50 protein-coding genes and 1 pseudogene (2 of these 51 cut by a window edge) are annotated in these 56,981 nt (G+C 73.3%); 25 read left to right on the top strand and 26 right to left on the bottom strand.

Going from position 1 to position 56,981, the window contains the following annotated elements; all coding sequences use genetic code 11:
• From ACWDD9_RS18170 to ACWDD9_RS18150, 5 genes are all read right to left on the bottom strand, one after another.
• Positions 1–818: the beginning of a hypothetical protein gene (locus ACWDD9_RS18170; RefSeq protein ID WP_449812025.1), read on the bottom strand. 2,134 nt of this gene lie to the left of the window's left edge; the window shows 818 of its 2,952 coding nt (coding positions 1–818); its start codon is at positions 816–818; its stop codon lies beyond the left edge, outside the window.
• The gene (locus tag ACWDD9_RS18165; protein ID WP_449812024.1) at positions 818–2,704 is read right to left on the bottom strand and encodes an HSP90 family protein; all 1,887 of its coding nucleotides are present in this window, start codon (positions 2,702–2,704) and stop codon (positions 818–820) included. The genes ACWDD9_RS18170 and ACWDD9_RS18165 overlap by 1 nt, the downstream gene beginning before the upstream one ends.
• A gap of 86 nt (positions 2,705–2,790) precedes the next feature.
• The gene (locus ACWDD9_RS18160; protein ID WP_449812023.1) at positions 2,791–3,837 is read right to left on the bottom strand and encodes a hypothetical protein; all 1,047 of its coding nucleotides are present in this window, start codon (positions 3,835–3,837) and stop codon (positions 2,791–2,793) included.
• A gap of 131 nt (positions 3,838–3,968) precedes the next feature.
• Positions 3,969–4,604, bottom strand: a complete 636-nt coding sequence (locus ACWDD9_RS18155; RefSeq protein WP_449812022.1) for a hypothetical protein — start codon at positions 4,602–4,604, stop codon at positions 3,969–3,971.
• Positions 4,605–4,895: 291 nt separating this feature from the next.
• Positions 4,896–6,338 carry a glyceraldehyde-3-phosphate dehydrogenase gene (locus ACWDD9_RS18150; protein WP_049660894.1) on the bottom strand — a complete coding sequence of 481 codons (1,443 nt, stop codon included), beginning with the start codon at positions 6,336–6,338 and terminating at the stop codon, positions 4,896–4,898.
• Between the two features lie 252 nt (positions 6,339–6,590).
• Here ACWDD9_RS18150 and ACWDD9_RS18145 point away from each other — a divergent pair, with 252 nt between their 5' ends.
• From ACWDD9_RS18145 to ACWDD9_RS18090, 12 genes are all read left to right on the top strand, one after another.
• Entirely contained in the window at positions 6,591–8,741 is a 2,151-nt protein-coding gene (locus tag ACWDD9_RS18145) for a UvrD-helicase domain-containing protein (protein WP_449812095.1), read from the top strand.
• A 126-nt stretch (positions 8,742–8,867) separates the two neighbouring features.
• Positions 8,868–9,350, top strand: a complete 483-nt coding sequence (locus tag ACWDD9_RS18140; RefSeq protein WP_074004089.1) for a GreA/GreB family elongation factor — start codon at positions 8,868–8,870, stop codon at positions 9,348–9,350.
• Between the two features lie 269 nt (positions 9,351–9,619).
• Complete coding sequence (locus ACWDD9_RS18135; protein ID WP_449812021.1) at positions 9,620–10,951, top strand: MFS transporter; 1,332 nt, start codon at positions 9,620–9,622, stop codon at positions 10,949–10,951.
• A complete protein-coding gene (fdhD, locus tag ACWDD9_RS18130; RefSeq protein ID WP_449812020.1) occupies positions 10,939–11,814 on the top strand; it encodes a formate dehydrogenase accessory sulfurtransferase FdhD in 876 nt (291 codons plus the stop codon). The genes ACWDD9_RS18135 and fdhD overlap by 13 nt, the downstream gene beginning before the upstream one ends.
• A complete protein-coding gene (locus tag ACWDD9_RS18125; RefSeq protein ID WP_449812019.1) occupies positions 11,815–12,735 on the top strand; it encodes a LysR family transcriptional regulator in 921 nt (306 codons plus the stop codon).
• A 142-nt stretch (positions 12,736–12,877) separates the two neighbouring features.
• On the top strand, positions 12,878–15,223 hold the full coding sequence (locus ACWDD9_RS18120) for an FdhF/YdeP family oxidoreductase (RefSeq protein ID WP_449812018.1): 2,346 nt from the start codon (positions 12,878–12,880) through the stop codon (positions 15,221–15,223).
• Positions 15,224–15,712: 489 nt separating this feature from the next.
• On the top strand, positions 15,713–17,362 hold the full coding sequence (locus ACWDD9_RS18115) for an NRAMP family divalent metal transporter (protein WP_117490557.1): 1,650 nt from the start codon (positions 15,713–15,715) through the stop codon (positions 17,360–17,362).
• A gap of 55 nt (positions 17,363–17,417) precedes the next feature.
• A complete protein-coding gene (locus ACWDD9_RS18110) occupies positions 17,418–17,687 on the top strand; it encodes a hypothetical protein (RefSeq protein WP_117490555.1) in 270 nt (89 codons plus the stop codon).
• Positions 17,688–17,797: 110 nt separating this feature from the next.
• Positions 17,798–18,181: a winged helix-turn-helix domain-containing protein gene (locus ACWDD9_RS18105; RefSeq protein WP_049656267.1), complete on the top strand. Its 384-nt coding sequence runs from the start codon at positions 17,798–17,800 to the stop codon at positions 18,179–18,181.
• Positions 18,182–18,300: 119 nt separating this feature from the next.
• Positions 18,301–18,771: a hypothetical protein gene (locus tag ACWDD9_RS18100; protein WP_053112287.1), complete on the top strand. Its 471-nt coding sequence runs from the start codon at positions 18,301–18,303 to the stop codon at positions 18,769–18,771.
• A gap of 102 nt (positions 18,772–18,873) precedes the next feature.
• A complete protein-coding gene (locus ACWDD9_RS18095; protein WP_449812017.1) occupies positions 18,874–20,631 on the top strand; it encodes an ABC transporter permease in 1,758 nt (585 codons plus the stop codon).
• Between the two features lie 14 nt (positions 20,632–20,645).
• A complete protein-coding gene (locus ACWDD9_RS18090) occupies positions 20,646–22,055 on the top strand; it encodes an ABC transporter ATP-binding protein (protein WP_449812016.1) in 1,410 nt (469 codons plus the stop codon).
• A 4-nt stretch (positions 22,056–22,059) separates the two neighbouring features.
• Here the strand turns inward: ACWDD9_RS18090 and ACWDD9_RS18085 are convergent, their stop codons facing one another.
• Positions 22,060–22,470, bottom strand: a complete 411-nt coding sequence (locus ACWDD9_RS18085; RefSeq protein ID WP_049656270.1) for an ArsR/SmtB family transcription factor — start codon at positions 22,468–22,470, stop codon at positions 22,060–22,062.
• 201 nt (positions 22,471–22,671) lie between these two features.
• Here ACWDD9_RS18085 and ACWDD9_RS18080 point away from each other — a divergent pair, with 201 nt between their 5' ends.
• Positions 22,672–23,697, top strand: a complete 1,026-nt coding sequence (locus ACWDD9_RS18080) for an isocitrate/isopropylmalate dehydrogenase family protein (protein ID WP_449812015.1) — start codon at positions 22,672–22,674, stop codon at positions 23,695–23,697.
• Between the two features lie 30 nt (positions 23,698–23,727).
• Here the strand turns inward: ACWDD9_RS18080 and ACWDD9_RS18075 are convergent, their stop codons facing one another.
• From ACWDD9_RS18075 to ACWDD9_RS18035, 9 genes and pseudogenes are all read right to left on the bottom strand, one after another.
• On the bottom strand, positions 23,728–24,054 hold the full coding sequence (locus tag ACWDD9_RS18075) for an antibiotic biosynthesis monooxygenase family protein (protein ID WP_049656274.1): 327 nt from the start codon (positions 24,052–24,054) through the stop codon (positions 23,728–23,730).
• Positions 24,055–24,156: 102 nt separating this feature from the next.
• Complete coding sequence (locus tag ACWDD9_RS18070) at positions 24,157–25,497, bottom strand: FAD-dependent oxidoreductase (RefSeq protein ID WP_449812014.1); 1,341 nt, start codon at positions 25,495–25,497, stop codon at positions 24,157–24,159.
• A gap of 15 nt (positions 25,498–25,512) precedes the next feature.
• Positions 25,513–26,772 carry a cytochrome P450 gene (locus ACWDD9_RS18065; RefSeq protein WP_449812094.1) on the bottom strand — a complete coding sequence of 420 codons (1,260 nt, stop codon included), beginning with the start codon at positions 26,770–26,772 and terminating at the stop codon, positions 25,513–25,515.
• Positions 26,773–26,837: 65 nt separating this feature from the next.
• The gene (locus ACWDD9_RS18060; protein WP_449812013.1) at positions 26,838–28,652 is read right to left on the bottom strand and encodes a non-ribosomal peptide synthetase; all 1,815 of its coding nucleotides are present in this window, start codon (positions 28,650–28,652) and stop codon (positions 26,838–26,840) included.
• Positions 28,649–29,719 (bottom strand): LLM class flavin-dependent oxidoreductase, encoded by a 1,071-nt coding sequence (locus ACWDD9_RS18055; RefSeq protein ID WP_049649200.1) that lies wholly within the window; start codon positions 29,717–29,719, stop codon positions 28,649–28,651. Before ACWDD9_RS18055 ends, ACWDD9_RS18060 begins: the two co-directional genes overlap by 4 nt.
• The gene (locus tag ACWDD9_RS18050; RefSeq protein ID WP_241853013.1) at positions 29,716–30,303 is read right to left on the bottom strand and encodes a flavin reductase family protein; all 588 of its coding nucleotides are present in this window, start codon (positions 30,301–30,303) and stop codon (positions 29,716–29,718) included. The genes ACWDD9_RS18055 and ACWDD9_RS18050 overlap by 4 nt, the downstream gene beginning before the upstream one ends.
• Positions 30,304–30,706: 403 nt before the next feature.
• A pseudogene (locus ACWDD9_RS18045) lies at positions 30,707–31,138 on the bottom strand (sigma-70 family RNA polymerase sigma factor); the annotation flags it as partial.
• A gap of 348 nt (positions 31,139–31,486) precedes the next feature.
• On the bottom strand, positions 31,487–31,867 hold the full coding sequence (locus tag ACWDD9_RS18040) for a winged helix-turn-helix domain-containing protein (protein ID WP_198959425.1): 381 nt from the start codon (positions 31,865–31,867) through the stop codon (positions 31,487–31,489).
• A gap of 427 nt (positions 31,868–32,294) precedes the next feature.
• On the bottom strand, positions 32,295–33,941 hold the full coding sequence (locus ACWDD9_RS18035; RefSeq protein ID WP_449812012.1) for an MFS transporter: 1,647 nt from the start codon (positions 33,939–33,941) through the stop codon (positions 32,295–32,297).
• A gap of 138 nt (positions 33,942–34,079) precedes the next feature.
• On the opposite strand from ACWDD9_RS18035, the gene ACWDD9_RS18030 reads away from it, so the two are divergent.
• Positions 34,080–34,967, top strand: a complete 888-nt coding sequence (locus ACWDD9_RS18030; RefSeq protein ID WP_074004396.1) for a sigma-70 family RNA polymerase sigma factor — start codon at positions 34,080–34,082, stop codon at positions 34,965–34,967.
• 76 nt (positions 34,968–35,043) lie between these two features.
• Here ACWDD9_RS18030 and ACWDD9_RS18025 read toward each other — a convergent pair whose 3' ends face one another.
• On the bottom strand, positions 35,044–35,256 hold the full coding sequence (locus tag ACWDD9_RS18025) for a ferredoxin (protein WP_449812011.1): 213 nt from the start codon (positions 35,254–35,256) through the stop codon (positions 35,044–35,046).
• A gap of 52 nt (positions 35,257–35,308) precedes the next feature.
• Positions 35,309–36,505 (bottom strand): cytochrome P450, encoded by a 1,197-nt coding sequence (locus ACWDD9_RS18020; protein WP_416873235.1) that lies wholly within the window; start codon positions 36,503–36,505, stop codon positions 35,309–35,311.
• A gap of 224 nt (positions 36,506–36,729) precedes the next feature.
• Here ACWDD9_RS18020 and ACWDD9_RS18015 point away from each other — a divergent pair, with 224 nt between their 5' ends.
• The 5 genes from ACWDD9_RS18015 (at position 36,730) to ACWDD9_RS17995 (ending at position 40,906) form a co-directional block, all read left to right on the top strand.
• Positions 36,730–37,602: a thioesterase II family protein gene (locus tag ACWDD9_RS18015; protein ID WP_449812010.1), complete on the top strand. Its 873-nt coding sequence runs from the start codon at positions 36,730–36,732 to the stop codon at positions 37,600–37,602.
• Between the two features lie 13 nt (positions 37,603–37,615).
• Entirely contained in the window at positions 37,616–38,359 is a 744-nt protein-coding gene (locus ACWDD9_RS18010; RefSeq protein ID WP_387820465.1) for a tryptophan 2,3-dioxygenase family protein, read from the top strand.
• Between the two features lie 58 nt (positions 38,360–38,417).
• Positions 38,418–39,029, top strand: a complete 612-nt coding sequence (locus tag ACWDD9_RS18005) for a flavin reductase family protein (protein WP_375874554.1) — start codon at positions 38,418–38,420, stop codon at positions 39,027–39,029.
• Positions 39,030–39,157: 128 nt separating this feature from the next.
• Positions 39,158–39,820 carry a nitroreductase gene (locus tag ACWDD9_RS18000; RefSeq protein WP_049649215.1) on the top strand — a complete coding sequence of 221 codons (663 nt, stop codon included), beginning with the start codon at positions 39,158–39,160 and terminating at the stop codon, positions 39,818–39,820.
• Between the two features lie 117 nt (positions 39,821–39,937).
• Positions 39,938–40,906: an alpha/beta hydrolase gene (locus ACWDD9_RS17995; protein ID WP_449812009.1), complete on the top strand. Its 969-nt coding sequence runs from the start codon at positions 39,938–39,940 to the stop codon at positions 40,904–40,906.
• A gap of 112 nt (positions 40,907–41,018) precedes the next feature.
• On the opposite strand, the gene ACWDD9_RS17990 is transcribed toward ACWDD9_RS17995, so the two are convergent.
• A complete protein-coding gene (locus ACWDD9_RS17990) occupies positions 41,019–41,159 on the bottom strand; it encodes a hypothetical protein (RefSeq protein WP_449812008.1) in 141 nt (46 codons plus the stop codon).
• Positions 41,159–42,331 carry an ATP-grasp domain-containing protein gene (locus ACWDD9_RS17985; protein WP_375874556.1) on the bottom strand — a complete coding sequence of 391 codons (1,173 nt, stop codon included), beginning with the start codon at positions 42,329–42,331 and terminating at the stop codon, positions 41,159–41,161. The genes ACWDD9_RS17990 and ACWDD9_RS17985 overlap by 1 nt, the downstream gene beginning before the upstream one ends.
• A 39-nt stretch (positions 42,332–42,370) precedes the next feature.
• On the opposite strand from ACWDD9_RS17985, the gene ACWDD9_RS17980 reads away from it, so the two are divergent.
• A complete protein-coding gene (locus ACWDD9_RS17980) occupies positions 42,371–42,517 on the top strand; it encodes a hypothetical protein (RefSeq protein WP_449812007.1) in 147 nt (48 codons plus the stop codon).
• A gap of 45 nt (positions 42,518–42,562) precedes the next feature.
• Here ACWDD9_RS17980 and ACWDD9_RS17975 read toward each other — a convergent pair whose 3' ends face one another.
• Complete coding sequence (locus ACWDD9_RS17975) at positions 42,563–43,387, bottom strand: DMT family transporter (RefSeq protein ID WP_449812006.1); 825 nt, start codon at positions 43,385–43,387, stop codon at positions 42,563–42,565.
• A 297-nt stretch (positions 43,388–43,684) separates the two neighbouring features.
• The gene (locus ACWDD9_RS17970) at positions 43,685–44,281 is read right to left on the bottom strand and encodes a cupin domain-containing protein (RefSeq protein ID WP_380739600.1); all 597 of its coding nucleotides are present in this window, start codon (positions 44,279–44,281) and stop codon (positions 43,685–43,687) included.
• 226 nt (positions 44,282–44,507) lie between these two features.
• Here ACWDD9_RS17970 and ACWDD9_RS17965 point away from each other — a divergent pair, with 226 nt between their 5' ends.
• A complete protein-coding gene (locus tag ACWDD9_RS17965; RefSeq protein WP_117490533.1) occupies positions 44,508–45,215 on the top strand; it encodes a TetR/AcrR family transcriptional regulator in 708 nt (235 codons plus the stop codon).
• 86 nt (positions 45,216–45,301) lie between these two features.
• Here ACWDD9_RS17965 and ACWDD9_RS17960 read toward each other — a convergent pair whose 3' ends face one another.
• Both ACWDD9_RS17960 and ACWDD9_RS17955 read right to left on the bottom strand, forming a co-directional pair.
• Positions 45,302–46,939, bottom strand: a complete 1,638-nt coding sequence (locus tag ACWDD9_RS17960; protein ID WP_449812005.1) for an amidohydrolase — start codon at positions 46,937–46,939, stop codon at positions 45,302–45,304.
• A 53-nt stretch (positions 46,940–46,992) separates the two neighbouring features.
• Positions 46,993–48,420, bottom strand: coding sequence for an APC family permease (locus tag ACWDD9_RS17955; RefSeq protein WP_449812004.1), 1,428 nt, complete (start codon positions 48,418–48,420; stop codon positions 46,993–46,995).
• Between the two features lie 300 nt (positions 48,421–48,720).
• On the opposite strand from ACWDD9_RS17955, the gene ACWDD9_RS17950 reads away from it, so the two are divergent.
• Together ACWDD9_RS17950 and ACWDD9_RS17945 are read left to right on the top strand one after the other, a co-directional pair.
• Positions 48,721–49,197, top strand: a complete 477-nt coding sequence (locus tag ACWDD9_RS17950; RefSeq protein WP_049649221.1) for a very short patch repair endonuclease — start codon at positions 48,721–48,723, stop codon at positions 49,195–49,197.
• Positions 49,198–49,208: 11 nt separating this feature from the next.
• Complete coding sequence (locus ACWDD9_RS17945; protein ID WP_449812003.1) at positions 49,209–50,603, top strand: DNA cytosine methyltransferase; 1,395 nt, start codon at positions 49,209–49,211, stop codon at positions 50,601–50,603.
• Here ACWDD9_RS17945 and ACWDD9_RS17940 read toward each other — a convergent pair.
• From ACWDD9_RS17940 to ACWDD9_RS17930, 3 genes are read right to left on the bottom strand one after another with little or no spacing between them, the layout of a single operon-like run.
• Positions 50,525–51,433 (bottom strand): DUF6339 family protein, encoded by a 909-nt coding sequence (locus ACWDD9_RS17940; RefSeq protein WP_387966965.1) that lies wholly within the window; start codon positions 51,431–51,433, stop codon positions 50,525–50,527. The genes ACWDD9_RS17945 and ACWDD9_RS17940 overlap by 79 nt on opposite strands.
• Entirely contained in the window at positions 51,430–52,434 is a 1,005-nt protein-coding gene (locus ACWDD9_RS17935; protein ID WP_049649224.1) for a hypothetical protein, read from the bottom strand. The genes ACWDD9_RS17940 and ACWDD9_RS17935 overlap by 4 nt, the downstream gene beginning before the upstream one ends.
• Complete coding sequence (locus tag ACWDD9_RS17930; protein WP_049649225.1) at positions 52,431–54,581, bottom strand: helix-turn-helix transcriptional regulator; 2,151 nt, start codon at positions 54,579–54,581, stop codon at positions 52,431–52,433. Before ACWDD9_RS17930 ends, ACWDD9_RS17935 begins: the two co-directional genes overlap by 4 nt.
• Positions 54,582–55,015: 434 nt before the next feature.
• Here ACWDD9_RS17930 and ACWDD9_RS17925 point away from each other — a divergent pair, with 434 nt between their 5' ends.
• A complete protein-coding gene (locus ACWDD9_RS17925; RefSeq protein WP_387966966.1) occupies positions 55,016–55,276 on the top strand; it encodes a hypothetical protein in 261 nt (86 codons plus the stop codon).
• Positions 55,277–55,334: 58 nt separating this feature from the next.
• Positions 55,335–56,981, top strand: partial view of a DEAD/DEAH box helicase gene (locus ACWDD9_RS17920; RefSeq protein WP_387966967.1) — the start only. Its footprint extends 3,120 nt past the window's final position; 1,647 of the gene's 4,767 nt are visible here — the first part of the coding sequence; the start codon lies at positions 55,335–55,337; its stop codon lies beyond the right edge, outside the window.

Genomic DNA, 56,981 nt, shown 5'->3' with positions numbered 1-56,981 from the left:
AACAGGGCGCGGTTCTCGGCGAGCAGCTCCAGGCCGCGCGGCTCGTTGCCGGACAGCGCGCAGAACTCGATGTGCAGGCCGACGGCGCTCAGCATCGAGGCCTTGCCGCGGGCGTGGCGGTAGCCGGCGAGGTGGCCCGAGCGGGCCTCGTCCGACCGGCCCTGGCGCAGCTGCGCGAGCAGCGCCGTGGCCTGGCTGAGGTGGGGCTCCTGCTCGCAGCCGCTCCGGCCGTCCAGCACCGGGGCGAGCGCCTCCAGGGCCCGGGCGTCGTCCCCGGCGGCGAGGTGGTGCCGGGCGCGGGCGCGGGTCTCGCAGGCGTGGCAGTCGCTCAGCTCGGCGCGCGGGCGGGCCGCCCACAGCTCGTAGGCGTCCTGCACGTCGATGCCGGTGTGCGCGGCCAGGTGGTAGCGCTGGGCGTAGTACGGCTGGAGGTCCTGGCCGGCCGCGCGGTAGCGGTCGCGCAGCTCGGTGTGCCAGCGCCGCACCGCCGCGAGCGGGACGTCCGGGTTGTCCTTGAGCGTGTCGGCGACCCACTTGAAGCGCCAGAGCACCTGCTGCCGGGCCCACTCGCCGAAGCCGTCCGGGTCGGTGTCCCAGAGCCTGAGGACGCGGGCGAAGACGACCGGGCCCTTGCCGCGCTCGCCGTCGTACTCGTAGGCCTCCATCAGTTCCAGCAGGGCCATCGAGAGGACGCCGGTGTCGTCGAACTGCTCCGCGGCGTCGACGAGTTCCTCGGCGGTGACGGTCCTGGTCCGGCCGTACGGGCGGGCGTCGTTCTCGCGCAGCGCGGCCATCACCGCGTCGGGGGTGTCCAGCATCACGCCGCCCCGCCGGCCTCGTTCGACCCGTTCGCCCCGTTCGCCCCGCCGGCCTCGTGGCCGAGCATGGCGTGGTCGAGCAGGCTGATGAACGAGCGGTTGAGCAGCGCGGACTCGCTGGCCTTGAGCGGGCGGCGGGTCATCAGCACCGCCTGCCCGTACAGCGCCTCGACGGCGGTGACGGCCAGCTCGCGGCTGGTGACGGTGGCGGCACGGCGCACCAGCGGGTTGAGGTGGTTGAGCACCAGCTGGGCGCGGGGCGCCTCGGCCCGCAGCGAGCCGAGGATGTCCGCCCACAACCCGTCGGCCTCGTCGGCGAGTTGGGCCCGGGTGCGCTCGTGCCGGGCCTCCCGGTTGTCGAGCAGCAGGGCGGGCGCGTTGGTGGGGTGGAAGCTGCGCAGCGCGACGTCGCAGTCGAACCGGCCGACCACCTCGCGGGCGATCGCCAGGAAGGCGTTGGCGGCCAGCTCGGCGGCCGGGTCGACGGTGTCCAGGTGCGCGGTGACGGTGCCCGGGTCGAGGTCGGAGACGGAGACTCCGGGGCGGATCTCGGGCAGCCGGTGCACCAGGTCGTGGTCGTAGGTGTAGCCGCCGTTGACCACGCCGAGCCCGGCGGCGCCGGCGATCGGGGCGACCTGGCGGAACTCCTCGACCGTCCTGGTCACCAGCACCGCCGGGTGGCTGCGGGCGAACTCGTCCAGGGTGACGTTGCCGTCGGTGGTCTCGAACGGCAGCCACGGCAGCATCATCCGCAGCAACTCGTCGTCGTAGCGCGCGAGTTCCTTGACGGCCAGGTGGTGGACGGACAGGAAGCGGTGCAGCAGCGCCGGGTCGCTCGCGGACAGGCCGGTCAGCCAGTCGCGGATCCGGGCGCCGAGCGCGTCCCGCACGGCGGCCAGCGTCTCGTCGGCGTACAGGCCCTCGCGGGAGGCGGTGGGGCGCAGCCCGTCGGTGTCGACCACGCAGCGGACGAAGAACGCCCAGTCCGGCAGCAGTTCGTCGGCCTGGTCGGAGAGCAGCATGCCCTTGAGGTGCACCCGGTGGCCGTTGCGGCGCGAGGGCGGGGCGGCGTCCGGCAGGACGTACGCGACGCCGCGCAGGCCGACCAGCGGCAGGTCCAGCTCGATGGTGTCGAGCGGGGTGAAGTCGAAGGCGGCGCGGCAGTACTCGGCGAGCGCGTCGCGCCTGGCCAGCGGGGAGGCGTGGCGCTCGGCCCACGGCGGGGTGCGGTTGACCCGGTGCTCGGTTCCGTTGCCGTCGACCACGGTGACGTCGTGACGCAGCAGGCTGCCGAAGTCCCGGGCGAGGGCGAGGACCCGGCCGGCGCGGGTCCACTCGGCGGCGTCGGCGCGCGGGACCAGCGTGACGGTGGTGCCCGGCTCGGGCTTGGCCGAGGCGGGCAGGGTGCGGATGGTGTAGCTGCCGTCGGAGCTGCCGCGCCACTCGATCGCCGGGGCGTCCGGGGTGGCGGCGGAGCGGGTGACCACGGTGATCTCGTCGGCGACCACGAAGCAGGCGAGCAGGCCGATGCCGAACTGGCCGATGAAGTCGCCGCGGGCCCGGGCCAGCCCGGCCCCGTCGAGCCGGCCGTCGGCGTCGCGCTTGGAGCTGCGGCCGATGGTGGCGAGGAAGGTGTGGACGTCCTGCTCGGTCAGGCCGATGCCGGTGTCGGTGACGGACAGCTCGTCGTCGGCCCGGACGGTGATCCTGGCCGGCGCCACGGGGTCGAGGGCGCGGCGGGCGGAGATCGCGTCCACGGCGTTCTGCAGCAGCTCGCGGAGGTAGACCCGCGGGCTGGAGTAGAGGTGGTGGGAGAGCAGGTCCACCAGGCCGCGCAGGTCCACCTGGAAGGTGTGCGCACTCGTCGGGTTGTCGGTAGGGGACACCGGAGGCTCTTTCGATCGCGGGGTGGATGACGGTGGTGGGATGCGGGTCGGCGGCGGCGCCCGTACGACTCGGCGCCGGGTGCGCGTCAGCGCCAGTACGAGGTGCAGCGGTCGCGGTGGGCGCGGAAGGCCTTGACCGGATCGCCCGACAGGTAGTGCCAGGGCGCCTTGGTCACGAGGCCGTCCAGCGCCTCGAACAGCAGGCGCGCGGTCTTGGGCTGGTCGGCGAGGGAGAAGGCCATCGCGAAGGTGTTGAAGGAGCCCTGCCAGCCGCGCGCCGGCTCGAAGGCCGGGTGCAGGACGGACCGGAAGGCCGCCTCCTGCAGCCCGGCCACCACGGCCGGACTGGCCAGGTAGGCGCGGTCCTCGCCGTCCGGGAGGGCCAGCCAGTGCTCCAGGTGCGCGACCGCGACCAGCTCGCCGAGGTGGCTGCCCTCCGGGGCGGCGAGCATCGTCGAGCGGGCGAACGCGTGCATCTCCTCGTGCGAACCGCCCCACTTGGCGCTCAGCTGCTGAAGCCTGACCCAGTGCGAGGCGGAGCTCCCCGGCGCCCGGCGCACCGCGGCCTCGAAGCGGCAGGTGGCGACCTCCGGGCCGAGCGAGGCCCCGAGGGCGCTGGTCTGCAGGAACCGCCAGGGGGCGTGCCAGGACGGCTCGCGCTCGGCGACCTCCAGCAGCTGCTCCTCGGCGGTGTCCAGCCGCTCGTGGAACGCCTTCCAGCGCTCCTCGGTGACGTCCTTGGCCCGGGCGCCCGTCCGGGCCTCCCAGCCCCAGGCGATCTGCCGGGCGCCGGACAGCAACAGCAGCAGCGTGTCGTCCGGGGCGTCGGCCAGCGCGCGGGACGTCCACTGCTCGACCCGGGGCACGTCGGATATCGCCCCGACGAGGAAGGTCAGCTCCTCGCCCTCGGCGGCGGCCAGCGCGGGGCGCAGCGCGGCCCAGTCCCCGGCGGAGGCCTGCCGGAGCATCAGGCGCAGCGACTCGTCCCCGTACGCCGGGTCGAGCCGCGGCTCGCCGCCACCGGCCGGCGCGGGCGCTCCGGCTCCCCGGCGGCCGAACCCGAACCCGAACCCGCGCCGCTCGGCCCGGTCCTCCGCGCCCTCCCCGCCGGAGCGGCGTCGGAACAGCGGCATGTCTGGCCCCCTCGAACGTCATCGGTATCTTTCGCACGACCGCACAGCGGCCACGGGAAAAGTACATATCACGGTCGACTGACATCCGTTTGCCCAGCCCAGCGCCCTGCCCGCCCGGCGAGGGGGTTCCGTCAGGCCGCGCCGAGCCCGGCGTCCGGCGTCTTCCCGGCCTGCGCCTGCTCGATCCGGTTCACCAGCATCACCGCGAACCTCCGCGTCGCGGGCACGTCCACCGGACCGCCCTCGCTGGTGACGCTCGCCACCACGGTGCCCGACCGCACCACGATGCCGACGCCCTCGCCCTCGGCCAGCGGCCCCTGGAAGGCCTGGCTCTCGCTGCCCAGCGCCGGGGTGTCGACCTTCTTGAACGGCCCGGCGGAGTACGAGGCGTAGTTCTCCTTCAGCCGCTGCGCCGCCGCGTCCCGGCTGGGCAGGGTGTCCACCAGGAAGCGGACGACCACGTCGCCCGAGGAGAACCGGACCGACCCGCTCAGCGGCTTGCCCGCGCAGGAGGCCGCGGCGGCACCGGCACAGGTGACCTGGTGGTCGGCGGTGTCGACCTTCCGCTTCTCCTCCTCCCACCCGGTCATCGCCTTGGCGTCCGGCAGCACCTGGCCGACCACCTTGTCGTCCAGCAGCGCCGCCTCCAGGTCCGCGTGCGGGGCCTCGGCAGCGGCCGGGGCCGGTGCGGAGGCCGGCGCCGAAGCCGCCCCGGGGGTGTCGGCGGCCGCCGGCGCGGACGCGGACGCCCCCGCCGTACCGGTCACCGCTCCCGTCGCGGCCGGACCCGACGCGGACGAAGCCGCGGTCGAACCCGCGGCCGCCCCGCCCGCGCCCTTCGAAGACCCCCCGGAGGAGCACCCCGTCAGCACACCCGTCAGCACCCCGGCCGCCGCCACCGCGGCGAGCACCCGCCGACCACCCATCCCGATCACCCTCCCCAGTCCTGTCAGTGATCCCTCAAGATAGCGACCGCCCCGCCCGCGAACGCCGACGGGGCGGCGACCTGTCGGTCACCGCCCCGCCGTACTGCTCCGTCGTCCTGCCCTATCGGTGGATCAGACCGCCGGAACCGGGTAGGTCGGGTACTCGACGCCCGAGATGTACTGGACGACCCGGATCACCTGGCACGAGTAGCCGAACTCGTTGTCGTACCACAGGTAGAGGATCGCGTTGTCGCCCTCGACCTTGGTCGCGCCGGCGTCCACGATCGAGGCGTGGCGCGAGCCGATGAAGTCGCTGGAGACGGCGTCGGGCGAGTCGGTGAAGTCGATCTGGCGCTTCAGCGGCGAGGTCAGCGAGACGTTCCGCAGGTACTCCAGGACGTCCTCGCGGTTGGTCTCCCGCTTCAGCTGGAGGTTGAGGATCGCGATGGAGACGTCCGGCACCGGGACGCGGATCGAGCTGCCGGTGATCTTCGCCTGGAGGTCCGGCAGGGCCTTGGCGACGGCCGAGGCGGCACCGGTCTCGGTGATCACCATGTTCAGCGGCGCCGAGCGGCCGCGGCGGTCGGCCTTGTGGTAGTTGTCCAGCAGGTTCTGGTCGTTGGTGAACGAGTGGACGGTCTCCACGTGGCCGCGGACCACGCCGTACTCGTCCTCCATCGCCTTCAGCGGCGGGACGATGGCGTTGGTGGTGCACGAGGCGCAGGACAGGATCTGCTCGTCCGGCTTGATCGTGTCGTGGTTCACGCCGTGCACGATGTTCGGGACGTCGCCCTTGCCCGGCGCGGTCAGCACGACCTTGGCGATACCGGGGCGCAGGTGCTTCGACAGGCCCTCGCGGTCGCGCCAGCGGCCGGTGTTGTCGATCAGGATCGCGTCCTTGATCCCGTACTCCGTGTAGTCGACCGTGGTCGGGTCGTCGGAGTAGATCACCGTGATCTCGTTGCCGTTGGCGATGATCTTGTTGTTCGCCTCGTCGACGGTGATCGTGCCCTGGAACTGGCCGTGGATGGAGTCACGGCGCAGCAGCGAGGCGCGCTTGACCAGGTCGTCGCCGCCGCTGTTGCGCACGACGATCGCCTTCAGCCGCAGGCCGTTGCCCGAGGCCTTCTCGACCAGCAGCCGGGCGACCAGCCGGCCGATGCGGCCGAACCCGTACAGCACGACGTCCTGCCCGGACCGGCGCTCCAGCTTGTTCTCACCGGTGGCGCCGACGACGGCCTGGGCGGTGAACTCCGCCACCGACAGGCCGCGGTCGTCCGCCTTGTACGTCGCGGCGAGCATGCCGAGGTCGATCTGCGAGGGGCCGAGGTCCAGGGCGGTCAGGGCCTCAAGGAACGGCATCGTCTCGGTGACCGAGAGCTCCTCGCCGGCTATCTGCCGGGCGAAGCGGTGCGTCTTGAGGATGCTGACCACCGACTTGTTCACCAGGGACCGGCTGTGGAGCAGAACGGTGACGTCCCGCTCCCGGTGCAGCCGCCCGATGATCGGGATCATCGACTCCGCGATCTCCTCGCGGTTCTTCCAGTCCGTGAACACGTCGTCGTTGACAGTCACAAGTCCATCTTTCGAGCTGAGGGTGTTGCCCACATGGTAGCTTCGCCCGCCCGCGCCCCGACCGCCGGTCCCTCCCCCACCCTCCCCACCCGAGCCCCCGACCTGCGCTTTCCCCCCACCCCCACCCCCGAAGGTGATCACCGCCACCCTCGATCCGACCACCCGTCGGGCGGCCCGGCGTGAGTGATCATCCGGGCCAGTACAGTGAAACGCACGGCCCGGGCGGACGGGCACGGGCACGAGGGGGCCGGGGTGGCGACGCTGGGCATGCACCGGGACTTCCTGATGGAGTTCGCGGCGCTGGAGAAGCCGGTGCAGCGGCGGGTCTTCGAGACCTTCGAGAAGTTCACCGAGGCCACCCACACCGGCGTGCACCTGGAGAAGCTCACCAACCAGCGGGACCCCCGGATCCGGACCATCCGGATCACCGACTTCTGGCGCGGGGTCGTCCTCAAGGCCGACCGGGGCGACGGCTACCTCCTGCTGAAGGTCCTTCCGCACGACAAGGCCAACGACTGGGCGGTCAAGCACCGGGCCTCGGTCAACGCCGCCACCCAGGGCGTCGAGATCCGCAACGACGTCGCGCTGGAACGGGCCTCCCGGTCGCTGAAGGCGCTGGCCGCCGACGAACCCCGCAGGCTCTTCGCCGACCGCTCCGACAAGGTCCTGCGCAGCCTGGGCGTCGACGAGGAGATCCTGCCGATCATCCGGCTGCTCCCCGACGAGGCCCATCTGGAGGCGCTCCACCGCGTGCTGCCGGAGCAGCAGTTCGACGTCCTGGTCGGCCTCGCGAGCGGGATGGAGCCGGCCGAGATCGATCGTGAGATCGTCCGGGCGTACGCCCGGGCGGCCGCGCCCACGAGCGTCGACCAGCCCGCCGACGGGCTGGTCTCGGCGATGGCCCGCGCGCGCGGCCGGGTCGCCCTGGTGTCCGGGCCCGACGAACTGCTGGAGATCCTGGAACGCCCCTTCGACGCCTGGCGGATCTTCCTGCACCCGGCCCAGTACCGGGTCGCCTACCGGGAGTCGTACAGCGGGCCGGCCCGGGTGACCGGCGGCCCCGGCACCGGGAAGACGGTGGTGGCCCTGCACCGGGCCTACCACCTGGCCCGCCGGTTGCCGGCGGACGCGCCTGACGGATCGATTCTGCTGACCACCTCCTCCGAGGACCTCGCCGCGGAGCTGGAGCGCTGCCTCGCCCTGCTCGTGACGGACGGACGGATCCGGGCGAAGGTCCGGGTGGTCACCGTCGACGCGCTGGCCGCCGAGGTCCTGCGGCGCTCCCCCGGCGGCGCCCCGTCGAAGGTCCTCTTCCAGCAGCACCCGATCCAGGCCCGCTGGGGACGGGTCGCCCGCCGGCTCGGCGTCGGGTTCACCGACCTGTTCCTCGACCAGGAGTGGCGGCAGGTCGTACTGGCCCAGTCGATCGGGAGCCGCGAGCAGTACCTGAAGGCACCGCGGACCGGCCGGGGCAAGGCCCTCGGGACGCCGGAGCGGACCGAACTGTGGCGCGCGGTGGCCGCGTTCGAGGAGGAGCTGCGCAAGGCCGGGGAGTTGACGTACCTCCAGGTCTGCGCGCGGGCCGCGCGGATGCTCGACGAACAGGGCGACCGCCCGTTCCGGCACGTGGTGATCGACGAGGCGCAGGACCTGCACCCCGTCCAATGGCGGTTCCTGCGCGCGCTCGTGGCCACCGGCCCGGACGACCTGTTCCTCTCCGGCGATCCGCACCAGCGGATCTACGGGAACAAGGTCTCGCTGCGCTCGCTCGGCATCCAGGTGGTCGGCCGCTCCTTCCGACTCCGGATCAACTACCGGACGACACAGGAGATCCTCACCTGGTCCGCGTCCCTGCTCACCGGCGAACGCCCGGACGACATGGACGGCGGGGAGGACTCGCTGGCCGGCTACCACTCGACCCTGCACGGCGCCCACCCCGACGTGTCCGGCCACCCCGACCGGGCCGAGGAGTTCCGGGCCCTCGTCGCCCGCGTCGAGGAGTGGACCGCCTCGGGCGTGAGCCCGGAGGACATCGGTGTCGCCGTACGGACCGGACGGCTCGGCCGCGAGGCCGCCCACGCCCTGGGGCAGGCCGGGATCCCGACCCACGTGCTCGGCGACGCGCCGTCCCCCGGCATACGGGTCGGCACCATGCACCGGATGAAGGGCCTGGAGTACCGCTGCGTCGCCGTGGTCGGCGTCAGCGACGGCACGGTCCCGCTGCGCAGCGCGATCACCCCGGCGGACACCGACCCGCTGCAGCACCAGGAGGACCTCACCGGCGAGCTGAGCCTGCTCTTCGTGGCGTGCACCCGCGCCCGCGAAGCCCTCAGCGTGTCCTGGCACGGCACACCCAGCGTCTTCCTCGAACCGATCGTCCCGGCCCGGCTGCTCACCCGCTGACCCACGGCCCCGCGGGGCCCGCTCCGGGTGGTCGACCGGCCCGGAAGTTGCCCGGGGGTGCGGGTGGTGGGGTAATGGGAAACGGCCGGTGTTCGAGTGTGTGACGAGCAGCCCCGGGAGCTTGGGATGAGCGGTGGGCCGGAACCGATCAGTGCCGAGGGTCTGCGTGCGGTGCGGGAGGAATTGGCGCAGCTGCGGGTGGAGCGGGGGGAGGTGGCCGCGACGCTGCGCGGGGTGGATCCGGTGGGGGACCGGGCGGACGCGGCGGACGAGTTGCAGCGGGCGTCGGAGGTGGCGCGGCTGGACCGGCGGATCGTCGAGCTGGAGGCGCGGCTGCGGGAGGCCGAGGTGGCCGGAGAGCCGTCCGCGCGGGTGGTCGGGGTGGGGTCGACGGTGAACGTGCGGTTCGACGACGGCACGGAGGAGACCGTCGAGATCTCGGAGATCGCGGAGGAGCGGGACCTCACCCTGGTGACCTTCGACAGCCCGCTCGGGAAGGCGCTGCTCGGGCGGCACGCCGGGGAGACGGTGAACTACGACACCCCGGCCGGCGCGGCCAGCGCGGTGGTGCTGTCGGTGGGCGCCGACGCGGGCCCGCAGTCGGGCTGAGGCGGCGCTGGGCGGCACGGCACAGCGCGGCACGGCGCGGCACGGCGCGGCACGGTCGAATTCCGGTCGGAATTCCGGGGGAAACGGGCCGGGATATCGGCGGATATCCGCGGGGCTGTTGATAGGCGGGGCTTATCGGTTCAGTCGCGTTGCCTCTTTGACGTGCCGCGATGGCCTGCCGGACACTGGACGGGAATCGGGGAACCGCGAATTCCCAGCGAATTCACGCCCCCGGAAAGCACCCGAGAGAAACCGAGCAGAGCGCGCGCATGCCCCCGTCCCGCACCGCCCGCTGGCTCCCGGCGGCCGCCGCCGTCGCCGTCGCCGCCTGGGGCGCCAACCAGTTCACCGCGCTGGCCACCGTGTACCGGGCGCGCACCGACTGGTCGGCGCTCTCGCTGTCCGCGATGTTCTCGGTCTACCTGGTCGGCCTGGTGCCCGGGCTGCTGCTGGGCGGGCCCGCCGCCGACCGGTACGGCCGGCGGCGGACGGTGCGCGGCGCGCTGGGACTGTCCGCCGCCGCCAGTGTCGTGCTGGCGCTGCCGGACGAGCCGTCCGTGTACGCCGCCCGGCTGGCCACCGGCTTCGCGGCCGGGCTGGTCTTCCTGGCCGGGACGGCCTGGCTGCGCGAGCTCTCCGGGCCCGCCGTCCCGCCCGAGCGGGCGGCCCGCCGGGCGATGTACGCCACCGGTACGGGCTTCGCGGCGGGCGCGCTGGCCTCCGGGGTGCTCGCCGAGTGGCTGCCCGGCCCGACGGTGCTGCCCGCCCTCGCCCACGCGCTGGGCTGCCTGCTGGTGCTGCGGGCCACCCGCCGGCTCCCGGAGACGAAGCCGGAGGCCAGGGCAGGGGTCAGGGCAGGGACCAGGGCGGCGGGCGGGCCGGAGAGCGCCCCTGGCCGCGGCACGCCCCCGCACCGCACGGCGGCCGTCCGCCACCCCCGGTTCCGCTACGTCGTGCTGCCCGCCAGCCCGGCCGTGCTCGGCGCCGCCACCGTGGCGTACGTGGTGCTGCCGCCGCTGGTCGCCGACCGGGTGCCCGGCTACGCCCCGCTGTTCAGCGGCCTGGTCGCGGCGCTGACCCTGGCCACCGGCGTGGTCGCCCAGCCCTTCGCCGCCCGGCTGGACGACGCGGACAGCGCCCGGGCCACCCTCACCGCGATGGCCACCGTGATCGCCGGGCTGCTGCTCGGCGCCGTCGCCGCCGCCCGCGACTCGGTGGGCCTGGTGGTGGCCGCCGCCGTGGTCCTCGGCACCGGGTACGGGCTGACGCTCGGCGCGGGGCTGCACGAGGTGGAGCGGCTCACCCGGCACGCCCCCGACCCGCGCGCCTCCGGCCCGACCTCCGCCTCGCTCTACCAGAGCACCACCTCCAGCGGCTTCCTCACCCCGCTGCTGCTCGCCGGCACCGCCGGCCACGCCTCCTACCCGGCGCTGCTGGCGGGCATGGCGGCCGTCGGCCTGCTCTGCCTGGCGGTCACCGCCGCCCACAGCCGCCGCCACCTGCCGGCCGGGGAGCACCCTGAGCCGCCGACGCGCGAGGATGCATCCGTACAGTCCGTCGCCAGCACACCACCGAGGAGCCGACCGCCATGGGCCGAGTGACCGTACCCCGCAGAGTGCTGCGCCTGCGCCAGGGCGCGCCCTCGTACCGTCCCGACACCCTGGCCGCCGAGGAGCCGATGGAGATCCGGGTCGGCGGGCGCCCGCTGACGGTGACCATGCGCACCCCGGGCAGCGACTTCGACCTGGCGGCCGGCTTCCTGGTCAGCGAGGGCGTGGTGCACGCCGCCGGGCAGGTGGCCGGCATCCGCTACTGCGCCGGCGCGACCGCAGACGGCGGCAACACCTACAACGTGGTGGACGTCCAGCTCGCCCCCGGCGTGCCCGCCCCCGACGCCTCGCTGGAGCGCAACTTCTACACCACCTCCTCCTGCGGCCTGTGCGGCAAGGCCAGCCTGGACGCGGTGCGCACCACCGCGCCGTGGAGCGTCACCGAGGACGGGCTGCGCGTCACCCCCGCGCTGCTCTCCGCGCTGCCGGACCGGCTGCGCGCCGCCCAGAAGGTCTTCGACAGCACCGGCGGCCTGCACGCGGCCGGGCTGTTCGACGCCGACGGGCGGCTGCTCTGCCTGCGCGAGGACGTGGGCCGGCACAACGCCGTGGACAAGGTGGTCGGCCACGCCCTGCGCGAGGGGCTGCTGCCGGCCCGCGGCACGGTGCTGATGGTCAGCGGCCGGGCCTCCTTCGAGCTGGTGCAGAAGGCCGTGATGGCGGGCGTCCCGCTGCTCGCGGCGGTCTCCGCGCCGTCCTCGCTGGCCGTGGACCTCGCGGAGGAGACCGGGCTGACCCTGGTCGGCTTCCTGCGCGGCGAGTCGATGAACGTCTACACCCGCGCGGACCGGATCGACGTCGGCCCGGACGTCCGAACCGACGCCGAGGCCGCCGTCCGGGAGGAAGGCCGGTAGATGCTCTTCCGCCAGCTGGAGTACCTCGTCGCGCTCGCCCGCGAGCGCCACTTCGCCCGCGCCGCCCAGGCCTGCCACGTCTCCCAGCCCGCGCTCTCCGAGGCCCTGCGCAAGCTGGAGGACGAGCTGAAGGTGCTGCTGGTGCGGCGCGGGCGCAGCTACGAGGGCCTGACGCCCGAGGGCGAGCGGATCGTCCTGTGGGCGCAGCGCATCCTGGCCGACCGGGACGCCCTGCGGGACGAGGTGGACGCGCTGCGCACCGGCCTGGCCGGACGGCTGCGGATCGGCTCGGTGCCGACCGCCTCGGGCGCCGTCCCGCTGCTCACCGGACCGTTCTGCACCGCCCACCCGCTGGCCGCCGTGGAGCTGTCCACCGACCTGCGATCCGACGAACTCCTGCGCCAGGTGCGGAACTTCGAGATCGACGCGGGCATCACCTACCTGCCCGGACCGGGCGCCGACGACCTGCGCGCGCTCCCGCTCTACGAGGAGCGGTACGTCCTGCTGACCGGTCCGGCCGACGAACTGGCCCGGCACCCCCGGGCGACCTGGGAGGAGGCCGCCCGGCTGCCGCTGTGCCTGCTGCACCCGGGCATGCAGGGCCGCCGGGTGCTGGACGAGGTGTTCGCGGGCCTCGGCCTCGAGGCCACGCCCCGGGTCGAGACGGACTCGGTGGCCTCGCTCTTCGCCCACGTCCGCACCGGCCACTGGGCGAGCATCGTGCCGTACGCCTGGCTGCACGTGTTCGGCGTGCCGCACGGGATGCGGGCCGTCCCGCTGGCGGAGCCGGTGCACAGCGCGCTGATCGGGCTGGTGACCGCCGCCCGGGAGCCCGGCTCGGTGATGGCCCGCGCGCTGCTGGAGGTCGCCCGGCGCACCGAGGTGGCCGCCGTCCTCGGCAGCCTGCCGGGCGGCGCCTGACCACCGGGCGCCCACGCCGGGCGCACGGACCCTGGGCACGGAGGCCCGGCACCCGCGGCCGCTCGACGCGCGCGCCCCGACCGCCCGGCATAGCCTCGACCCAGCCCCGGTTGTCCGACCCGTGCGACGGAAGGCGAGTACCGTGACCACCTCCGACGACGCCGCCACCACTCCCCCGCGGAAGCAGCCGCAGGAGCCCCCGCGGGAGCCGCGGGAGGACGTCGGCCCCTCCCCCGCCGGGCCGCCCCACGTCGCGCCGTACCACCACCCGGCCGCCGGCTGGGGCGCCGCCAAGAGCGTCACCCGCTTCCTGGCCCGCGAGGGCGCGTACCTGGACGGGCCGCGGGCGGTGATGCGGATGAACCACGAGAACGGCGGCTTCGACTGCCCCGGCTGCGCCTGGCCCGACGACACCAAGGGCCTGCACCTGGACATCTGCGAGAACGGCATCAAGCACGTCACCTGGGAGATGACCCGCAAGCGGGTCGGCCGGGAGTTCTTCGCCGCCCACTCGGTGACCGAGCTGTCCGGGTGGAGCGACTTCGCGCTGGAGGACCAGGGCCGGCTCACCGAGCCGATGGTCTACGACCCGGACACCGACCACTACGTCCCGATCGGCTGGAAGGACGCGTTCGCCCTGGTCGGCCGCACCCTGCGCGGGCTGGACGACCCGAACCGGGCGGCGTTCTACACCTCCGGCCGGCTCGGCAACGAGGCGACCTTCCTCTACCAGCTGCTGGCCCGCGAGCTGGGCACCAACAACCTGCCCGACTGCTCCAACATGTGCCACGAGGCCAGCGGCCGGGCGCTGCAGGCCTCGCTCGGCACCGGGAAGGGGACGGTCGACCTCAAGGACTGGGAGGTCACCGACGCGCTGTTCATCCTGGGCGTCAACGCGGCCTCCAACGCGCCCCGGATGCTCACCTCGCTCGCCGAGGCGTACAAGCGCGGCGCGCAGGTCGTCCACATCAACCCGCTGGTCGAGGCGGCGGCGACCCGGACGATCATCCCGCACGACTTCACCGACATGGCGCTGAACCGGGCCACCCGCACCAGCACCCTGAACCTCCAGCCGCGGATCGGCGGCGACATGGCGCTGCTGCGCGGCATGGCGAAGGCGGTCCTGGAGCAGTCCGCGGCCGACGACCGGGCGCTGGACCGGCTGTTCATCGACCGCCACACCACCGGCTTCGAGGCCTACCGCGACATCTGCCTGGCCACGCCCTGGGAGGAGATCGAGCGCCAGAGCGGGCTGGAGCGGGCCGACATCCTCGGGGCGGCCCGGGTCTACCGGGAGGCCGACCGCTCGATCTTCAGCTGGTGCCTGGGCGTGACCCAGCACGAGCACGGCGTGGACACCGTCCGGGAGATCGTCAACCTCCTGCTGCTGCGCGGCAACCTGGGCCGCGAGGGGGCGGGCCCCTCCCCGGTGCGCGGGCACAGCAACGTCCAGGGCAACCGCACCTGCGGCATCGACCACCGGCCCGCCGCCGGGTTCCTGGACCGGCTCGCCGAGGTGTGCGGGATCGAGCCGCCGCGCGAGCACGGGCTGGACACCGTCGGCACGATCGAGGCGATGCGGCGCGGCGACGTCACGGTGTTCGTCGGCATGGGCGGCAACTTCGCGCTCGCCGCGCCGGACACCCCGTACACCCGGCAGGCCCTGGAGACCTGCGAGCTGACCGTCCAGGTGAGCACCAAGCTGAACCGCAGCCACCTGGTGCACGGGCGGGCCGCGCTGATCCTGCCCTGTCTGGGCCGGACCGAGAAGGACCACCAGCGCGCCGGGGTGCAGTCCACCTCGGTCGAGGACTCGATGAGCATGGTGCACCTGTCGGTCGGCATGAAGCGCCCGGCCTCGCCGCACCTGCTCTCCGAGCCCGCGATCGTCGCCGGGATGGCCCGCGCGGCGCTGCCGGACAGCGCCACCCCGTGGGAGTGGTACATCGAGGACTACGACCGCATCCGCGACACCATGGCCCGGGTCCTGGACGGCTTCGAGGACTTCAACCGCCGGGTGCGGCTGCCGCTGGGCTTCCGGATCAAGCAGCCGGCCCGCGAGCTGGTCTTCGACACCCCCTCCGGCAGGGCCGAGTTCTCCGCCGCCCCGCTGCCCGACGTCGTCCCCGGGGCGGGCACCCTGGCGCTGGGCACGATGCGCTCGCACGACCAGTGGAACACCACCATCTACTCGGACGACGACCGCTACCGGGGCGTGAAGAACCTGCGCACCCTGGTGTTCATGAACCGGGACGACATGCGCGAGCGCGGGCTGGCCGAGTTCGACCGGGTGGACGTCACCAGCACCGCCCGGGACGGCAGCACCCGCTCGGTGCACGGCTACCTGGCCGTCCCGTACGACATCCCGCGCGGCTGCGCGGCCGGGTACATGCCGGAGCTGAACGTGCTGTGCGCGATCGGCGACTACAGCACCCAGAGCGACCAGCCGATCATGAAGCACCTGAAGGTGACGATCGAGAAGTCCTGAAGCGGAGGACCGGGACGAGCGCCGCGGAGCGACCGGAACGCCCGGAACGCCCAGAACGCCAAAGGTAAAGGTTTAACCAAGTGCGCAAGTATCACCTCCGGACGGGACTAAGCTCTGACGAGTTGGGGTGAACCGGCGGTCGCGTTGCGCGGGCCGGTGAACTCCTTGCCGCGTCGATGACACGCACCACGGGGTGCGCCGGCCGGGAGGAGGCGAGAGACATGGATTGCAGTAGTCCGGGCCACAGTTGCCCCTACCCCCGCTTGCCCTCGTACACCTCCGGCATGCGGTAACAACCTTCCCTGCACCACGTCCTGACGATCCGTCAGCCACGACGTCCACGCCACGTCCGCACGAGGCTCCGCCGTGCCCGCACACCTCCGTACGGGCCGCGCAGCCGCGCGCCGATGCGCCGTGTCCGCTTGCAGGGAGCGCTGCCGCCTGCCTCCGAACCGCCCCGCCTGTCCGGGGCCCAGGGAGGAAACCACCATGACCACCCACGCCACTCTCAACTCCACTGTCCCCGAGCCGCGTTCGGCCGTCCTGGACGACGCCCACGTCGGCGACATCAAGGGTGCGCTCGGCACCATCCGACTCGACGACACCACGCCCCGCCACGGCCTGTCGGCGCGGCTGAAGACCCTGCTCGCGATCATCGGGCCCGGCCTGATCGTGATGGTCGGCGACAACGACGCCGGCGCCTTCTCCACCTACGGGCAGGCCGGGCAGAACTACGGCACCCAGCTGCTGTGGACGCTGCTGATGCTGGTCCCGGTGCTCTACGTCAACCAGGAGATGGTGCTGCGGCTCGGCGCCGTCACCGGGGTCGGGCACGCCCGGCTGATCCTGGAGCGCTTCGGCAAGTTCTGGGGCGCGTTCAGCGTGATCGACCTCTTCCTGCTCAACGCGCTGACCCTGGTCACCGAGTTCATCGGGGTCACGCTCGCGGCCGGGTACCTCGGCCTGCCGAAGGCCGCTTCGGTGGTGCTGGCGGCCGGAATCATCATCGCCTCGGCCTTCACCGGCTCGTTCCGGCGCTTCGAGCGGGTCGCCGTGGCGCTCTGCCTGGGCTCGCTGCTGCTGGTGCCGATCTACTTCATGGTCCACCCGAAGACCTCGCAGATGGCGCACGACTTCGTCGTCCCGAGCATGCCGGGCGGGTCCGGTCAGCTCGCGGCCGTGATGCTGGTGATCGTCTCCATCGTCGGCACCACCGTGGCGCCCTGGCAGCTGTTCTTCCAGCAGTCGTACGTCATCGACAAGCGGATCACCCCGCGCTTCATGAAGTACGAGAAGGCCGACCTCTGGATCGGCATCGTGATCGTCATCGTCGGCGCCGCCGCCATGATGGGCCTCACCGCCGCCGCCTTCGCGGGCACCGACGGCTTCGGCCAGTTCTCCGACGCGGCCGCCGTCGCCCGGGGCATCGAGGACAAGGCCGGGCACCTGGCCGGCGTGCTGTTCGCGATAGCCCTGCTGGACGCCTCGATCATCGGCGCCTTCGCGGTGTCGCTGTCCACCGCGTACGCGATCGGCGACGTCTTCGGCATCAAGCACTCGCTGCACCGCGGGGTGAAGGGCGCCAAGGGCTTCTACGGGATCTACGCGGGCCTGGTGGTCGCGGCCGCGGCGATCACGCTGCTCTCCACCGACTACACCCAGGGCCTGATGACCCAGTTCGTCCAGGTGCTGGCCGGGGTGCTGCTGCCCTCCGCGACCGTCTTCCTGCTGCTGCTCTGCAACGACCGCGCCGTACTGGGGCCCTGGACGAACGGGCCGAGGACCAACGCCTTCACCTCGGCGGTGGTCGGCGTCCTGGTGATGCTCTCGCTGATCCTCACCGCCGCCGTGGTCTGGCCGGACATCAGCTCCGACGCGATCCTGTGGATCATGGCCGGCTGCGGCGTCGCCGGTGTGCTCGTCGCCGGGTACTTCTTCACCTTCGGGCGCCGCGGCACCAAGGAGGACCCGGTCGACCGCACCGGCCGGGAGAACTGGCGGATGCCCCCGCTGGAGACCCTCGACAAGCCGGTGCTGTCCACCGCCCGCAAGGTCGGCATGGGCGCCCTGCGCGCCTACCTGCTGATCGCGATGGCGATGGTCGTCGTCAAGATCGTCCAGACCGCGCTGAACCACTGAGCCGACCGGCTCCGCGCACGCCCTGCCCGTTGTCCTGTCACGGAGGTGACCTGCCATGACCATCGTCGCCGTCTTCCGGCCCACCCGTCCGTCCACCGACCGGGGCCGACTGCGCTCCACCCTCGCCGCCGTCGGCCGACGCCTGGCGGCGAGCCCCCTCGACAACAGCGTCCTCCGGGCCGCCCCGGCTCCGGCCGCCGGCCCGGCGGGCGGGGGCGGCGGCCCGGCGGCCGCGGGCACCGGCGGGCTGCGGGCCCGCTGGCGGACCGTCCCGGCGCCGGACGGGACGGCCCGGCTGGAGGCCACCTGGCACCCCGGCCGCTGAGCGGGCGGAGCGGCGCTCCCGCTCCGCCCGCACCCCCGCCCCGTCCGCGCCGCCCGCCCCGTCCACCCCGGTCGCCCCGGCCGCCCAGACCCCGAAGGAGCCCCTCCGCCATGGCCCTGCGCTACCCCAGGCTCGACGCCCTCTTCTCGGACCACCCCGCGCCCGCCCGGCGCCCGGCCCCGCGGCCGGCTCCCGCGCCCGGCCTGGTGGTGGACACCGAGCAGCGCACCGTCACCGTCGAGGGCCGCCCCGTCACCATGCCGTACCTGGAGTTCGAGCTGCTCGCCCACCTGGTCGGCAACCCGCTGCGGGTGCACTCCCGGCGCCAGCTGATGGAGAACGTCTGGGGGCGCCCGGACAGCGGCGACTCCCGCACCGTCGCCACCCACATCGCCCGGATCCGGCGCAAGCTCGGCCCCGGGCACCGGGAGGCGATCGCCACCGTCCGGCAGATCGGCTACAAGTACGACCCCCGGCTGGCCCGGACCGCCTGACGCCGCCGGCCGGACCTGACCCGACCTGACCTGACCTGACCTGACCTGACCTGACCTGACCTGACCGCCCGACCCCACCACCGAAGGACCCGACGACCGTCCGAAGGAGGACCCCCGCGATGACCCGAACCGCCCTGTTCCCCAGGACCGGCAGAGGGACCGCGCTGTGCGGCGTCCTACTGCTGATCACCGCCGAGGGCCTCGCCGTCGCCCTCGCGCCCCACCCCCTGCGGCTCTTCCTGTCCGGCACGCTCATCGGCGCCTCGACCGCCGGGCTGCTGCTCGCCCTGCTGCTGGCCACCAGCCGGCGGCGGGCGGGCGCGGCCGCGGCGGCGGGGGCCCGGCCGTTCCGCGACGACGCCCAGTGGTTCAGCGCCCGCTCGCTGGACGGCTTCCCGATGGAGCAGGTCCGCCCGCTGCTGCTCGCCCCCGGCGCGCCCGGCCTGAGCCGGCTCTATACCGCCTGGGTGTTCGCCACCCACGGGCACGACCCGCAGTGGATCGCCCGGCACCTGGACCTGCCCGTCCGCACCGCCCGGCTGCTGGTCACCGCGGCCCGGCGGCACACCGGGGCCGCTCCCACCCGGTAGCGACCGGCGGGGCCCGGGCAGCGGTCCTCGAAACGCGGGACGGGTTTGCGTACGGACGTACCGAGGGAGCAGACTGCCCGGGTTTGCGCCGGAGGTACCGCCATGACCCTGCCGAAGTCCGTCCCGGCCCTGTCCCGGGGCTCGCTGCCCGCCCGGACGGCGAGCCGCCTCGGCGGTCGGGTGTGGGTGGACCTGGTCGTCGCGGCCGCCGTGCTGGTGCTGCTCTACCTGGGGCTGCGCCTCGGCCAGGGCGGCACCCTCCGGTTCTCCACCGCCCGGGACGCGGCCGTCGACACCGACCCGGCCCGGCTGCCGTACGACGCGCTGCGCTCGCTGCTGCGGATGTTCACCGCGCTCGCCGTCTCGGTCGTCTTCACCTTCGGCTACGCCTACGCGGCCGCCCGCAGCCGCCGGCTGGAGCGGGTGCTGATCCCGGCGCTGGACATCCTCCAGTCGGTGCCGGTGCTCGCCTTCCTGAGCGTCGCCGTCTCCGGCTTCCTCGCGCTCTTCCCCGGCTCGATGCTCGGCCTGGAGTGCGCCGCCGTGTTCGCCATCTTCACCTCCCAGGCCTGGAACATGACCTTCGCCTTCTACCAGGCGCTGGTCTCGCTGCCGCCCGAACTCGACGAGCTGTCCCGCTCGTTCGGGTTCAGCCGGTGGACGCGGTTCTGGAAGGTCGAACTGCCCTCGGGCATGATCGGCCTGGTCTGGAACGGCATGCTCGGCTTCGGCGGCGGCTGGTTCTTCCTGGTCGCCTCCGAGGCGATCACCGTGGACGGCCAGCGGTACGCGCTGCCCGGGGTCGGCTCGTACGCGGGCGCGGCCATCGCCGCCGGGGACCTGGGCCGGGTCGGCTGGGCGATCGCCACCATGGTGGTGCTGGTGGTCGGCGTCAACTTCCTGTTCTGGCGGCCGCTCACCGCCTGGGCCGAACGGTTCAAGAACGAGCAGTCCGAGGCCACCGAGGTGCAGCGCTCGGTCGTGCTGGACCTGCTGCGCCGCTCCCGCCTGCCCGACGCGCTCGGCCGGGTGCTGCGGCCCGTCGGCCGGGCCCTGAACCGGGCCGGGCGGGTGTTCGGCACCGCCGAGCGCCCGCCGGCCGTCCACCCCGGCCGGCGGCGGGCCGGGGACGTGGCCTTCGGCCTCGTCTCGGGCGGCATCGTGCTCTGGGGCCTCGTCGACCTCGGCCGCTACCTCGCCGACCGCACCGGCCTCGGCGTGTTCGGCGAGCCGCTGCTGCTCGGGCTCGCCACCCTCGCCCGGGTGGTCGTGCTGGTCGCGGTGGCCACCGTGGTCTGGGTGCCGATCGGCGTGCGGATCGGCTTCTCGCCCCGGCTGACCAGGATCGCCCAGCCCGTCGTCCAGGTGCTGGCCGGCTTCCCGGCCAACTTCGTCTTCCCGCTGGTGGTCTGGCTGCTGCTGCGCACCGGGGTGTCGATCGACCTCGGCGGCATCCTGCTGATGGCCCTCGGCTCCCAGTGGTACATCCTGTTCAACGCCATCGCCGGGGCCATGGCCGTCCCCGCCGACCTGCGCGAGGCGATGGACGATCTCGGCGTGCGCGGCCGGCAGCGCTGGCGGCGGCTGATCATCCCCGGGATCTTCCCGGCGTACGTCACCGGCGGCATCACCGCCTCCGGCGGCGCCTGGAACGCCTCCATCGTCGCCGAGGTGGTCACCTTCGGCTCCACCACGCTCACCGCGACCGGCCTCGGCGCGTACATCGCCCGGGCCGCCGAGCACGGCGACCACCCGCGCCTGCTCGCCGGGGTCGCGGTGATGAGCCTGTACGTCGTCGTCCTCAACCGTCTGCTCTGGCGCCGGCTGTACCGGCTGGCCGAGCGCCGCTACTCGCTGTAGTCCGGAGTCCGCCGATGCGCTTCCCCTTCCGCCGCCGCCCCGCCGAGCCCGCGCCCGTCGAGCCCGCGCCCGTCCCGCGCGGGGACGTCCCGCACGACGACGCCCCGCGCCCGGACGACGAGGTCCTGCTGGAAACCGTCGGCCTGACCAAGGCCTACGCCGGGGCCGCCGGCGAACTGCCGGTGCTCTCCGGCATCGACCTGACCGTGCGGGCCGGCGAGATCGTCGCCGTGCTCGGCCGCTCGGGCTCCGGCAAGTCCACCCTGCTGCGCTGCCTGGCTGGCCTGATCCCGCCCAGCTCCGGCGCCGTCCGCTACCGCGGCACCCCGCTCACCGGCGCCAACCCCGGCACCGCGCTGGTCTTCCAGACCTTCGCGCTGCTGCCCTGGCTGACCGTCCGGCAGAACGTCGAGCTCGGCCTGGAGGCCCGCGGGGTGCCGCCCCGGGAGCGCGCCCGGGCCGCCGCCCAGGCCATCGACCTGATCGGCCTCACCGGCTTCGGGTCCGCCTACCCCAAGGAGCTCTCCGGCGGCATGCGCCAGCGGGTCGGCTTCGCCCGGGCGCTGGTCGTCGAACCGGACGTGCTGATGATGGACGAGCCGTTCTCGGCCCTCGACGTGCTCACCGCCGAGAACCTGCGCGGCGAGCTGATGGAGCTGTGGGACTCCGGCCAGTTCCCGACCCGGGCCGTCGTGCTGGTCACCCACAACATCGAGGAGGCGGTGCTGATGGCCGACCGCGTCGTGGTCCTCGGCGCCCGCCCGTACGGGACCATCCGGGAGACCGTCGAGGTCGACCTGGAACGGCCGCGCGACCGCGACTCGGCCGCCTTCGACGAGCGGGTGGACCGGGTGTACCGGATCATGACCGGCCGCCCCAAGGACACCCGGGCGCCCGGCCGCACCGACCAGCCGGGCCCCGACCCCGACCGCCGCACCGTCGCCAGCACCCCGCTGCCCACCGCCGGCGTCGACGGCCTCTCCGGTCTCGCCGAGACGATCGCCCACCGGGGCGGCGGCTGCGACCTGGCCGGCCTCGCCGACGAGCTCGGCCTGGACATCGACGACCTGCTCCCCCAGGTCGACGCCCTCGACCTGCTCGGCTTCGCCGAGGTCCACGGCGACGACCTGCTGCTCACCGACGCCGGCGCCGCCTACACCGGGGCCGACGCCCAGGACTCCCGCGCCCTCTTCGCCGCCGCGGCCCTGGAGGTCCCGCTGATCAAGCTGATCGCCAACAGCCTCGGCGACCGGCCCGGCGCCACCGTCCGCACCGGCTTCCTGCGCGACCTGCTCGGCCGCCACTACACCGTCGAACAGACCGACCGGCAGCTGGAGACGGCGACCGACTGGGGCCGCTACGCGGGGCTCTTCGCGTACGACGCCGACCGGCAGGAGTACCGGCTGGACGCCCCGGAGCGCTGAGGGCTCAGCCCGTCGCCGGGCGGCGGCGCACCGCGCGGGCCGCGCGGGCGAAGGGCTGCGGCGCGGTCGCACCGGCCGGGGCGGCGCCGTCGTCGCCGCCGTCGCGGCGGTCGGGCAGGTCGTGGGCGATCAGCGCGGCCTCGGTGAGCAGCCCGCGCACCTCGGTGGCCCGGTAGAAGATCCGGGTCCCCTCCCGCCGTGCCACCACCAGCCCGGCCGCCCGGAGCTTCGCCAGGTGCTGCGAGGTCGCCGCGACGTGCGCCCCCAGCAGCTCGGCCAGCTCGCTCACCGGCAGCTCCCGGCGGCTCAGCGCCCACAGCAGCCGGTACCGCGACGGGTCGGCCACCGCCTTCAGCACCGCCACCGCCCGCTCCGCCGCATCGGCGTCCCAGGCCTCTTCCCGCGCACCACCCATACAGGGATCGTACCGATCCGTACCCGGGCACCCGGAGCCGGGAATCCCCGCCGCCCGCGCCAACGGCGGCCGCCGGGTGAATGAAGCGCGACAGAACCGGGGGTACGGACGGTTGCGGCGCCTAGCCTGGGCCTGGGCCCGGCCGGAACTGCGCACCGGCCGGGCGGAGTTGGTCCTGTCCGCCGCGAGGAAGGGTCGGCCGTGGCTGCCATCAGTGTGATCCCGGGCGACGGCATCGGCCCCGAGGTGGTCGAGTCCGCGCTGGGGCTGGTCGAGGCGTTCGGCCTGGGACTGGACGTCGACGTGCTGGACCACGTGGGCGCGGAGCGCTACCGCCGGGAGGGCGTGGCACTGGGCGAGGCGGACCTGGCCCGGGTGGCGGCGAGCGGCGCGGTGCTGCTCGGCGCGATCGGGCGGCCGGACCTGGAGCACACCGGGTACGTGCGCGACGTCCTGCTGGAGCTGCGCTACGCCTTCGACCTGTACGCCAACTACCGGCCGGTGCGCCTGTGGCACGACCGGCTCAGCCCGCTGCGGGACCCGGCCCGGCGCGCCCTGGACTGCGTGATCGTCCGGGAGAACACCGAGGGGCTCTACAGCGGCATCGGCGGGAACCTCCGCGCCTCCTCCGACCACGAGGTGGCCGTCGACGCGGACGTCAACACCCGGCACGGCGTCTCCCGGATCCTGGACTTCGCCTTCGCCACCGCCCGCCGGGAGGTCTGCCTGGTGGACAAGGCCAACGCGGTGCGGGCCGGCGGCCGGCTGTGGCAGGAGTGCTGGCGGCGGGCCGCCGAGCGGCATCCCGACACGACCACCCGGCACCTGTACGTCGACGCCGCCGCGATGAAGCTGGTCACCGAGCCCGAGCGGTTCGACGTCATCGTGGCCAGCAACTCGCACGGCGACATCCTCAGCGACCTCGCGGCCGCGCTGGCGGGCGGGATCGGGCTGGCGCCCTCGGCGAGCCTCAACCCGGAGAGCGGCTTCGGGATGTTCGAGCCGGTGCACGGCTCGGCGCCGGACATCGCGGGCCGGGGCGTCGCCAACCCCTTCGCCTGCCTGCTGACCGCCGCGCTGCTGCTGCGCCACCTCGGCCACGACACGGAGGCGGCCGCGACCGAGGCGGCTGTCGCCGGATCGATCGCGGCCGGACGGACCACCCCGGACCTCGGTGGCACGCTGAGCACCCGGGAGGCGACGCGCGCGGTCCTCGCCGCCCTGTGACGGCGCCCGCCGGGGGCCGGGACAGCGGGCTCAGGGCGCCGGGTACGCCTCGGGCTCCAGGGTCGAGCTGGTCCGGATCACCTCGGCGACGGTCAACTCGTAGAACGCGTACCACTTCTCCTTCCCCTGCTGCTGGGCGTTGTGGTGCTCCACGTCGGCGCGCCACCGCGCCAGCGTCTCGGGGTCGCGCCACCACACCAGGGCGAGGCGTTCGCCGTCCTCGGTCTCGTAGTTCTTGACCTGGACGAGGTCGTCCCCGTAGACCGCCCGCACCTTCTTGGCGAGGTAGTCCTCCGTGGTCTCGTACTCGTGGTCGTACTGCTCCGAGAAGCGCGACCTGAAAACGACCAGAATCATCGTTGATCTCCCGTCAGTTCCGGCTGGTGACACCACAGTTCACGCGGCTCGTGCAGATCTGGCGGACCGGGCAGGCAGAGCGGGCCGAGCAGACCGCGCGGCTCAGCCTGCCCCGGCGAAGGCCCGCAGCTGCGGGTCGGGCAGCTCGGCGGCGCCGGCGCCGTGCCGGCTGAGGATCCGCCGGGCCAGCTCGCGCAGCCGGTGCTCCTCGGTGAGCGCCAGGGAGTAGCTCTCCTCGCTGAACGCGCAGCGCTCGTACAGGGGCCGGAACCGCTCCGGCATCAGGTCGACCAGTCGGCGCGCGATGGCCTCCTCCGCCTCGTGCCTGGGGTCCGGCAGCCGGGACATCGTCCAGTAGTGCCGGTAGGAGATGTCCGCGATCGCGTCGCCGTCGCCCTTGCGGATCCGCTCGTACGCGGCGAAGGCCCGTTCCCAGTCCCGCTCCCGGTCCAGGCAGGCGACCAGGGTGCGGACGTCCTCGAAGGCGGCGTTCATGCCCTGGCCCATGAACGGCGCCATCGCGTGGCAGGAGTCGCCGACCAGCGCGGCCGTGCCGCCCAGGACCCACCGGTCGCACCGGGTGAGCCGGACGGCGGAGACCGGCTTGGCGCCCAACTGCTCCTCCAGGTCCGGGATTCCGGCCGCCAGCCGGGGGAAGACGGCGGCGAACTGCTCGGCCAGGGCCCGCCCGCCGACCGCGGCCCGGTAGGACGGGCGCGGGCCCTCCCGGCGGAAGAACACCGAGCCCGCGAAGCGCCGGCTGGACACCTGCGGGAACGCCCCGAACAGCGCGTCCCCGGCCGGCCAGTAGTGCATCACCCCGCGGTCGCAGTCGGGCAGGTCCAGGACGATCTCCTGGTAGGCCAGTTCCAGGGTGCTCACCCGCGCCCGGGCGCCCCGCTCGACGAGGGCGCCGCGCACCGCCGAGTGGACGCCGTCGCAGCCGATGACGTGCCGGCACCGCACCCACCGCTCGGCGCCGCCCGCCCCGACCAGCAGCGCGGGCGCCGCCGGGTCGACGGCCAGCACCGGGTGGTCGAAGCGCAGGTCGACCCCCGGCTCGGCCTCGGCCGCGTCCAGCAGCAGCCGGTGCAGCGCCTGCCGCTCGACCGCCCAGATCGCCGCGCCGTCCCGGCTGTACGGGGTGACGGCGGTGGTGCCGTCCGGCAGGTGCCCGCACCGGCCGGTGATCGGCGCGCAGATCCGCCGCACCGCCGCTTCCAGGCCGAGTTCCCGCAGCACCCGCCGGCCCCGCTCGGAGAGGATCACCATCAGCGACCGGCCCTGTCCGGCCGGGATCCGCCGGGGGTCCGCGTGCCGTTCCAGGACGGTCACCCGGCCGTGGCGCCGGGCCAGGTAGAGCGCGGCGACCGGGCCGGCCAGCCCGGCCCCGACCACCACGATGCCGCCGCCCGCCGTCGCGGGCCCGTACGAGTCGCTCATCGGGGCCTCCCGCCGCTACCAGGTGACCGGGAGCTCGCGGACGCCGTAGGCCACGCCGTCGTACTTGAACGGGACGTCGGCGAAGTCGATGGCCAGGCGCAGCGTGGGGATCCGCCGGTAGAGCGTGCCGTAGACGGTCTGGAGTTCGAGGACGGCCAGCGGGCGGCCCAGACAGTGGTGGGGGCCGAAGCCGAACGCCAGGTGGTGCGCGGCGTCCCGGGTGATGTCGAGGCGGTCCGGGTCGGGGAAGTTGTCCGGGTCCCGGTTGGCCAGTTCGCTGGTCAGGATGATGCCCTCGCCGGCCCGGATGACGACGTCGCCGACGGTGATGTCCTCCAGGGCGACCCGGCGGCGCCCGGAGTGCGAGATGTTGAGGTAGCGCAGCAGCTCGTCGACGGCGCGGTTGACCACGCCCGGGTCGTCGGTCTCCCGCAGCACCGCCAGCTGCTCGGGGTTGCGCAGCAGGGCCAGCGTGCCGAGGGCGATCATGTTCCCGGTGGTCTCCAGGCCGGCGACCAGCAGCGTCATGGAGATGTACGACAGCTGCTCGGGGCTGAGCGCGCCGGGGCGGACCTGGGTCTCGATCACCTCGGAGATCAGGCCGTCGGCGGGCTCGCGCAGCTGGCGGTCGATCAACTCCCGCAGGTAGCCGCGCAGCGCCTCCTGGGCGCCGACCACCATGTCGGGCGAGCTGTCCCGGTGCAGCATCCGGGTGCTCTCGTCCTGGAAGAACTCGTGGTCGGCGTACGGGACGCCGAGCATCCGGCAGATCACCTTGGTGGAGGTCGGGAAGGCGAGGCCGCCGACCAGGTCGGCGGGCCGGGGCCGGGTGAGGAACTCGTCGATGAGCCCGTTGACGATGTCGGCGACCTCGTCCTTGAGCGCGTCGATGTTGCGGATCGCGAAGGGCGGGGAGACCATCCGGCGCTGGCGGGCGTGCTCGGGGTCGTCGAGGGCGACGAAGGAGCGGCCGTCCTTGCGCCGTTCGCGGCTGCCCAGGTCGAAGTGCGGGTAGCCGGACCTGGTCGAGTCGGCGCTGACCCGGGGGTCGACCAGGAGCTTGCGCCCGAGGTCGTAGCCGGTGACCAGCCAGGGGGTGCTGCCGTCCCAGAGCCGGACCCGGACCGGGCCGGCGCCGAGCTCGCGCATGGCGGAGGGCGGGTCGAAGGGGCAGGCGGGCTCCTTCAGGATGGGGAAGCGGGTGAGCTGCCCGGTCGCGGAGCCGCCGGCGGGGTCGCCGGCGGAATCGGTTGCGGAACCGGTCGCGTCGTCGATGGTCACGGAATCTCCCTTCCTCGCCGCGCCGCGCGGGGTCCCGCCGGGCGGCCCTTCGTGGTCTGTCACCCGTGCAGGGCCCGGGCGATCTCCCGCAGGTCCTGTGCCGCGAGGACCGAGCGGATCGGCACGCGCACCCCGAGCTCCTCGCGCAGCGCGCCGATCAGCCGCCCCGCCAGCAGTGAATTGCCGCCCAGGTCGAAGAAGTTGGCCTCCGGCTCGACCCGCGGCAGGTCGAGCAGCCGGGCGATCGTGCGGTACAGCCGCTCCTCCCGGGAACCGGGCTCCGCGCCGCCGTCGGATCCGGTCGCACGGTCCGAGGCAGGACGGTCCGAGGCAGGACGGTCCGGCGCGGTGCGGTCCAGGGCGGCGCGGTCGATCTTCCCGTTCGGGGTGGTGGGGAAGGCGTCGAGCACCTCGATCCGGGCCGGCACCATGAACTCCGGCAGCACGTCGGCGAGTCGGGCGCGCAGCGCCGCGGGGTCGAGGGCGGCGCCGGGGCTCGGGGTGACGTAGCCGACCAGGCGCGCGTCGGCCTGTCCGCCCCGCACCAGCACCGCGGCCAGGTCCACGTCGGGCTGCCGGGTGAGCCGGTCCTCGATCTCGCCCAACTCGACCCGGAAGCCCCGTAGTTTGACCTGTCCGTCGGCCCGGCCGGCGAAGTGGAACCGGCCGTCGGCGGCGCGCCGGCCGCGGTCGCCCGAGCGGTACATCCGGGCGCCGGGGGGACCGAACGGGTCGGGCAGGAAGCGGGTCGCGGTCAGCCCGGGGCGGCCGACGTAGCCGCGGGCCAGCCCGGAGCCGCCCAGGTAGAGCTCGCCCTCCGCGCCGTCGGCCACCGGCCGCAGCCGCTCGTCCAGCACGTACACCCGCGCCCCGGTCCAGGGGACGCCGATGTCGACCCCGTCCGCCGCGTCGATCGGCCCGGCGAGGGTGCAGCCGACGGTCACCTCGGTGGGGCCGTAGCCGTTGAACATCCGGCGCCCGGGCGCCCAGGCGCCCAGCAGTGCGGGGGTGCAGGCGTCGCCGGTGGAGGTCACCGTGCCGCCCTGGAGCACGTTCTGACTGTCCGTCACGCTCAGCGCGGCGGGCGGCAGGGTGGCGTGGTCGATCGCGTGCCTGGCCAGTGTCCCGTGCAGGGCGTCGCCCGGCAGCAGGTCCTCGTCGTCGGCGACCACCAGGGCGGCGCCGTGCAGCAGGGCCAGCGAGAGGTCCCAGAACCCGGCGTCGAAGCTGACCGAGGCCCAGGAGAGCACCCGCTCGCCGGGGGCCGGGCGCAGGTGCTCCGCCTGGGTGGCGACCAGGTCGGCGACGCCCTCCTGGGGGACGGCGACGCCCTTCGGCGTGCCGGTGGAGCCGGAGGTGTAGATCACGTACAGCAGGTGGTGCGGCGACAGCGGAGCCAGGCGCTCGTCCTGCCGGACGTTCCCGTCGCCGTACCGGGCACAGGCCGCCGCGCACTCCGCGGAGTCGAGCACGACCTCGTCCAGTTCCACGCCCTCGGGCCGGGCGGCCGCGGTGCGCAGCAGCAGCCGCGGTGCCGCGTCCCGCACCATGAAGGCCTTGCGGGACGCGGGGTAGCGGGGATCGAGCGGCAGGTAGGCGCCGCCCGCCTTGAGCACGGCCAGCTGGGCCACCACCAGCTCGGGCGAGCGCGGCACGGCCAGCGCCACCAGGTGGTCCGGGCCGACGCCGCGGTCGATCAGCAGCCGGGCCAGCCGGTTGGCCCGGGCGTTGAGCCGGCCGTAGTCGAGCGCGGTGTCCCGGTACAGCACGGCCGTCGCCCCGGGGCGGAGCGCCGCCTGCTCCTCGAACAGTTCGGCGACCGTACGGGCTCGCGCGGCCGCGGGTGCGGCCACCGTACGGACGGGCGCGGTCACGGCGCCTCGCCCAGCCGCGGGCGGACCTCGGTGGCGAACAGCTTCAGGCTGCGCGACATGCTCTCCAGCGACTGCTGGCCGTAGTCGAGCTGGAACAGCACCACGTCCGTCCCCAACTCGGCCTCGATGCGCCGCAGTTGCTCGACCGCGCTGCGCGGGGAGCCGATCACCGCCAGGCCCGCCGCCTCGCTGGGGCCGGCCTGGTGCTTGTCGACCATGGCCTCGCGGTAGCCCTGGTAGGAGGTCGAGCTGCGCTCGCGCCAGGACTCCGCGGCCGCGCCGAAGGTGTCCCAGTGCCGGCGCAGCGCGGCGTTGCCCTCCGCCACGGCCTCCTCGTCGGAGTCGGCCAGGTACAGCGCGACGCTGATCGCGACCTGGGGCCGGCGGCCGGCGTTCTTCGGCGCCGCGGCGAAGCGCTGCCGGTACAGGTCGATCATCTCCCGTACCTGGCCGACCTGTTCGCGGCTGGGGGCGGAGGCGATCAGCAGGTTGTAGCCGGAGTCGCCGATCCACTCGAAGCTGGAGCGGGTGATCAGCGCGGCGGCCCACACCGGGGGGTGGGGGTCCTGGGTGGGCAGCGGGAGGGAGTCGGCGTCCCGGTAGCGGAAGAAGGGGGTGTCCTCGCTCACCCGGGACTCGGTCCACAGCCGCACCACCGCGTCCACCACCGCCCGGAACCGGTCCTTGCTGCTGTCCAGGTCGATACCGAAGGCGTCGAACTCGTACGGCAGGAAGGCGCGGGCGAAGCCGACGTCCAGCCGGCCGCCGCTGAGCGCGTCGAGCTGCGCGGTGCGGGCCGCGAGCTGGATCGGGTGGTGGAAGGAGGCCTGGATGCCGCCGGTCATCAGCCGCACCCGGCTGGTGCGCGCGGCGACGGCGGAGAGGAAGGCGAGCGGGTCGGGGCAGTAGCCGCCGTAGGCGTGCAGGTAGTGCTCGGTCATCTTGACGTACTCGAGGCCGAGGTCGTCGGCCAGTTCGGACACCGCCAGCAGGTTGCCGTAGTACTCCTCGGCGCTGCGCACCAGCGGCGGGGTGTCGGGCAGCAGGGATATTCCGTAGGTCGTCATCTCTGGGCCTCCGTGGTCGGGTCCGGTGGTGCGTCGGGCAGGGCGCCGCGGCCGCCGAGGGACCAGTACGCGCGCAGTCCGTGGACCAGCGGCCGCGGCCGTCCGTCGTCCGCCGCGGCGGCCCGGTAGACCTCGCCGAAGAGCACCACGTGGTCGGCGACGGTCACCGAGCCGGTGATCCGGCAGTCGGCGACGGAGTGCGCGGCCCGGTCGAGGTGCGGGCCGGCCCAGTCCGGGCGGGCGGTCCACCCGACGTGCTCGAAGCGGTCGGGCCCCCGGGCGGCGAAGAGTTCGGCGACGGCGCGGGCCCGGTCGTCGAGCAGGTTCACCGCGAAGCCGCCGCTCCGTTCGAGGACGGCGAGGGTACGGCTGGAGCGCTGCATGCACACCAGCAGGGTGGGCGGGTCGGCCGACACGCTGGAGATCGCCGTGCAGGTCGTGCCGTACGGCCGGCCGGCCTCGTCTGCGGCGGTGATGACGGCGACGCCGGCGGGGAAGCCCGCCATCAGGGTTCTGAACGCGGTCGCGGAGACCGGTCCGGCCGTCGTGCGGCCGCCGGCCCCCGTCATGGGCGTGGGGGGCATGGGGAGGAACCTCCTGGCGTCCCGTCGGGAGCCGACGGTCGCGCTGTCCTCGGTCACGGTGTACGTCCTGGTCACGGCGTACGTCCTGGTGCGCGGCCTGGTCCTCGGCCGCCGCACACCGACTCTGGCACGGGCCCCGGCCGGGCCGTTCGGCGGAAAAAGATTTGCGAAAGAGGCGCTCCGCCCGCGCTGGTCGGGGCAGCCGGGCGGGGGCCGGGACGGCCCGCACCACATCGGGCGCCAGGGCGGCGGCGATCAGCCCGGTGTCCCCGGTGGCGGCCGCGAGCCGGAAGGCCGCCACCGCCTCGCGGTGGCGCTCCGGCTCCACCGGGTGCCGCTCCAGCGGGGACCGCACCTTCTGCCGGGCCCGGCTGGCCAGCTTCTTGGCGGTGGTCCGGCTGCGGTCGAGGAGCGCGCCGATCTCGTCGAAGGGCACCCCGAAGACGTCGTGCAGCACGAACGCGACCCGCTCGGCCGGGCTCAGCGCGTGCAGGACCACCCGCAGCGCGAGGCCCACCGACTCGGCCGCCAGCGCCTCCTGTTCCGGGTCCGCCTCCGCTCCGGGGCCGCAGGTGTGCGTCAACTCCTCGCCCCCGCAGCGCTGTTGGCCCCCCGACCGGCTGCGCAGCGCGTCCAGGCAGACCCGGGAGGCGACGGTGCGGATCCAGCCGGGCAGGTTGCGCACCGCCGTGGTGTCGGCGCGGTCCAGCCTCAGCCAGGTCTCCTGCACCGCGTCCTCGGCCTCCTCCCGGGAGCCGAGGATGCGGTACGCGAGCCCCAGCAGCGCCGTTCGGCTCTCCTCGAAGAATTCCGCCAGCAGTTGGCGCTGATCCATCGGTCACCTTCCGGGTTCACGGTCCGTCGTACTGATGACCCGCGCACCGCGGGGCTTGTGACTCACGACCGTTCGAAGGAGAGTTCCGATGACGGAGGCCGTCGCCGAGATCCCCGCGTACACCGCGGGCACCTGGAGCATCGACAAGGCCGACCCGCACATCACCCCGGACGTCCAGGCCTCGCTCGACGCCTCCTGAGCCCGGCCCGGCGGGACGCCCTCTGCCCGTGTGAGGTACGGGCAGAGGGCACCGGCCGCACGCCGGGGTGGCGGCGTGCCGGCTGTACGGCGTACGGGCTTCGCGGTGTGCCGCCCGCGCGGGGTGTCAGCCGCGGTCGGCGCCGCCGGTCACAGGCCGTCCGCCTCCAGGATGTAGCCGCGGCCCCACACCGTCCGGATGCAGAGGCCGACCTCGGAGATCCGCCTCCGCAGCCGCATGATCTGCAGGTCCAGGGCGTTCCTGGAGATCGCTCCGGTGGCCCGGACCACCTGCTGCTCCAGCTCGGCCCGGTACACCACCTCGCCGTAGTGGGCGACGAGTTCCTCCATGATCCCCACCTGGGTGGTGGAGATGGCGACCGAGTTGCCACCGAAGCAGAGCACCCCGGTGGAGTCGACGGTCGGGACCCTGCGCCCGTACACGCGTTGGGACAGCGCCTGGATGCGCGCCTCGACGTCCCCGCGCGGGGCCGGCGACCTGATCCAGTCCTCCCCGGGGTCGACGCACACGGGAGCGTCATTGCCGGCCTCCACGACGAGCAGGCAGGGAATTCCCGCCTTTCGGCAGTGATTCCGTTTGTCCGCCTCGATGGGCCATCGTATTAACGTGACACCTTTGCTCAAGGGTGTCTCCCTCGTCAGAGAAAAAGGCAGTCTCGGCTTTCCTTGCTTTCTCGTACGAACCGCCCCGAAGGCAGTGGGAATCGACGCCCGGCGCGGCTCACGGCCGGGCCCGCGGCCTCCCGCCGGGGCGGGGCTCCGCAAGGCCCGGTTGCACACGTTCACCGACTGGTAAGCACACGTTTGCTGCTGGGCACTCGGCCCTCGGCAGCGCCGTGCCCGCCCCCCTGGAATCCGGGAGCGGGCGCGACGTACCGGTGGTTCGGACCACCTCCTACCTTGCCCGAGCTCTATCCGCGCACCCGCGTGACATGGGTCACGGACGGGGGCGCAGGCCCTTTCCGGCCACCGTCACCTCGTCGGCGGACGAACCGCCCGCCGGTCGGGGTCCGGCCGGCTCCGGAGTACTCGACTCCGGGGTGGTCGGCTCCGGGGCCGGCTCCGGGGCGGCCGACAACTGTCCGGCGCGCTGCCGGAACCCGGCCCAGGCCAGCACCGCCGCCACCGCCGTGGCCGCGGCGGCGATCCCGATCGACAGCTGGTAGCCGTGCAGGAAGGAGTCGACGGCCGGCTGCCGGAACGGCTCGCCGAGCGCCTCCACCACCGTGTGCAGCCGGCCGCCGCCGACCTCCCGCGACCGCTCCAGCACCTGGGCCCGCTGGGCCCCGTCCAGCCCGGCCGTCTTCTCCTGCCAGGCGGAGACCGCCGAGTTGACGCCGACGGCGCCCAGCACCGCGAGGCACACCGAACTGCCGATCTGCCGCGAGGCGTTCAGCACGCCCGAGGCGGCGCCGGAGGCCCCCGGGGGCACGTCCCGCATGGCCACGTGGGTCACGGCGGGCACGAAGGTGCCGAACCCGCCGCCGTACAGCACGTACCCGAGCGCGCTGACCGCGAAGGGCGTGGTCCCGGCCCGGCTGAGCAGGAACACCCCGACCGCGGCCAGCAGGATCCCCGAGACGGCCACCGTCACCGAGCGGAACCGCGAGTCCAGGCGGCCGCCGAACTGCGCCATGGTGAGGAACGGGATGTTCATGAACAGCCACGACAGCCCGGTGCGCAGCACCGACCAGCCCGCCACGTCCTGGAAGTACAGCGTCACCCAGAACAGCGCGCCGCTCATGCCGCCGTAGCACAGCAGGTAGATCCCCGAGGCGCTCGCGAAGCTGCGCGCGCGCAGCAGGGCGGGCGGCATCATCGGGTGCGGGGCACGGCGCTCCCACCCGAGGAAGGCCAGCAGCAGGACCACCCCGGCCGCCAGCGGGAACGCCACCACGGCCGAGCCCCACGGGTGGTCGGCGGACTCGACGAAGCCGAGCGTGAGGCAGACCAGCCCGAGCGCGCTGAGCACGATCCCCGGCACGTCGAGCCGGCGGGCCTGCGGGTTGCGCGACTCCCGCACCGCCAGGAAGGTGCAGGCGATGCCCAGGGCGGCGAACGGCAGGTTGATCCAGAAGACCGACTGCCAGCCGAAGAAGGTCAGCAGGATGCCCCCGCCGACCGGGCCCGCGCCGAAGCCGGTGCCGCCGATCGCCGCCCAGGCGCCGATCGCCGAGGCCCGCTGCTCCTTCGGGTAGGTCTCCGTGATGATGGACAGCCCCAGCGCGAGCATCGCGGCCCCGCCCAGGCCCTGCACCGCCCGGAAGGCGATCAGCGAGAGCGCGTTCCAGGCCACGGCGCAGGCGACGACGCCGATCGAGAAGACGACCATCCCGGTCAGGAAGATCCGCTTGCGGCCGTACCGGTCGCCGAGCGCTCCGCTGGCCGGGATGACCGCGGCCAGGCTCAGCGAGTACGCGCTGATCACCCACTCCAGCTCGGCGGCGCCCATGTGCAGTTCGCTCTGCATCGACGGGAGGGCCACGTTCACGATGGTCAGGTCGAGCGAGGTCATGAACGTGGCCATGCACATCGCGAACAGGGTCAGCCGCCGGCGTCGCGACTCCGTGAGGGAGAGGGTCATGGCCTCTCGCCCCTCCGGAGTCGTGTGATATGTGTGATACCCAGTGTGATCATCCCGCGCTCCAAGTAAGGTCCACGAACGACGGGGGCGGCTCGCCGCCCCCGTAGTGATGACCCCTCCCGACCGAGGAATGTGACCGTGCCCGACCACGATCGGCTGGCAGAGCAGTTCGAGCGGCACCGGCCGCACATGCGGGCCGTGGCGTACCGCATGCTCGGCTCGCACGCGGAGTCCGAGGACGCCGTCCAGGAGACCTGGATCAGACTCAGCCGCAGCGACGCCGACGAGGTGGCGAACCTCGCCGGCTGGCTCACCACGGTGATCGGCCGGATCTGTCTGAACATCCTCCGCTCCCGCGCCGCCCGGCCCGAGGACCCGGTCGGGGTGCACCTGCCGGACGTCGTCGTCGGGCAGGAGCCGTCCAACGGCCCGGAGGACGAGGCGCTGCTGAGCGACTCGGTCAGCCTCGCCCTGCTGATCGTGCTGGACACCCTCGCCCCGGCCGAGCGGGTCTCCTTCGTCCTGCACGACATGTTCCACCTGCCCTTCGACGAGATCGCGGCCGTCGTCGGGAAGACCCCGGCGGCGGCCCGCAAGCTCGCCAGCCGGGGGCGCCGCCGGGTGCAGGAGGAGCGCGAGGCGGACTCCGGCGGCGACTTCGCGACCCGCCGCACGCTGGTGAACGCCTTCTTCGCGGCGGCCCGGGACGGCGACCTGGACGGGCTGGTGGCCGTCCTCGACCCGGACGTCGAGCTGCGCGCGGACGGCGGGCCCGCCCTCGCCGCCGCCACCGCCTCGATCCGCGGTGCCCGGCCGGTGGCGGGGCGCGCCTCGCTGTTCCGCCAGGGCGGGGTGGCGGTCTTCCCGGTGCTGGTCAACGGCGTCCCCGGCGCCCTGGTCACCCGGGACGGCGCGCCGACCTCGGTCATGGGCTTCTCGGTGCGCGGCGGGCGGATCACCCGGATCCAGATCCTGCTGGACCCGGAGCGGGTCGGCGCGGTCGACTTCGCCGCCTTCACCGCGTAGCGGGGGCGGTCCGGGAAGGGTCCGGGAACGCCGGTGGGGCGCCTCCCTCGGGGGGCGCCCCGGCTCGCTGCGCGCGCTACCGCTCCACCTCCGGCCCGACGCCGACGGTGATCGCCCGCGAGGGGCAGAGGTGGGCGGCCTGCCGTACCCGGTCCCCGAGTTCGTCCGTCACCTCCGCCCCGAGCAGCCGGACGGTGCCGTCCTCGTCCCGCTGGGCGAAGACCTCGTCCGCGGTGATCACGCACATCCCCGAGCCGATACAGCGCTGTCGGTCGACCGTCACCCGCATGGTTGTCCCTCTTCTCCGTTCGTTTCCGGTTCCCGGGCCCCGCCCGGGATGCTCAGCGCGGGAGCAGCCGCACCGGCAGGGAGCTGTAGCCGTTGAGGAAGGCGGACCGGATCCGGGTGGCCGGCCCGGTCACCTCCACGCCGCGCACCGCCTCGGCCAACACGCCCAGCAGTGCCCGCAGTTCGACCCGGCCGAGGAAGGCGCCCAGGCAGAAGTGGGCGCCGTGGCCCAGCGCGACGTGCTTGTTCGGGGAGCGGGAGAGGTCGAAGGAGCGCGGCTCGGCGAACGCCCGCTCGTCGTTGTTGGCCGAGATGTTCCACAGCGACACGATGTCCCCCGCCCGCACCTCCTGGCCGCCGATCAGCTGGTCGCGGGTGGCGGTGCGGGCGAAGTGGAACGCCGGGGTGGCCCAGCGCAGGGCCTCCTCCACGGCGGAGTCGAGGTCCACCCGGCCGTCCCGGAGCGCCCGCCACTGCGCGGGGTTCTCGGCCAGCGCCTTGACCGTGCTGACGGCGGAGACCCGGGAGGACTCGTCGCCGCCGATGATCAGGCTGTAGCAGTTGAGCGCGATGTCGTCCAGGCTCAGCGGCTCGCCGTCGACCAGGCCGGTGGCGAGCGTGCTGATCACGTCCTCGCCCGGGGACTCGCGCCGCTGCTGCGCCAAGTCCATGAAGTACAGCACCAGTTCGTTGCGGGACTCGAGCGAGTCGAGCTCGTCCGCCCCGGTCAGCGCGCCCTTGCTCCAGTGCAGCAGGTCCGGCCGGTCCGCCTCCGGGACGGACAGCAGGTCGCAGATGGTGTTCATCGGCACGTGCTCGGCGACGTCGGTCGCGAAGTCCACGGTGTCCGCGTCGAGCGCGGCGCCGACCAGTCCGGCGGTGCGCCGCTCGACCTTGCGGGCCACGGTGTCGAGGACCTTCGGCGACAGCGCCCGCCACAGCAGCGCGCGCAGCCCGCGGTGGCGGGGGCGGTCGGTGACGGCGAGCATCCGGCCGCCGGCCGAGTCGTCGCCGCGCAGGAGCACGTCGAGCACGGTGCCGCGGCCCGAGGCGAGCGCGCCGGCGGCGCCGTAGCAGGCGACCACGTCGGCGTACCCGGCCACCACCCAGAAGCCCGGCCGGTCGGCCGCGGCGGCGTGCCAGTACACCGGCTCGTTCGCCCGTACCCCGGCGAAGAACTCGAAGGGATCGTGCGCCAGGAAGGTGCGTGAGTCGGTCAGGTCGAGCGAGGCGGTCACGGTTCGGCTCATCGTCCACAAACCCCACGGAAGACGGGAAACGCACTGCGTGCAGTGCTCGGCACGGGCCCGGTGACCGGATCCTCACAGAGGCCCGAACCGGCCCGCGCCAGTTGTGTCGGATCTCTTTCAGTTGTGTCAGAACTCTTTCGTGGCCGGTCCGGTCAGGGAGGAAGAGCCGAAAGATTGCGGACACCTGCCGAAGCACCCGTACTCCGAAGCGGAGGAGTTCCGTCATGCTTCGTACCCGCCGCGACCACTGCCTTCGGACACTGGTCCGAGCGCCCGCGGCCACGGCACGGCTGGTCTGCCTCCCGCACTCCGGCGGCAGCGCGGCCGGCTACGGCCCGTGGTCCACCGCCCTCCCCCCGACCGTCGAGCTGCTGGCGGTGCAGTACCCGGGGCACGGCGACCGCTTCGGCGAACCGCCGTCCACCGACGTGCGCGCGCTGAGCGCGGAGCTGGCCTCCGAACTCCTGCGCCTGCCACCGCTGCCCACCGTGCTGTTCGGGCACAGCCTCGGGGCCCTCGTCGGCTACGAGACCGCTGTCACCCTCGGCACCCTGGGGCGCCCGCCGGCCGGCCTGCTGGCCTCCAGCTGCCCGCCGCCCGGCCGGGCCGGACGGATCCGGGCCGGCGGACTGTCCGACGAGGTCCTGTGGTCCCTGATCCGCTCCCTGGGCGGCATCGACCCGGACCTCCCCGAGGAGCCGGAGGTCGCGGAGGCCGTCCTGCCCGTCCTGCGCGCGGACCTCACCGCGCACGAGCAGTACCGGGTGGAGCCGCGGACCGCGCCGCTGGCCTGCCCGGTCCGCTGCCACCACGGCACCCTGGACCCGCTGGTCGACCGCGCCCTGGTCGCCGAGTGGGCCGCCGTCACCACCGGACCGTTCAGCCTCCTCGAACGCGAGGGCCACCACTTCCACCTGTTCCAGCACCCCGAGGGCGTCCTCGCCGACCTCGCCGCCTTCCTCGACGCGGTGACCGTCGACGCGACGGCCGCCCCGGCACCGCGCCTCCCCGCCCCGAGCACCGACGCCCCGAGCACCGCCGACCCGGGCGACTCCACCCCGGGCGACTCCACCCCGCGCCCGGCGCGGGCCCTCTGATGCGGAGCTGACCATGACCGAAGCCGTCACCGAGACGATGACCGACCTGACCTACTCCACCTACCTCCAGATGGACACCCTGCTCTCGCTCCAGCAGACCCGCTTCCCCGAGTCCACCGACCGGAGCGTCGCCCTGGCCGAGCACTTCTTCATCGTCGCCCACCAGTCCTGCGAGCTGTGGCTCAAACAGATCGTGGCCGACCTGCGGCTGGCCCGGGACCTCCTGAACGCCCCCGGCGACCCGGCCGGCGGAGCCGAGGACGGGGTCGAACTCCTCCAGCGGGCCGCCGAGTTGCTCCGCGTCCTGCACGAGCAGGTGATCGTCCTGGAACGCCTCCCGCTGCGGCACTTCGTCCGGTTCCGGCCCTACCTCGGCACCGCCAGCGGCGCCCAGTCGCAGCAGTTCCGGGTGCTCGGCCGGCTGCTGGAGGACGGCACCGAGACGAGCGAGCTGTACCGGGCCTTCCTGGCCGACGCCGACCGGCAGGGCCTGAGCGCCGCCGACGTCTGCCGCCTCGGCGTCGCCTGCGGCGGCCCGCACCGGGTCGCCGAGGCGCTGCTCGACGTGGGCAACGGCTACTGGCGCTGGAAGGTGGCCCACCTGGGCCTGGTGACCAAGATGGTCGGCGGGCAGCAGGGCACCGGCGGCACCTCCGGGGAGGACTACCTGCTGCGCCGGATCACCCTCCCCTTCCGCGACCTGCGGCAGCTGCGCGGCAACCCGCACACCGAGGTGCTCGCCACCAGCCCGGTGTAGGGCCCCTGCCCCCATCACCCGACGTCCGAAGCCTGAAGTCCGTAGGAGCGACCGAGCCATGCTGCACGTCGACGTGGCATCCATGACCGCCCGCCAGCGCCAGCGCCTGCTGCTGTGGAGCGTGGTCCCCCGGCCGATCGCCATGGTGAGCACGGTCTCCCCCGGCGGGGCCGTCAACCTGGCGCCCTTCTCGTACTACACGGCCGTGGGCTACTCCCCGATGGCGCTGCTCTTCTGCGCCAGCCGGCGGGCCGACGGCACCGAGAAGGACTCCTGCCGCAACGCCCGCCTCCCCGCCGAGGGCGGCACCGGGGAGTTCACCGTCAACGTCCTGATCGAGAAGCACGCCGAGGCCGCCACCACCACGGCGAAACCGCTCCCGTACGGCGAGTCGGAGTACGAGCTGGCCGGGCTGCGCGCCGTGCCCGGCCACGCCGTCCGCTCGCCGCGCATCGACGGCTCGCCGCTCGCCTTCGAGTGCCGCACCTCCTCGGTGGTGCCGGTCGGCGACCACTCCGTGGTCATCGGCGAGGTCGTCCACGTCGTCGCGGAGGAGGGACTGGTCGACGAGACCGGCTTCCACCTCGACCTGGACCGGCTGGGGTCGGTCGGCCGGATGGGCGCCGCCGAGTACGTCCGCACCCTGGACCGCTACGCCGTCGGCGGCTGACACCCGTCCGGCGGGACCTCGGCCCCCGGCCGTCACCTCCTCCGCGCCCGAACCGTTGCAGCAACGGGACGCCCGGCAGTGCCGGACGCGGCCCCGGAACGGTCGGGCGAGGTGTGAGGACGCGGCTGGTGGACGTCTACGAGGCTGTCGAGACCCGTCGGGCGGTGCGGGGGTTCACCGACCAACCGGTACCGAGGGAGGTGCTCGAACGGGTGCTCGCGGCCGCGTCCCGCGCCCCCTCCGGCGCCAACCTCCAGCCCTGGCACACCTACCTGGTCACCGGGGAGCGGCTGGAACGGCTCAAGCGGCTCGCCGTCGCCCGCGCCTCCTCCGGCGACCAGGGCGACGACCCCGAGTTCGAGATGTACCCGCCCGAACTCAAGTCCCCCTACCAGGAACGGCGCCGGGAGGCCGCCGAACAGCGCTACCGCGCCTTCGGCATCCCCCGCGAGGACCGGGACGCCCGGCAGCGGGCCGTCGTCCGGAACTGGGACTGCTTCGGCGCGCCCACCGCGCTGTTCAGCTACATCGACCGGTCGATGGGCCCGGCCCAGTGGGCCGACCTCGGGATGTACCTGCAGACCGTCATGCTGCTGCTGCGCGCCGAAGGGCTGCACAGCTGCCCGCAGATGGCCTGGTCCGTCTACCACCGCACCGTCGCGGACGTCCTGTCGCCGCCCGCCTCCCTCGTGCTCTTCTGCGGCCTCTCCGTGGGCCACCCCGACCCGGCCGCCCCCCGCTACCGGGTGGGCCGGGCGCCACTGGACCAGACGGTCACCATCCTCGACTGACCGCTCCCGACACCGCCTTGCCCCTTCACCTCCTTGCCCGTTCACCTCCTTGCCCCTTCACCGTCCGACGGCTCCATGTCCGACGGCTCCACCGACGTACCGCGGAGGCGACCTCCCGTGCCCGAGAGCCCGGCCCCGACGCTCATACCCGGCCGCGCCCCCGTCCCCGTCTACCGGGGCATGGACCGCGCGGCCCTCGACCGCCAGTACACCCCCAGCCACCGCGTCCCCGACCTCCGGGCCTACCTGGACCGCTACGCACGGGACAGCGCGAACGCCCGCCGCCGCCACCCCGTCCTCACCGGCCTCCCGTACGGCCCGCACCCGGCCGAGACCCTCGACTACTTCCCCGCCCCCGACGGCCCCGCCGGCCCTGACGGCCCGCCCCCGCTCCTGGTCTTCGTCCACGGCGGCAACTGGCAGGAACTGTCCAAGGACGACTCCGCCTTCCCCGCCCCGCCGCTGCTCCGGGCCGGCGCCGCCGTCGCGGTCGTCGGCTACGGCCTGGCCCCCGCCACCCGGCTGGACGACATGGTCGCCATGGTCCGGCGCGCCGTCCACTGGCTCCACCGCCACGCCGACGCCCTCGGCTTCGCCCCCGGCCGCCTCCACCTGGCCGGCCACTCCGCCGGCGCCCACCTCGCCGCCATGGCCCTCCTCCCCCGCGTCCCCGGCACCCCCCACCACGGGCCCGACGTCTCCGCCGCGATCGCCGGCGCCACCCTGCTGAGCGGCATGTACGACCTGGAACCCGTCCGCCTCTGCTACGTCAACGACGCGCTCGCCCTCGACCCGGCCGCCGCCCACCGCAACAGCCCACTGCACCACCTCCCGCCGCGCCTGCCCCCCGTCGTCCTCGCCCGCGGCGCCGACGAGACCGCCGAGTACGCCCGCCAACACGCCCTGATGGCCGCCGCCCTACGCCGCCGCGCCCCCCTCACCGACCTCGTCGCCCCCGCCCACAACCACTTCTCCCTCCCCTACGCACTCGCCGCCCCCGGCTCCCCCCTCGGCACCACCGTCCTGACCGCACTCGCCCGCGGCGGGCCCCGAAGCGTTCCGGCCGGCCGTTCCAGTCGGGAGTGAAACCGCAGGCCGGAGGGGGTGGAACCGTTCCAGCGTCCCGACTCGGACGGCTGGCCCGGCGGACCGGTCGGACGCCGGACCAGAGTGCTGACCAGCGGTCGGCGCCGCACCGTCAGACCAGCCCGCCCGCCGAACGCAGGGCAGCCGGCGCGGTGTTGACCGCCTCCGTGGAGTGCTCCTCGCCGGTCAACCGCTGGTGGTGGCCCGGCCCGCCCGGGTCGCTCTTCGCGTTGACCAGGATCCTGTACGGCATCAGCACTCCTCCAGGTTCGCCATCAGCCAGGCCTCGGCCCGCAACAACCGTTCCTCGACCTGCTCCGCGTCGGCACCGGCGACGATCACGAAGCACAGGTGCGAGGCGCTGTAGAGGGTGACCGCCCCGGGCTCCAGTTCCTCGTTCACCTGGTAGTGCCGCACCCACGGGAACGGCGGCCGCCCCGGCGCACGTACCGGCCGCCCCTGCGGCAGGACGGACACCGAGCCGTGCACCTCGGTCGGCGGCGCGGCCGGCGGCGGCTGGACGGGCAGCCCGGCGGACTGGCGCAGCACCGAGGTGTGCAGGTCCACCCCGTAGGTGGCCCGGGTGAGCCACGGAATGCGGTCGCCGCCGACCCGCGAGGCGATCTCGCACATCACCAGCTCGTCGTCCGGTGTGTGGAACACCTCCAGGTGGTAGGCGCTGACCGGCGGGACGTCGAAGGCGGACAGCGTCCGGTCGAGGAACTCCTCCAGCCGCCGGGCCATCCCGCTCTCCGGGTGCAGCTGGACCGAGCCGTTGTTCTGCCCGGTGAAGACCCCGAGGCAGCTGCGCAGGTAGCGGGAGGAGGCGACGAAGCGGTAGCCGTCGCCGAGCACCGCGTCGACGTGGTACATCGGGCCGTCGACGAACTCCTCGGCCATCAGGTCCTCGCGCCAGCGCCGCCGGGCGAAGGCGAGCAGTTCCTCGTCCCCGTGCAGCACCGCGATGTCCCGCGAGCCGCCCTGGCTGACCGGTTTGACGACCACGGGGTAGCCGACCGCCTCGATGAAGCCGGTGAGGTCGACGACCGTGTCGAGCCGGGCCCAGCGGGCGGTCGGCACGGCCCGGCCGGCGACCTCCTTCATCACCGCCTTGTCGCGGAACGACCGGGCGCTGTCCGGGGTCTGGCCGCCCAGGCCGAAGTCCGCGCGCATCCGGGCGGCCCGTTCCAGGTCGTACTCGTTGTCGGTGATGATGTGGGTGAACGGCCGTTGCCGGTGCAGCCGGCGGATCGCCAGCTCCGCGTAGGGGACGGCGTCGGAGTCCGGGACGTACTCGTAACGGGCCAGCCGCTCGGTGTTCTTGAGCTCGTTCTGGCTGAACACCTGCAGCTTGTCGGCGAGTTCGGGGAACATCCCGGGGTAGTCGTGGCCCTGGCCGTAGTTGAGCACGGCGACGTTGGTCATGATGGGTCGGCCTCACAGTGGACGTGCGGTGCGGAAGGGGTGTCGATCGGTGCGCCGGTGGGGGTCGGCGCGGGCGGTGCGCGGGGCCACCGGAGCGAACACCGGTGCGGCGACTGCGCCGACGACATCGAGGACCTGATCGCCGACCACCGGGAGACGGTCCAGCGGGCGGCGGCCGGGGCCTGAGGGAGGCGCGGGAGGGCCGGGTCGAGCGCCCGGCCCTCCCGCCGTTCAGCGGTGGACACGGTTCGCCAGGACGGTGCCGGCCGAGGCGAGGACCAGCCCGGCCAGGGTCAGCACGCCGAGCGGCTGGTCGAGCAGCACCGCGGCGAAGGCGGCGGTGCACATCGGGACCAGGTAGAACAGGCTGCTGACCTGGCTCGTGCCGTGCCGCCGCAGCAGGTGGTAGAGCAGGCCCACGCCGACGATCGAGTTGATCAGCGCCGTCCACAGCAGCACCGGCCAGTACGAGGCGGTGAACTCCACGGACCAGCCCTCGACCAGCAGCGCGGGAACCAGCGCCGCCGCCGCGGCGGCCAGCAGCTGCACCGCGTTGCCGCCCACCGGCTCCATCCGCGCGCAGTGGCGCTTCTGGTGGACGGTGCCGTACGAGATGCCGAGCAGGCCCAGCAGCAGGAAGCCGAGGCCCAGCAGGTAGCCGTCGGACAGGTCGATCCGGTCGGCGACGGCCAGCGCGACGCCGCCCAGCCCGAGCACCAGGCCCAGGCACTGGCCGCGGGTGACCCGCTCACCGAGCACCGGCACCGCCAGCAGCGATGTGGTCAGCGGGTAGAGCGCGATGACCAGCGCGGCGAGCCCGGAGGACACCCCGAGCTTCATGCCCATGTAGATGCTGGAGAACTGCACGCCCTGGACGAGCACACCCGCCACCGCCAGGTGCAGCAGCAGGCGCCCGCGGGGCAGGCGCTCCCGGCGGATTCCGGCGATCGCCAGCAGTACCAGCCCGGCGATCGCGAACCGTAAGGTCGCGAAGGTGTACGGCGCGGCGTGCCGCAGGCCGAGCTTGCCGGAGATGAATCCGGAGCTCCAGACCACCACGAGCGCCACACGCGGGGCCGCGCCGGTCCCCCGGCCCCGCCGCTCGTCGGTCCCCACGGGCGGGCCTGCGTCCGGGACGGCTTCGCGCGCGGCGCCCTCGAGCGGCGGGTCGGCATCGTCATCTCCGAGCTCCTCTGGATCTCCTCGATTGTTCGATATAGAGCACCGTAGAGCAGAATATCGCTCACGTCGAGACGGGCAGGCCCTGCGGCGACATCCCGGGACCGAAACGCCGACTGCCCCACGGGCCGCTGTCCGTGGGGCAGTTGGCGAGCAGGCGGCGACGCCCGGAAGTCAGTAGAGGCTGGAGAAGAGGACCCCCACCAGCTGGGCCGGCTCGTCCGTCTCGTTGCGGAAGCTGTGCGGATGGCCGGCCGAGAACTGGATGCTGTCGCCCGCTCCCAGCACGTGGTCCACCCCGTTGTAACGGACCACCAGCTCACCCCGGGTGACGGTGATCAGATCGGACCCCTCGTGCTGGAGGTCCTCGCCGAGACCGCTGTGCGGCGCGAAGTCACCGGTGACCACCTGGTAGCCGAGCTCCGGGGAGCGCACCACCCGGTAGACCACCCCCGGGGCCCGCTGGAGCTCCTCCTGCCCCTCCCGGGGGAACAGCGCGGGGGTCGCCCGCCCCCGGGAGAAGCCCAGGAAGGAACCGACGTCGTGGCCGAACACCCGGGCGAGCCGGCCGAGCCGCTCCAGCGCGATGTCGGTCTCCCCGCGCTCCAGCGAAGCCAGGAAGGAGACCGACAGCCCGCACTCGGCGGCCACCTGCCGCAGCGACATGCCGCGCTGGGTGCGCAGCCGCTGCAGCACCTCGCCGGGGCGCGGGAAGCCCAGCTCCGGATCGCGGGGTCCGGGAGCGCCGGTGGAGGGTGCCGAATCAGCCATGATCGCATCCTAGGCGCCGCAGACCTGCCCACCAATGCCCGTACGCGCCGCTCCCGGCCCTCGTCCGACGCGGCCCCGGAACCCGCCCCCCACGCCTCCCGCGCCTCCCCCGCCGTCCGCGGCTTCGGCGCCCGGGCGGCCGCGTGCCGCACCGTCTCCTGCTGAGGCCGGGCTTCCGCTCCCGACCCCTGGTTTGTGTCAGCATCCTTGACATAACCTCGGGCGCATGACCGACCGCGTAGTCCCCGAGCCGCAACGGCGGCGGCGGCGCCCCACCAAGCAGGGTGTGGTGCTGTCCGCCGAGCTGATCGTCGACACCGCGATCCGGCTGATCGGCCGGCACGGCGCCGAGGCGCTCACGGTGCGGCGGCTGGGCGCCGCGCTCGGGGCCGACCCGAGCGCGGTCTACCGCTACTTCCACAGCACCGACGACCTGCTGCTCGCCGTCGCCGACGAGCTGATCGGCCGGGCCCAGCACGACTGGCGGCCCACCGGCGACTGGCGCGCCGACCTGCGTGCCATCGGCCTGCGCATCCACGCCAGCTACCTGGCCCACCCGCAGGCCGCCATCCTCGCCGCCCACCGCACCACCGGCCGCGCCCACGAGATCGCCGCCGTCGAGGCGATCCTCGGCGTCCTGCGCACGGCGGGCTTCCCGGACCCGGAGGCCGTCCGGATCTACCACGCCTTCGTCGACCAGAGCCTCGGCTTCGCCGCCCTGGACGCCGCCACCCTCGCCCTGCCGTCCGCCGCCCAGAACGCCGACCTCGAGGTCTGGCAGGCCTCCTACGCCCGGCTCGACGCCGCCGAGCACCCCCACATCGCGGCCACCGCCCACCTGCTCACCGCCGACATGCGCCGCAGCGGCTACCCGTACGCCCTGGACCTGCTGCTGGACGCCGCCGAGGCCCGGCTGCGGGCGGCCGGGGGCTGAACCACCGATCCGGGGAACGCGAGGGCCGCCGGTGGTGGGCCCCCGTGCGCCCACCACCGGCGGCCTTCGTCCGGCCCCTGCCGCGGTCAGTCCGCCGCGTGCACCAGCTCCCCGCCGACGTAGGTGCGCTCCACCCGGGCCTGCGCGATCTCCTCCGGCGGCCCGGTGAGGATGTCCCGGTCGAGCACCACCAGGTCCGCGAGCCGCCCAACGGCCAGCACCCCGGCGTCGTCGTGCCCGTTGAGGTACGCGCTGCCGGCCGTGTACGCGGCGATGGCCGAGCCCAGGTCGAGCCGCTGCTCGGGCAGGAAGACCCGCCCGTCGGTGGCCTCCGGCTCCATCCGGTTGACCGCCACGTGCAGCCCCGCCAGTGGGTCCGGGCTGCTCACCGGCCAGTCGCTGCCCGCCGCGAGGGTGGCGCCGGCCCGCTGGAGGGAGCCGAACGGGTACTGCCAGGCGGCCCGCTCCGGCCCGAGGAACGGGATGGTCAGCTCGTCCATCTGCGGCTCGTGCGCGGCCCAGAGCGGCTGGATGTTGGCGACGGCGCCGAGCCGGGCGAAGCGCGGGAGGTCGTCCGGGTGGACCACCTGGAGGTGGGCGAGGTGGTGCCGGGCGCCGCGCCGCCCGTTGGCGGTGCGGGCGGCTTCGATCGCGTCCAGCGCCTCGCGCACGGCCCGGTCGCCGAGCGCGTGGAAGTGCACCTGGAAGTCGAGCGCGTCCAGTGCGGTGACGTACCCGCGCAGGGCCTCCGGGTCGACGAAGCTGAGGCCTGAGTTGGCGGTGGCGCAGCCGCAGCCGTCCAGGTACGGGCTGGTCATCGCGGCGGTGAAGTTCTCCGCGATGCCGTCCTGCATGATCTTCACCGAGCCGGCCCGGAACCGTCCGTGGGCCAGTTCCCCGCGCCGCCGCACCAGGTCGGGGATCTGGTCGGCGCCGCGGTCCCGGTCCCACCAGAGCGCGCCGGTCACCCGGGCGGTGAGCGCGCCGGAGCGGGCGGCGGCCAGGTAGGCGTCGGACGGGTCCGGCTGGCCGTTGAACTCGCCGAGCAGCGCGTCCTGCCAGCCGGTGATGCCGAGCGAGTGCAGCAGCCGCTGGGCGCGCAGCAGTCCGGACAGCCGGTCGGCGGCGGTGGCGGGCGGCAGCAGCCGGGCGACCAGGGCGGTGGCGCCCTCCTGGAGGGTGCCACCGGGGGTGCCGTCGGCCTCGCGCTCGATCCGCCCGTCGGCCGGGTCGGGGGTGTCGGCGGTGAGCCCGGCGAGTTCCAGCGCCCGGGTGTTGGCCCAGGCGCCGTGGTGGTCCCGGTTGGTGAGGTACACCGGCCGGTCGGGGACGACGGAGTCGAGCAGCTGCCGGGTGGGCAGGCCGCCTTCGAAGCTCTCCATCGACCACCCGCTGCCGGTGATCCACTCCTGGTCCGGGTGGGCCTCGGCGTACGCCCGGATCCGCTCCAGGTAGTCGGCGACGCCGACCGTCCCGGTGAGGTCGCAGGAGGCCAGCTCGGCGCCGCCGAACACGGCGTGGATGTGCGCGTCCTGGAAGCCGGGCAGCAGCAGCTTGCCGGTGAGGTCGACGACCTCGGTCCGCGGCCCGATCAGCTCCCGGACCTCGTCGTGCCCGACGGCGGCGATCCGCTCGCCGACGACCGCCAGCCCGCTCGCCCGGGTGCGGGCCGCGTCGCCGGTGTGGACGGGGCCGTGGGTGAAGACCAGATCGGCCTGGGTCATGGGTGGTGCTCCGTTCTCGCGTGGTCGTGCCTGGTCGTACGTCGTACGGGCGGCTACCCGGCCGCCGTGTCCTCCCGCAGGAAGTACGGCGAGCGCCGCCGCCAGCGGGCCCAGGCCGCCGCCGGCAGCCCGCTGACGATCATCATGATCACCACGGACAGCTCGAACCAACCGTTGTCGGCGGCGAGTTCGAAGTGGTCCGTGGAGTCGTAGAAGGTCCAGGCGAGGTAGCCGCCGACGGCGAGCAGCGCCGCCGCGCCCAGCAGCGGCCCGACCACCGCGCGCAGCCCCTCCAGCGGGGCGGTGCGCAGCAGGTGGCGGAACCGGACGGCGGCCGCGACGGCGGTCAGCGCGTAGTAGAGGGCGACGACGATGCCGATCGCGTTGACCGCGGCCGAGATCAGGTCGTTGACGGTCGGGATGGCGATGGAGGCCAGCGCCAGGGCGACGGCGACGCCGGTGATCAGCAGGGTGCCGACGGCGGGCGTGGCGTGCCGGGGGTGCAGGCGGGTCCAGACCGGGCCGAGCACCCGGTCGCGCCCCATCGCGTACATCCCGCGCGCGGTCGGGATCACCGAGGACTGCAGCGAGGCCACCGCGGAGAACATCAGCGCGATCAACGGCAGTGCGGCCAGCGGCTGTTCGGCCAGCTTCGTGCCGAAGTAGGTCAGCCCGTGGGCGCCGTTGTCGGCCAGCTCGTCGATCGGCAGGACCCGCTGGAAGGCGGTGCCGGCGAGCAGGAACAGCGCCAGCATCACCACCAGGGCCAGCAGGCCGCCCCGGGAGGCGTCCCGCGGGTCGCGCACCTCCTCGCCGACGCTGAACACCGACTCGAAGCCCCAGTAGCAGAACACCGCCAGCACCATGCCCTGGGCGACGGCGTCGAAGGAGGGGATGTCGAAGGGGTTGAACCACTGGAGCGAGAACGGCTGGTCGCCGGCGAACAGCCCGTAGCCGCAGAAGCCGAGCAGGACGGCGTACTCGAAGACCAGCAGCGCCTTCTGCAGCCGGGCCGCCAGGTCCAGTCCGCGCACCGCGACCAGCGCGGCGCCCACCAGCACCACCAGGCCGATCAGGGTGCACTGGACGGTGGAGTCGGCGTCGAGCCGCAGCCCGGCCACGCTGCGGACGTGGGCCTGGTCGAGCAGCTGGACGATCGAGGAGCCGGTGACGGTCGTGGTGTACGCCATGAAGACGACGGTCCCCACGGTGTTCACCCACCCGGTGAGGAAGCCCAGCCACGGGCTGAGGGTGCGCCCGACCCACCGGTAGCTGCTGCCCGCGTCCGGCTCGACGGCGTTCAGCCGCCCGTACCCGCCGGCGATGGCGAGCACCGGCAGGAAGGCCAGCAGCATGATCGCCGGAAGGTGCAGGCCGACCACCCCGGCCATCAGGCCCAGGCCGATCCCGATGCTGCTGGTGGCGGCCGTGCTGGAGGCGGCGATCGCCGCCCCGTCCAGCAGGCCGAGCGACTTGTGCATCGCGACGTGCGTTCCTGCCGCGTCCGCTCTCGGACCGCCGCCCGTGTCCTTCACCGTCGATGCCAACGGATCACCGCCTTGGTCGTGGGGTGCGCGTGTGGGGGAAGCTCCCGTACCGGTCGTGGGGGGTGACGCGGGCCGGAAGTGCGAGCCATGAAACCGGCGGCGCCGCCACACGTCAATGCCGTTGTCATAAGGCGGCGCGCACCACCGAAAGCGCCACCGCCGGCCCCGTGGCGGGTCCGGCGGTGGTCATGCTCCGCTCGACGCGTTGTCGGTGTCCGGAGCCAGAATGGGATCATGCCCTCCCTGGAGACCACTCCGAAGATCCGCGCCCGGATGAGCAAGCAGCGCAGTCACGACACCGGTATCGAGGTCACCCTCCGCAGGACCCTGCACGCCGCGGGGCTCCGCTACCGTGTCCACCGCAAACCGCTCAAGGGCGTACGCCGTGAGGCCGATGTGCTCTTCGGCCCCGCGCGCGTCGCGGTCTTCGTCGATGGCTGCTTCTGGCACGGCTGCCCCGAGCACGCGACATGGCCGAAGAACAACGCCGACTTCTGGCGCGAGAAGATCGAGAAGAACCGCTCTCGGGACGTCGACACGGACGCCCGCCTCGCCGAGGCCGGCTGGCTGTCCGTCCGCGTCTGGGAACACGAGAACGCCGCCGAGGCCGCCGAGCGGATCGTAGCTCTGGTGCACGAACGGCGGGCGGGCAGCGTGCGGAAGACGGCACCGGGGCCGACCGAGTACATCACACCGCCCGCCGCCGGCTAGACTCTGGCCACATGACCAGCTCGGACGCATCCGCTTCATTTCTCGCGAAACCATATGTTCTGGACCTTTTCGCCGGTCCGGGCGGTCTCGACGTGGCCGCACACCTGCTCGGTGTGCGTTCCCTCGGCATCGAGTGGGACAAGGACGCCTGTGAGACGCGTTACGCGGCCGGCCTCGAGACGTTGCACGCGGATGTCAGCCAGGTCCGGCGGGAGCGGTTCCAGGACTTGCCCAAGGAGCTGAACGTGCTCGCGGGTGGCCCGCCTTGCCAGACGTACTCGGTCGCCGGCAACGGCGCCGGGCGCGAGGCCCTGGCCAAGGTCGAGGAGGTCATCCACGCGCTGCTGGACCGGGTGTCCGACGAGGAGATCGACAGGCGCTTGGCGGAGCTGGGCGACGACAACAGGACTGCCCTGGTCCTGGAACCCCTTCGATACGCGATCAAGGCCCTCTACTGCCGGAACCGTGAGGGACGGCCGTTCGACGTGATCGTCCTGGAACAGGTCCCGCAGGTCAAGGCCCTGTGGCAGGCCTACAAGAAGGTGCTGGAAGCAGGCCTGCCCGGTCCGGACGGGACGGAGGTGAAGTACCAGGTCGCGGAGATCGCGACGCTTCGCACCGAGGAGTACGGCGTCCCTCAGACCCGCCGTCGCACGATCCTCGTCGCCAGGCTGGCCGCGCACGGCTCCCCACGACTCCCCCGTCCGACTCACCATGCGTACAACCCGCACAACCCGATCCAGGGAGGGCCCCAGGACGAGAAGGCAGTCGCCGGAGAGAAGCAGATCGCGCTTCCGGTGGCGGGAGGCGAGCCGCCGCTCAGGCCTTGGGTTCCCATGTGGGACGTCCTGCGGGCGACAGAACGGATGCCCGAGGGCCGGAAGACGCCTTTCGAGATCAAGTCCAACTACGGCACCGGAGGCGATCCCGAGAAGCGCGGCATCCGCACGTACCGGCAGCCCTCGTTCACGGTCACCGGCAAAGCCTCCCGCAACGTCGTCCAGACTCCGGGCGGTCGCGCCCCTCACGACCCGGATCGGATGACCATCCGGGAGGCCGGCATCCTCCAGACCTTCCCGCCCAACTACCCCTGGGACGGCGGAGACCAGTCCCAGCAGGTGGGCAATGCCGTGCCGCCGCTGTTCGGCATGCACGTGCTGGCGGCGGCACTGGGAATTCCGCATTTTCAGGAGGAGAAGGTACTGGCGGACTGGGAAGTCGCCTCCGTCGAGGACCGCATCACCCTGCGCAAGTCGGGCTGCGACGACCCGGACGGAAAGGGATGCGGTCCCGACTGCCCGAAGAAGATCAGGCCGACGTCCAAGCGTCAGGCATCCGCATCGACCTCCGCCGCTGCCACGTCCCGCCCCCGGACCGGTGCGTCCGCGAAGAGGTCGGCGAAGTAGTCCACCAACACGCTCACGGACAGCTCCGGCGCGGGTTCCTCAGCGGGGCCCGCCGGGAGCGCGTTCCGTGACACCTGGCGGGCGGTCTCGGCCTCGTCGATCCAGTCCAGCAACGGGCGAGGGTCGCGATCGGGGTGGTCGGGTGCGATCACGTCGTACATCAGGGTCGCCGCGGAGGCGTTGACGGCCCCGGCCAGGGCGTTCGCCTCGCGCCCACCGGTGACCGTTCCCTTCGCGACCAGCCGCGCGATCGCCTGCGCGGTCGGCCGGTGATTGATCACGGACATCCGTAGCGCCGTGTTCAGGATGTCCTGGTTGCCGCAGGCCGCGACCACGGGGGCGTAGTCCGCCCCGTCGCGGAAGAGTTCGGCCGCCCACCACAGCCGGGAGAAGGCCTGCTTGTGGTACGTCCCGCGAAAGCGGTCGGACGCCACCTTGGCCGGCTTGCCGTCCTTGGGTTCCGCCAGGTGCCGCCAGACCACGTAGTCCGGGGCGACGCCGAGGGCGAGGTAGTTCCAGAAGCCGGGGTCGGCCGCCTCGCGGCGGGTGAGTCGGAGCACGGCGTGGAGGCGGGGAGCCAGCCAGGCGTCGGCCTGGGTGACCTTGAGCCCGCCGGCCCGGCAGTAGGCCATGGCGTCATCGACCAGGTCGCGGACGGGTTGCAGTTCGCCGCGTCGGTCGGCGTGCGGGAGCGGTTCGGTGACCTGGTTGAGCTTGATGCTCGGCACGCTCTCACGACCGGTGAGCAGGCCCTCGGTGACGAACTCCGTCGCCTCGGCGCCGGGCAGCAGGGCGAGCCGCCCCGGGAGGTGGTCGGGCCGGTCGGTCATGCGTCGTCCCCCTGCGTGAGGCGTTCCAGGTCGTGGATGGTGGCGGAGAGCGTCCGGGGGACGCCTGCCCGCCGGGAGGCGGCGTAGTGGATCCGGGATTGGAGTTCCCCCCAACCGGCGGCGGTCGCCCCGGTGCGAGCCCTGTGGACCGCCCGCAGGGCGGCCTCCGGCTCACGGTCGGCGTACACGTCCGGGAGCATCTCCCGGAGCACCTCGCCCTGCCAGCCGTGCGGGAAGACCGGGGTGCCGTCCTCCTCGACCTCCAGGTCGCCGACGGCGGAGTGGAAGACCGCCGTCCAGACCTCGGAGCACATCTGGGCGAGCAGGAGCTCCCGGACGGTCTTCTCCGGGCCGCTTCCGCCGTCGGCGCCGATCAGGTCGCCGAGCCCGTCGAAGTCGGAGTTGACGCGCACGAGCGGGATGCGGCCGGTGGTGTCGACCAGCCACGGCGAGTCCTTGAACTGCTGGAGCCGACTCGCTCCGGACCCGAACTTGAGCATCTTGACGTCGAGTTCACGGGCGAGCGACGGAACGGCCTCGATCACGTCGACGAACCACTCCACGTCGGAGGTGGCGATCACCCGGCCGGGCACGCCGTCCACGGTGGCCACCACGTGCACAGTGAGCGAGGAACGATCGAGGAGGTCGCACCGGTACAGGTAGAGCTCGGCCGTCCGCGCGCGACCGTCCTCGGAGACCGGGGAGAACTCCGTCGTCGTACGGGTGTTGGTGGCACGCTCGGCGAGAACCGCGACGACCTTGACGTTCTGCCAGGGCCCGGACGGGTCCACGGCCTTCGCCGGGAGTTCGACGGACAGGCGGAGCCGGGCCTGGGTCCAGTCGGGGCGGTCCTCGTCCGGCCCGAGGGCGACGACGCGTTCGATGGTGGAGAGGTACTTGCTCTCCAGATCCTCCCAGGGCTCGCCCTCGGCCTTGAGCTGGGCGCTGTCGACGCGCCAGGACACGGTTCCGGTGAATCGTCGGTAGGGGTAGACCTTCACGCCTGCTCCTCCTTTCCGCTGCGGAGTTCGACGACGAGTCCGGTGAGTTGGGCCCGGACCGGGTGGCGGGAGACGTCGGTGACGCCTCGGAAAACGGCCTTGCGGCTGCCCGGTGACAGGTGCAGGGATCCGTCGACCACCTCGCAGCCGGTGACGGCGACGAGCTCCTTCCACGGCGCGGCCGGCCGCGGGCCGGAGCGCACGTCGAACTTGGCGACCGGCGTGACCGGACGGCCCGAATCCGCTCCGGACGGGATCCGGAGGTCCACGGTGACCGACCAGGCCCCCGTCTCGTCGATCACCGCATCCACGTTGTCCAGTTCGGGCAGGGCCGCGGCGGCCGCCTGACGCGGCCGCTTCTTCGTCGCGCCGCCGACCTTGAGCCGACCGGCGATCTTGGCTTCTCCCCCGTTGCGGCGCTTGGCCTTGGGAATGGCGACGAGGTCACGCACGGCGGCGTTCACCTCGGTGGTCAGGTTGTTGATGCGCCGGTAGGCGGAGGGGGAGTAGGAGAGCCGCAGCTCCTCCGTCTGCCCCCACTTGTTGTGCTCCGGCGGCTCGGAGGCCCGGAGGAACTCCTCGGCAGCCTCGGCGCCGAGCGCGTCCGGGCCCGCCGCGCGGCCGGTGAGGAGGACGGCCTGAAAAGGGTTGGTGCCGATCGGCATATTGGGAACGGCACTGTCCTTGACCGTCATACGGTTGCCCCGCATGGAGACCACGCGGTTGGAGCGACCGTCGGCGTCCTCGGCGTCGGTGACCAGGACCACGGCCTCGTGCGGCACGAAACCATGTGCCGGGCCGCCGCCGTGGAGCGGAACCTTGAGCGTCACGGTGGCCCGGGCGACCTGACCGCGTCCGGTGAGACGGTCGACGGTGGCGCCCTCCAGGAAGGCCCGCAGCGCACGGGTCCGGGCGGGCTGGGCCGCGGCCGGGTCCACGTGCTCCTCTCGAATGAGTTCTTCGCCGTTGCGATAGGTACGGACGGACGCCTCCAGGTGCGGCCTGTGCTCACCGCCGCCGGTCATCGCGGCCCAGAAGTTGCGACCGAGCGCGTCGACCAGTCGGGCGTGCATGCGGTGGATGGAGTCGTCGTCCTCGGTGGTCTCCTCCTCGTCCACGGCACCGTTGACGGCCGAAAGGCTGGCCACGTCGTGGGCGCCGACGATGAGGAACGACGTGCCGGGGGCCCCGCTCTCACGGGTGAGATGGAGATTCTCCACGGTCTCTTCGTCCGCCCACCAGGAACGGACCACTTCCGCGGCCCCGTTGACCGGGTCGGCACGTCCGAACCAGGCCGGGCCGGCGCACGCCCGACCGTCGACCTCGCGCCAGGGCAGGTCGAGTCGGCCGATGAGCCGTCGCTCGGTGCGCCCCTCGTGTGGTTCGGAGAGGGTCGAGTTGATCAGCACCAGGCCGAGTCGGCTGGTCGCCCACAGTGTGGCCTTGCCCAGACCGTAGGAACCACCTGCGCCGAGATCCCGTTTGTGGCTGTCGAGTTGACGACGGACCACGGCGGCGAAGAGCCCGTCCGCGTAGTCATCACCGGTCAGGCCGGTGGCGTTGTAGTCGTCGACCCGGAGCAGCACCAGGCGGTCGTTCTGGTACATGTCGCGCAGCCCGGCCGCGATCGTGCGCGACACCTTGCTCTGCTTCCCGCCGTCGGCGGTGAGCGCCTCGTAGTGCGGAGACAGGCGATCCCATCGGATGGCCTCGCGGAACCGGGCGAGAGTCTCCCCGGTGAGCTCGTGCAGGGTGTAGCGTACGCGGACCGGCTCGGCCGGATCGAGGCGGGCGTCGAGACTGTTCTGGGTGGCTTCGCGGGCGAGTACCGATACATCCGCCTCGAAGGCGAAGGCGGCGGCGTTGCCGTACTCCCGGCCGCCGTCGGGGTGGGCCGGCCGGTGGTACCAGTCGACGGGCAGACCGAGTTGGGCGTCGGCGCTGCGGGTGTGGATGGTCTCCAGGTCGGTGTTGAGCACTTCGGCGATGCGCCGGACGGTGTCGTCCCGGGGCACGGAGCGTCCCACGATCCAAGCCGAGACGGCGGCCCGGGTCACTTCCAGGTCGATCGCCAGATCGGTCTGGCTCTTCCCTGCATTCCTGAGCTGGCGCGCCAGCCAGGGGCCGAACTCCTCAGCCGCCTTCACGTCCCACCTGCTTCCGCATGGCCTGTTTCACGAGGTGAGAGCCACGATAGCACGCACGGTTGACAGGGTCACCATCTTGTCAACAAACCCTTGACAGGCGCCGGCTTCAATGCGGGAAGGCATTGGACGCAATCGAGAAAAAGGAATCGAGAGCCCTCGCCCTCTTGTCCGAATTAACCCGATGGCCCCTTATGACCACAGTTGCAGGACGCCGGAGCCGCGGGTAAGGTCGTTGCCAATTCCACGGCAGGAGCCGCGGAAGGAAGCCCTGGCACGGGGTGTGGTACATCTTTTTCCTGGGGGGGAATACTCTACGGCTGCCTCCGGAATTCCTTCGCGGATTCCGTGGATCCTCGCGCGGCCCGTTCTCCTCCTGCACCAGTTCGCACCATCCCGTCGTGCAATCCCACGAATGCGAAAGCGCAGGTACCGCGGTGTCCCCGAAGCACTCCCCGAACCACCACATGCGTTCCATCGTCTCCACCTGCGACGCGCTCGCCGACGACCCGCAGGCCCTGGGCGTGTACCTCTACCTGCACGACCTGACCCCCGACATGGTCGCCATCTACCGGAACGCCATCCGTGACACCGAGGCCCAGGCTCGCCGCCCGCGCCGGAACCCCGGCCAGTGTCAGCGCATCACCGGCCGCACTCGCAGCTACATCGTCACGGTCACCGTTCACCGCACCCACTGACGGAACGTCCGACAGTCCTCGCGCCCACCTTTCCTCCGCACCCGAAGTGGAACCATTCGTGGCCGACCCGCAGTCCCCCGTGATCCGCACCGTCGTCGAGCAGTCCCTCCGTGTCCTGGAGACCTATGCCGTCGACCCGGGCCTGATCCCCGAACACGCCAACGGCGAACGCCGCATCACCCAGGGCGGGTACGGCGACCGGCAGCTCTTCGAACTCGTCCAGAACGCGGCCGACGAGCTGCGCGACGAGCCCGGCGGCCGGATCCACGTCGTCCTCACCGGCACCCATCTGTACTGCGCCAACCAGGGCGACCCGGTGACGCCCGACGGCGCGGAGACCATCCTGCGCATGAGCACGTCCCGCAAGCGCGGCGGGCAGATCGGCCGGTTCGGTGTGGGGGTGAAGTCGGTCCTGGTGGTGACCGACGCGCCCGAATTCTTCAGCCGCGAGGGCAGCTTCGGCTTCGACCGGGCCTGGTCGTTCGAGCTGATCCGCAACGTGCCCGGGGTGCGCGAGCGGTTCGGCGCGGAGTTCGAGGCACCCGTACTGCGCATGGCCCGCGAGCTGGACATGGCGGCCGAGCGCCTCAAGGACCAGGTGCTGGACGAACTGCTGGCGTGGGCCACCACGGTGGTCCGTCTCCCGCTGCTGCCCGGCGCCGCCGATCGGCTGGGCAAGGACATGCACGGCCACCAGGGCACCGCCGGTCACGACACCCGCGAGGAATTCCCGTCCGGCTTCCACCTGTTCTCCCCGCACGTGGGCCAGGTGGTCCTGGAGGACCGCCGGCCCCGCCCGATCGCGCGCCGGGCCCTCCAGGCCGAGCGGGTCGGCAACCTGCACACGATCCAGGAGGAACGGGTCGGCAAGCCGCCGGCGACCTCGCAGTGGCGGGTCTTCACCCGCACCCACGAACCGACCGAGGTCGCCCGACGCGACGCGGGCGAGCTGCACGACCGGCTGACCGTCGACCTGGCCTGGGCGGTCCCGGCCTACAACACGGACGAGCGGACCGGCCTGCTCGGCTACGCCGACGCCAAGGGGCGGGGCCGGTTCTGGTCGTTCTTCCCGACCAAGTACGAGATGACCCTCAGCGGCATCCTGAACGGGGCGTGGAAGACCAACGAGGACCGGCAGAACCTGCTGGACTCCTCGCCGTTCAACGTCGAGATGATCCGGACCGCCGCCGGCCTGGTGGTCGACTCGCTGCCCGAACTCGCGCCGGCGGAGGACCCCGGCGCGTACCTCCCGCTGCTGCCGGGCCGTTCCAAGGGCGTGGAGACGATCAGTTGGGCCGACCGGCTGCTCACCGAGCAGATCTGGGCCACCACCGCGGTGCGGCCGTCGCTGCCCGACCAGGACGGTGTCCTGCGCGTCCCCGGCAGCCTGAACATCCACCCGGACCTGGGGAAGGACGGCACCGCGGTCAACCGCTGGCTTCGGTCCTGGCACGCGTACCCCGGGCGCCCTCGCGACTGGGTGCACCCCTCGGCCGAGGCCACCGACCTGCGCACGGGCAAGGTCCAGCACATCCTGGCCGCCGCCCGCCGGCAGCGGGCCTCGATCGTCGAGTGGCTCGAGGCGCTGGTCTCCGACGGCACGGCCGAGGCTTCGGCGACGGCCGTCCGGATCGTCGCCGACATGATCGCTTCGAACGCCGGCTGCGCCGCGGAGGCCCGCACGGCCAGGATCGTGCTCACCGAG

This window comes from Kitasatospora sp. NPDC001119, from assembly GCF_053598475.1.
The sequence above is the reverse complement of the archived record's forward strand: the minus strand, read 5'-3'. Positions and strand labels throughout refer to the sequence as shown.

Excerpts from the sequence above, each read along its gene's own strand:
- ACWDD9_RS18160 (WP_449812023.1), bottom strand. The coding sequence starts at position 3,837 with ATGCCGCTGTTCCGACGCCGCTCCGGCGGGGAGGGCGCGGAGGACCGG.
- ACWDD9_RS18140 (WP_074004089.1), top strand. The coding sequence starts at position 8,868 with ATGAGCGGTGGGCCGGAACCGATCAGTGCCGAGGGTCTGCGTGCGGTG.
- ACWDD9_RS18135 (WP_449812021.1), top strand. The coding sequence starts at position 9,620 with ATGCCCCCGTCCCGCACCGCCCGCTGGCTCCCGGCGGCCGCCGCCGTC.
- fdhD (WP_449812020.1), top strand. The coding sequence starts at position 10,939 with ATGGGCCGAGTGACCGTACCCCGCAGAGTGCTGCGCCTGCGCCAGGGC.
- ACWDD9_RS18125 (WP_449812019.1), top strand. The coding sequence starts at position 11,815 with ATGCTCTTCCGCCAGCTGGAGTACCTCGTCGCGCTCGCCCGCGAGCGC.
- ACWDD9_RS18115 (WP_117490557.1), top strand. The coding sequence starts at position 15,713 with ATGACCACCCACGCCACTCTCAACTCCACTGTCCCCGAGCCGCGTTCG.
- ACWDD9_RS18110 (WP_117490555.1), top strand. The coding sequence starts at position 17,418 with ATGACCATCGTCGCCGTCTTCCGGCCCACCCGTCCGTCCACCGACCGG.
- ACWDD9_RS18105 (WP_049656267.1), top strand. The coding sequence starts at position 17,798 with ATGGCCCTGCGCTACCCCAGGCTCGACGCCCTCTTCTCGGACCACCCC.
- ACWDD9_RS18100 (WP_053112287.1), top strand. The coding sequence starts at position 18,301 with ATGACCCGAACCGCCCTGTTCCCCAGGACCGGCAGAGGGACCGCGCTG.
- ACWDD9_RS18095 (WP_449812017.1), top strand. The coding sequence starts at position 18,874 with ATGACCCTGCCGAAGTCCGTCCCGGCCCTGTCCCGGGGCTCGCTGCCC.
- ACWDD9_RS18090 (WP_449812016.1), top strand. The coding sequence starts at position 20,646 with ATGCGCTTCCCCTTCCGCCGCCGCCCCGCCGAGCCCGCGCCCGTCGAG.
- ACWDD9_RS18085 (WP_049656270.1), bottom strand. The coding sequence starts at position 22,470 with ATGGGTGGTGCGCGGGAAGAGGCCTGGGACGCCGATGCGGCGGAGCGG.
- ACWDD9_RS18075 (WP_049656274.1), bottom strand. The coding sequence starts at position 24,054 with ATGATTCTGGTCGTTTTCAGGTCGCGCTTCTCGGAGCAGTACGACCAC.
- ACWDD9_RS18070 (WP_449812014.1), bottom strand. The coding sequence starts at position 25,497 with ATGAGCGACTCGTACGGGCCCGCGACGGCGGGCGGCGGCATCGTGGTG.
- ACWDD9_RS18055 (WP_049649200.1), bottom strand. The coding sequence starts at position 29,719 with ATGACGACCTACGGAATATCCCTGCTGCCCGACACCCCGCCGCTGGTG.
- ACWDD9_RS18050 (WP_241853013.1), bottom strand. The coding sequence starts at position 30,303 with ATGCCCCCCACGCCCATGACGGGGGCCGGCGGCCGCACGACGGCCGGA.
- ACWDD9_RS18035 (WP_449812012.1), bottom strand. The coding sequence starts at position 33,941 with ATGACCCTCTCCCTCACGGAGTCGCGACGCCGGCGGCTGACCCTGTTC.
- ACWDD9_RS18025 (WP_449812011.1), bottom strand. The coding sequence starts at position 35,256 with ATGCGGGTGACGGTCGACCGACAGCGCTGTATCGGCTCGGGGATGTGC.
- ACWDD9_RS18020 (WP_416873235.1), bottom strand. The coding sequence starts at position 36,505 with ATGAGCCGAACCGTGACCGCCTCGCTCGACCTGACCGACTCACGCACC.
- ACWDD9_RS18015 (WP_449812010.1), top strand. The coding sequence starts at position 36,730 with ATGCTTCGTACCCGCCGCGACCACTGCCTTCGGACACTGGTCCGAGCG.
- ACWDD9_RS18010 (WP_387820465.1), top strand. The coding sequence starts at position 37,616 with ATGACCGAAGCCGTCACCGAGACGATGACCGACCTGACCTACTCCACC.
- ACWDD9_RS18005 (WP_375874554.1), top strand. The coding sequence starts at position 38,418 with ATGCTGCACGTCGACGTGGCATCCATGACCGCCCGCCAGCGCCAGCGC.
- ACWDD9_RS17990 (WP_449812008.1), bottom strand. The coding sequence starts at position 41,159 with ATGCCGTACAGGATCCTGGTCAACGCGAAGAGCGACCCGGGCGGGCCG.
- ACWDD9_RS17985 (WP_375874556.1), bottom strand. The coding sequence starts at position 42,331 with ATGACCAACGTCGCCGTGCTCAACTACGGCCAGGGCCACGACTACCCC.
- ACWDD9_RS17970 (WP_380739600.1), bottom strand. The coding sequence starts at position 44,281 with ATGGCTGATTCGGCACCCTCCACCGGCGCTCCCGGACCCCGCGATCCG.
- ACWDD9_RS17965 (WP_117490533.1), top strand. The coding sequence starts at position 44,508 with ATGACCGACCGCGTAGTCCCCGAGCCGCAACGGCGGCGGCGGCGCCCC.
- ACWDD9_RS17960 (WP_449812005.1), bottom strand. The coding sequence starts at position 46,939 with ATGACCCAGGCCGATCTGGTCTTCACCCACGGCCCCGTCCACACCGGC.
- ACWDD9_RS17955 (WP_449812004.1), bottom strand. The coding sequence starts at position 48,420 with ATGCACAAGTCGCTCGGCCTGCTGGACGGGGCGGCGATCGCCGCCTCC.
- ACWDD9_RS17950 (WP_049649221.1), top strand. The coding sequence starts at position 48,721 with ATGCCCTCCCTGGAGACCACTCCGAAGATCCGCGCCCGGATGAGCAAG.
- ACWDD9_RS17945 (WP_449812003.1), top strand. The coding sequence starts at position 49,209 with ATGACCAGCTCGGACGCATCCGCTTCATTTCTCGCGAAACCATATGTT.
- ACWDD9_RS17940 (WP_387966965.1), bottom strand. The coding sequence starts at position 51,433 with ATGACCGACCGGCCCGACCACCTCCCGGGGCGGCTCGCCCTGCTGCCC.